This is a genomic window from Aeromonas sanarellii (assembly GCF_000820085.1).
Classification (GTDB): domain Bacteria; phylum Pseudomonadota; class Gammaproteobacteria; order Enterobacterales; family Aeromonadaceae; genus Aeromonas; species Aeromonas sanarellii.
This window is the reverse complement of the sequence record NZ_CDBN01000015.1, coordinates 1-57,671: the sequence shown is the minus strand read 5'-3', so window position 1 is coordinate 57,671 and position 57,671 is coordinate 1. Positions and strand designations below refer to the sequence as shown.

Sequence of the window (57,671 nt, the reverse complement as noted above, 5' to 3'; positions counted from 1 at the left end):
ATCGAAGGACTTGAAGCGTTCCAGTATCTCTTTGGAACTGTCGGTGTGGCTGCCGGAGTTGAGCACCGCCAGCGAGCAGTTGCGAAACAGTTGATAGATATCGCTGGAGGCGGTCTGCTTGAGGCGATCCACCTCGAGCTGGGACAGCAGGTCCATGCTGCCCACGGGATTGATGTGTGTAATCATAATTTCCCCTTTCACTCGCTTGTTATCGTTGTGCTTTCCCTGGGGAGAAAACGGGATGCCTTGGCATCCCTCGGTTCGATAGTAGAGGCAAGGGGGTGGGCAGGGGAATAGGGGGAAAGTGCGTTTGCCGGTTTTTTAGCCGCGGTCAAGTCCGGATTCAGGCGAGATTGACCTGATCCCGGCCCGAGTGCTTGGAGCTGTAGAGCGCCTTGTCGGCGCGCTCGAAGACGTCCGTGGTATGGTCGCCCGGGCGGAACAGGGTGGCCCCGATGGAGATGGTGATCTCGACCCTGGCATCGCGGAAGCGGAACGGGATGCTCTTGACCGTCTGGCGCAGGTTCTCCAAGGGCTTCTGGTACTTGTCCGGGTTGATGTTCGGCAGCAATACCACGAACTCCTCCCCGCCGAAGCGGGCGATGAAGTCGGTGTCGCGCAAGGCGTTCTGCAGGGCCTTGGCCACCACTTTCAGGGCCTTGTCGCCGGCCATGTGGCCGTAGTTGTCGTTGATGTGCTTGAAGTGATCGATGTCGATGATGGCCAGGCACAGTGGGGTGCCGTAACGCAGCCAGCGCTTGTATTCGAGTTCCAGCCGTTCGTCGAGGGCCGCCCGGTTGTGCACCTGGGTCAGGCTGTCGAGGAACAGCTTGTGCTTCTGGATGGTGAGCCGCTTCTTGTACTCGGCCGTTTCCTCCTTCATCAGCCGCAGCTTGGCTTCCATGTTGGAGAGGTGGGTGAGCAGATGGCGTTCGCGGCTGACCATCTCCTCCCGTTCCTGCTGCAGGCGGCGGATGGTGTCCAGGTGACCGCCGATGGCTCCCTTGAGCCGTGCGGGGGAGTCATGGGTGATCAGGGCCCGATCGATGGCGGCCAGTTCCCGTTCCAGCGCCTGGCCGCTGAGGTGGGCGGCATCCTGCAGGGCGCGCCCCTCGTCCAGGGTCTCGGTGAAGCTGAAATGGACCGCGGAGAGGCTCTCGTTCAGGGTGCTGAGGAAGGCCTGGGAGGCTTTGCGCTCCTCCCGGGTGCCTTCGATGATGAGCTCGATGATCTGCAGGCAGACTTCGGCCAGCAGGGCAGGGGTGATGCCCCCGAGCAACTGGCGGCGGATGTCGGCCAGGCTCTCGCCCACGGCGCCGGCAAAATCCAGCTCTGTGATGAGGCGCTGCAACTCATCGGAGATCTGGGCGTGCGCCTTGACATCGAATGAATCTGAAGGGGACGGACTGGAGAGCTCGGTGGGGATCTCCGCCGAAGGCGGGATCAGCGGCTGGCGTGGCAGCAGCTGGATCTTGATGGCCTGCTGGTAGAACTCCAGCAGGCGGATCACCTTCTTTTGGTGATCCCCGATGCCGTAGCTCTCCGGGCTGGCGAGAAACTCCTTGAGCGCTCGCCGGGTCTCTTCCGGGAAGCCCTTGATGGTCTTGAGCTGCTTGCTGCCCAGATCGATGGCGGCCCGGGTCAGGCTGATGGACTCCTCCATGGCGTGGCTGTGCTGCTGCAACAGCTTCTCGATGGTGGCGAGTTCGGCATCGATGGAGGTGAGCGGGGGGGAGCCGTCCAGCTTCTGCTTGAGCTTGGCCAGCCGGTTGTCCAGCTCGCGATCGTGGCCACGGCAGGCCTGCATCAGCTTGCCGATGAACTGGATGCTGCGGGCACGTTCGGTTTCGGAGAACGTGGCCATGCCATCGAGTTCCTGCTGTTTTTGCTGGAGGGATTCCCTGAGTCTTGCCAGTTGTCCGGTTACGGCAGCCATATCATTCATTGTTCAGGTCGCCCTGTTGTCATTATCGTTTTTGTATCGTCCAGCAACAGTCAGCCAATGAAAGACCCCGTTGAGTACCTTTTTGTCACGCATGGTCCGGCGCTTTCGTCCGTGAAAGAGCAAGCCAGTTAACCCATTGCTTTTCATGAGAAGAATTTACTTTTACCAGTCCCTTGTCAATTGCCATCAAGCAGCATTGCCACACATCCCCATTAAAAAATGCGGCCTGCTGGCAGTCGATGGCCGCGAGTTCGAGCCAGACGTTTTGCTGGTATTTGTCGCTGAGCTGCATGGCCCCCGACAGCGCCAGGTAGCAGAGGTCGAACAGGCCGTGGTGGTCGAGCGCCATGGCCGCCTTGGGCAGGAAGGGGTGGCTGACGATGCCGAGACTGATGTGCCTGTCCAGCGGGTGTTCGCAGGGGAAGGCGGCCAGGGTGTCCAGCAGCTCCTGCGCCAGCTGGTGCAGCTGGGCCACGTGGCGCTGGGGCACCACATAGAGCAGATGTCCCTCGCGCAGGTCGTAGATGCGGCCATCCTTCGGGGTCAGTTTGGCGACGTAGTGGCCGAAGGCCTGCTCAATCTCGCGGCTGACCTGATAGCCATGCTGCTCCAGGCTGTTGACCAGGAAGGGCACCCGGAACAGCAGGTAGTGCAGCTTGTCGTCAAACTCGCTGGTGGGGCGCTCGCTCAGGTACCAGCGCTCGGACTTCTGCTGGCGCTTGGCCATCTCCCTCGGCCAGCGGCTCATCAGCCGTTGCCAGTTGGCCAGGCCGCTGCGCGGCTCCACCAGCAGGGCTTCCCCCAGCTGCTTGGCATTCAGGCGGGCGACCCTCAGCTTGAGCCAGAGGGTGAAGAACAGGTAGATGAAGAGCGCCAGCAGCAGCCCGGTGCTGACGCTGGACCAGAGGTAGCGCTCCTGCTGGTGCTGGCTCTGGTCGAGCTGCTGCTCCAGCTCCTTGACCTGCTGGGCCCGCTCCACCTGGGCATAGTTGTCGCGCACCGCCTCCTGCTCCAGCGCGATCTGCTGCTGGCGCACCAGCTCGCTGCGCTGATGAAAATTCTTGTAGCTCTCGAGGGCCTGCTGCAGGTAGCCCTTCTGCTCGTAGGCGATGGAGAGCAGGCGGAAGATCTCCAGCTGGCGCCGGATGTCGCCAATCCGGTTCGCCAGGGTCAGGGCGTTCTCCAGCTGCAGGATGGCGATCCCCGCCTCCTGCTGCTTGAGGTGGAGATCCCCGAGCAGTAGCAGGGTATCGATCAGGGACTCCTTGTCGTCCCCCAGCTCGTGGGACTGGCGCGCGGCATTCAGGTAGTTGCGGGCCAGGTTCAGGTTGCCGGTCTGCAGATAGGTCTTGCCAATCTCGAACTTGAGGTGGGCGATGCGGATGCGGTTGCTGTTCTCGTCCAGCAGATCCAGGGCATTGAAGAAATAGACCAGCGCCATGTTCATCTCCCCCAGATCGCGATTGAGACGGGCGAGCACGATCAGGGCGTCGCTGAGCAGGGGGGGGTTGCCTAGGGCATGGAAGTAATTGGCCGCCTCGTTGGCGTATTGCAGCGCCTTCTGTGGCTCCTGTTCCGCCTGATAGAGGCTGACCATCTGGTTGGAGAGCAGGCCGAGGAACAGGGGATCCTGCAGATCCCTGGCCTGCTGCTGGGCATCGATATACTCCCCGAGGGCGAGCTGGGGCTGGCCCAGGGCCTGATAGAGATCGCCCCCCACGGCGCTGGTCCAGGCCCTGGCCAGGGGGTTCTTGGCCTGCTCGGCCCACTGGCGCGCCTCCGCCAGCTGGCGTTTGGCCAGATCGAACTGTCGCTCTTCCATGCTGGCGTTGACATGCAGCAGACGGGCGTAGACCTGCAACTGGCTCTCTTTGAGCGGGGGGCTGGCGAGCAGCTTGTCCAGCTTGTCGAGCTGGGCGGCGCCGGCACCGTGGGCGTGCAGCTGCAGGGTCTGGCTGCGGATCTGGAGGTAGAGGCCATGGGCGTGCAGCTCGAACTGCTGCTCCTTCTCGGCCATGGCGATGCCCTTCGCGAAGGACTCCTGGGCCGGTTTGAATTGCCCCAGCTGCTGCAGGCACTCTCCCTTGAGCAGGTAGGCCCCCGTGGTCTGGGTGGCGGAGCCGTAGTTCAGCATGGGCTCCCGATAACCGTACTCCTGGCGATTGCTGATGATCTGCTTGGGGTTGCTGGCCGTGCGTTCCAGAAAGGCGGTGGCGATCTGGACACATCTGGCGGGATCGGTCAGCACCAGGGTCTGGGCCTGCTGCAGATCGATGGACAACTGCTCCTTCGCCAGATCCAGATCCGGAGCCGACAGGGAGGACATCATCATTGCCAGAAAAAACAGTTGATTCATTGGATTAAGGACGGCACGGAGGTGCAGGCATGTTATCCAAGCCCACCCCCGCCCGTCCAGAGTTCATTGATGAGATGCGTGATGGGCCGGATGTGTCGGAACCCGAGTGTCCGGCTTACTGGCGGATGAGGCGCAGATTCGCGGGAACCGGCTCCCAGTCGCTGCGGAAGGGGTTGATGTCCAGTCCGCCGCGGCGGGTGTAGCGGGCGTGGACGGTCAGCTGTGTCGGGGCGCAGAAGTGCTTGAGATCGGTGAAGATGCGCTCGATGCACTGCTCGTGGAACTCGTTGTGCTGGCGGAACGAGATGAGGTAGCGCAAGAGCTTCTCCCGGTCGAGGCGCGGGCCACGATAGCGGATCACCACGGAACCCCAGTCCGGCTGGCTGGTGACCAGGCAGTTGGACTTGAGCAGGTGGCTGTGCAGGGTCTCCTCCACGATCTCGGTGCCGGCGGCCCCTTGCAACAGGGTCTCGTCAAACTCGTAGCCATCCACCTCGATATCCAGATCGTCGATGCATTCACCGGGCAGCTGCACTATCTGGTGGGGGGCCTCATCGAGGGTAAAGAGGGTGACGCTCACGGGGGCGCCGGCGCAGGCGCTCAGATCCTGAACCAGCAGCGCCTGTACCGCCTCCAGGGAGTCGCAGCGCGTCTGGTTGAAGGAGTTGAGGTAGAGCTTGAAGGATTTTGATTCGATGAGGTTCGGGCTGGCGGCGGGCACGGCAACCTCGCCGAGGGCGACCACGGGCTTGCCCTTGGCATTGAGCCAGGAGAGTTCGTACAGGGTCCAGATGTCGCAGCCCTCGAACGGCAGGGTCTCGCCAAGGCCCAGATCGTCGCGGTTCAGGCTGCGTGGCACAGGTTGCAGCAGACTCGGGGTGTACTGGCTGATGTAGGCGGACTGTTGCCCCAGGCTCAGGCCCTGCAGCGCACTGGCGCCGGCGTATCTCTCTTGTTTGCTCATGCTGGTTTGCTCACGCTTGTCTGACAAAGGGTTTGATGGTGCAATGGCCGGATTTTTCGGTCACTGTCTTGCGGCGATCAGAGGCCGCTATTGTGGGGAATATCGATGACGGATCAAGTCCTGTCTGCTCTGGAGCAGTTCTTTTTACGCTGGCAGCGCGATGGCGAGGCGAGACGGGGGTTGCCCCTGTGCGAGTGGGAGGCCGAGTGGCGCTCTCCCTGCGAGCTGGATGAGCCCAAAGAGGGGCGGGTGGCCTGGCGCCCCCACAGGCGCGACCAGCCTGCCGACTTCGCGGCCATGGCCGATGCCCTCGAACTGACCCTGCATCCGAGCGCCCTTGCCCTGTTTGGTCACTGGTTCAGCCGCCCCCTTCCCTGTTCCTACAAGGGGCTGCGCATCGAGCTGATCCTGCCGTGGAACGAGGACGATCTGGACCTGCTCAAGGAGAACCTCATCGGTCACCTGCTGATGCTGCGCAAGCTGAAGCGTTCCCCCTCGCTCTTCATCGCCACCACCCGCAACGAGATGACGCTGGTGTCGCTCGACAACGAGAGCGGCCAGGTGTGGCTGGAGTGGCTGGACTCAGGTCGCCGCCTGGTGCTGGCCCCCTCGCTGCCGGCATTTCTGGCGCGGCTGGAGACCCTGTCCCATTGAGACGGGCAGGATGAGCAGGATGAGAGAGGGCCTTGCCATCTGGCAAGGCCCTCTCTTTTTATGGGGGGCGCGCCGGCGGCCCTAGTCCTTGAAGTCCCAGGAGAGGTTGGACACCAGGCGGCAGGGATCGCACTTGAAGTCGAAGATCTCGTGCAGGGGGGCGGTCAGCGCCCAGTCGCCGCCACAGCCGGGGCAGGGGCGGGCCCGCTCTTCGGCGGCGCTCAGGCCGCCGACCCGGTAGAGATAGTAATAGGTAGGGATGCCGCTCAGGGCCTCCAGCCGCCTGACGAGATCGCTGCCCCGGCGTTGCAGCCGGCTGCCCACCTCGCCGATTTCGTGCAGGGCGGCGTGCTCGGCGATGGAGCCGTTCATCTGCAGCTGATCGCAGGCCTCCCAATCCTCCTGCCACTTGATGATCTGCTTGTGGTCGCCGTTGGCGACGGCAGGCAGCCGATAGAGCGGAATGGGGGCGAAATGGTCGCCGCAGCGCAGGGGAGAGCAGCTGTGCAGGAAGCTGGTATAGAGCAGCATCCAGCTCGGGCGCTCGCCCTCCTGGCCGCACGGATCCGTGCTGTCGGACAGCAGATCCATGCCCTGAAGCTGGAGTTTGGGAGCCAGCAGCCCGGCCTGGTGCAGGCCCTGTTCGGCCAGGGCCACCAGTTCGCTCTGATTGTCCGGGTGCAGGCTGTCCTGCTCCGGGCAGACCACCCGGCTGATGAAATGGCCTGGGTGCATGCTGGTGGGAAACTCCCGCCCCAGGATCTGCCCCTGGTAGCGCAGCATGTCGAGGTAGTGGACTATGGCCCGCTCGGCCTCCCCGAGGGAGGTATCGCGGTAGCACTCAAAGGTGAGTTCGAGGATGTACATGGTGACGCGTCAATCCCGCTGGTGGTCGAGCAGCAGGTCGGTGAGGCGATCGACCTTCTGCTCGAGCCGGGCGAGCTGTTCGCTCAGTTGCAGCAGGCTGACGGTTTCCGGGGCCGCAGGGGGCGTCGCGGGGACGCTGGCGGGCGCGGGCTCAGCCGACTGGGGCTGCTGCTTCCACTGGCTCAGCACCTTGAGCAGCTCGGCCATGGGCACGGGATGGCTGAGGCGGGCCTTGACCATGGCGGTGGAGGGGGTGATCCCCCTGGCACTGAGTTCGTTGGCTATCTGGATGATCTCTTGGGCTGACATCTTGGCTCCTGCGCGGCCGTCTTGCTGCTTGCGGATGGTGGCACAGAGCTTAATCAAAGCCTGCCCATCAGGAAAGCGGCGCGAGGGGGACTGGCTCAGCTGGTTGACGTGGGGGGAGGCCAGGGCGATTGAGATGTGACTGGGGGCACAGTGCTTACCCAAAGCCCGGCTGCCGGGAAAGCGGGAGCGTCAGTGGGTCTGGCGCAGCATCACGTCCAGCTGGTCGATGGCTTCCGCCCAGTCTGAGTCATTCCAGAGCGCATCGCGCAGGAAGCCCGCCTGGGAAGGGGTCCAGAACGGGGCCTCGGGCAGCAGGGTCTGGTTGTCCAGGGGGTGCTCGCGGATGAAGCGGTGCAGGCTGGTCTCGTCATTGGCCAGTCCCAGCTGGGCAAATAGGGCTGTCATGTCATGGGTCAGCAATTCCATCTCGGCGCTCCTTGCAGGGGGTTGTCGAGAATTATAGCCAGCCCCCGGGGCCTTGACCCGGCCTAGGAGGGCAGACGATGGGGTGGCAGCTCGACCCCGGCGACGTGCAGCCCCTGCATGCACAGCTGGCCCTGGTAATGGCTCTCGCCGTCGCTGGAGAACTCGAACTGGTAGTAGGTCAGCAGGCGCAGGGGCTTGTGCCCCAGTGCGCGATGGGTGCGTGCCAGCGACAGCAGTTGCAGGTCGTGGTGCTGGCAGTAGCGGCGCATGTATTGCCAGGCCAGCTCCGCCTGACGGCGCTGTTGCCAGAAGGCCCAGCCAACGAGGCCGAGCAGCAAGATCCCAAGCATTTCTCCCATCAACGGGTTCCTTCTGTGATGTCGGTGGGGCCCGGCTCCAGGAGGGGAGCCGGGCCAGCAAGCGTTCCTACGCCGAGGCGAACAGGCGGCCTATGGCCTGGCCGAGGGCCTCGCTCCGTGCGGGGTCGCGCAGTCTCGCCAGCATATCATTGCGCAGGGCCGGTAAAGTGACGAGCTCGGCAAATACCTGGTTGAAGAACTGGGTGGGTTGCAGGGCGAGCTGCTCGAGGAACAGGCCGAGCAACGCCGGGCTTTTCAGATCGGGCCAGAGGCGGCCCGCGATGGCGAGCAGCAGGGAGGGGCTGGGACGGGTCTGCAGCAGGGTCAGCAGCTTGTTGCTGCGCAGCTCGTTGCCCGGGCAGGAGGCCAGGGCCCGGCACAGATAGGCCAGGGTCTCGGCATCGGGCTCGACGCACTCCTGCTCCTTGCCGATGCGCTCCAGCAGCGCGCCTTGCAGGGCGAGGGGGAGGGGCGCGTTCTCCAGGCTCTGGCACAGGGCGTAGAGCGGTGCCTGCGGGAGCTTCGGCAACGCCTTGCACACCAGGGCCAGGTTGCGCTCATCCTGCAGCCGCTCCGCCAGATCGGCAAAGCCCTGCAGCCCCAGGTGCTGCCACCCCTCTTCCCCCGGCGCCGCCAGATAGTGGCAGAGCGCCTCGTAGTAGGAGGAAGGGGCCTGCTCCAGCTGGCGGGCCAGCTTGGCGTGCAGGCTGGCCATCTTGGCCTCGGCCGGACGGAAGGTGTAGGGGTTGTCGGCCAGACGCTGCGCCTTCTCCTCATCCAGCTCCCCGGTGAGCTTGTAACCCAGGGTCTCGACCACCTGGTCCATGAAGTGCTTGGGGCCGCTGGAGATGAGCAGACCGCGCTCATCGAGGGCAAACTTGAGGAACCAGAGGTAGTGTCTTGACTCGGCGGGCTGGAAGAAGTGCACGCCGAGCCAGGCATGTTGCTGCAACGGCCAGGGGTAGGGCTCCTGCTGCTGCTCGATGCGCACGAAGAGGTCGCTCGCCAGCGGGCGCACCTGGCGGCCCATGTCGAACAGCTGGAACTGGGTATCGGCCTGGGTCAGAAATTCGGTCAGCGTATTGATGGAAGACATGAGGAGATCCGGCTTGAAGGTGATGCCGGGGATTATAAGGAGGCTGCACCAGATAGCCAGTGGCGGTCGCAGCGGGCGAGAGGGCGACGGCAGCATGGCAGCCGTCCCGGGGGCGGTGTATAGTAACGCCCCTTTTTGATGGCTCTGTTGAGTGGGGCGCCGACATCCGTCGGCCGCACGCTGAGGAAGTGAGATGAATCAATATCTGCTGGTCGCCGGCCTGCTGGGAGAGTTGACCGCCGAGTTGCAACGCCTGGAACGCTGGCAAGCCGAGCATCCGGGCAGCGAGGCGCTGGCAAGCGAGCTGCCGTTCTGCGTCGATACCCTGAGTTTCGATCAGTGGCTGCAATTCGTGCTGATCCCCCGCATGGAGCAGCTGGTGCTGCTGCAGGCGCCGTTGCCGACCAGCGTCTCCCTCTACCCCATGGCGAGCGAAGTCTACAAGGAAGAGCTGGCCGAGGTGGAAGCCCTGCTGCGTCTGATCGCCCGCTTCGATCTGCTGCTCTCCGGCAAAGTGGTCGAGCAATGATGGGTGAGCCGGTCAGCGCAGAGAACGCCTTGGTACCGACCCTGCTCTATCAGGATGACTGGCTGGTGGCGGTCAACAAGCCGTCGGGTCTTCTGGTGCACCGCAGCTGGCTCGACAAGGGGGAGACCCGCTTCGCCATGCAGATGACCCGAGATCTCATCGGCGGTCGCCATGTCTATCCGGTACACAGGCTCGACAGGCCCACTTCTGGGGTGCTGCTGTTTGCGCTGGATCCGGCGGTGGCCCGCACCCTGACAGAGGCTTTCGCCGAGCGCCGCGTACACAAGGAATATCTGGCGCTGGTGCGGGGATGGGCCCCCGAGGAGGGGCTCATCGATTACCCGCTCAAGGAGCAGCTGGACAAGATAGCCGACGCCATGAGCGACCCGGATCGCCCCGCCCAGGAGGCGGTGACCGCGTTTCGCCGCCTGCACAGGGTCGAGCTGCCCCATGCGGTCTCCAAGAAGCATCCCACCAGCCGCTACAGCCTGGTACGGCTCTTCCCCAAGACGGGGCGCAAGCACCAGCTACGCCGCCACCTGGATCACCTGTTCCATCCCATCGTCGGCGACACCACCCATGGCGATGGCCGGCATAACCGCTTCTTTCGCGAGCACTACGGCTGCGACAGGCTGCTGCTGATCGCCCACAAGATCAGCTTCGAGCATCCCGTGCTCAAGGTGCCGATGCGGATCCAGGCGCCGTTGGGGCCCCAGGTGCTGCAGCTGTTCGCCGAACTGGGCTGGCCCGCCAGCGAGAGCGACTACGGCGTCTGAGTCAGTCTTCATCTGTTTCCTCTGACCGGGCTGTGGCATGCTGTAGGCCAGGTCCGTCAGAGGAATGACTTATGGCTCAACGAGATACTTCTCCCTTCACCGCGTGTCATCATGTCCAGCCTGGGGGAAATCCCCCGAGCATCCCGCCCGAAGCGGGCCAGCCTCTTCCCCTGAGGAGTCGCTGATGGCCGAGATCGACATCCTGGTCGGCACAGTCTATGGCGCCGCCATGCTGGTGGCCGAGACCCTGAGCGACCACCTGCAAGCCAGCGGCCATGTCTGCCGTATCTTCGACGAGGCCGAACTGGAGGACATCGATGCCTCCCGTTTTCTGCTGATCGTCAGCGCCACCACGGGGCAGGGCGATATTCCCCCCAACTTGCAACCCTTTGCCAGCGCCCTGGCCGATCGTGCCCCTTATATGAAGGGGTGGCGCTATGCCCTCATCGCCATGGGGGACAGCAGCTATGAGCATTTCTGCGGGGCGGGGCGAAGGCTGGATGAGTTGTTGCAGGAGCTGGCGGCCGTTCCCCTGATACCGCGTCTGGAGATAGACGCGACTGTGGTGGATGAGCCAGAGGTGGCGGCGCTGGCCTGGCTGAAAACCTGGGAAAATAGGCTGTAGCCGGATTGGCGCATATTTTAAATGTCTCCCCCGTGAGCCTGCTGACGGGGGAGCATTATTTTGGGACTCATTGCTTCTGCTCTCAAATATTATCCTGTCTGACTGCCGGTTATTTTTCTCTCGAACAGAGTGCACCGACAGACCCATATTCATCAAAAACGCGACAAACCAGAAAATTAAAAGTTCCCCATTGAAAGCGATTTCAATCATGTTTTTGCCACTGAATGACTGGTTTTTAACTTAACTCTCATCGCAAATTAATGTTTGAATGCATTTTTAATGGTCTGTTGTTGCTGTGATTGGCTCTTTCTGGGTGATTTGTTGTTCTTGTTCTGCTTTTCTTGACTGACTCTCTCTCCTGTGGATTGAGGGGGGCGATTTGTCACCATTTTGTGAATCAGCTCATGTTTGTGGCGAAACCGGGTACATATAATCGACCTCGGTTATCACCAAAACGTTTTTCCGGTGATAAGAACTTGAATATCAGGATCACACTCCTCTCAGCGGGAATAAGGAAAATGAAAATGAAAGCAAAGTGGCTCCCGATCGCTGCAGCAGTTACCGCAGCCCTGGCTTCCCAAGCCGCCTTCGCCGTTGATTTCCACGGCTACTTCCGTTCAGGTGTCGGTGTTTCCGGTGACGGGGACATGGTCAAATACAACGTCAACAAGGTCGGTCGTCTGGGTAACGAAAACGACACCTACGGCGAAGTACAACTCGGTCAGGAAGTCTTCAACAAAGACGGCAAGACTTTCTATGTAGACTCCATGTTTGCAATGACTTCCAACGGTTCCAACGACTGGGAAGGTACCGGTACCGTCTGCAACTTCGACGCCAAGCAGTGCAACGGCGACTCCGAATTCGCTCTGCGTCAGTTCAACGTGCAAGCCAAGGGCCTGCTGGGCTTCGCGCCGGAAGCCACCCTCTGGGCTGGCAAGCGCTTCTACCAGCGTCACGACATCCATATCTCTGACTTCTACTACTGGAACATCTCTGGTCCGGGTGCCGGTATCGAAGGTATCCAGGCTGGTCCGGGCAAGCTCTCCCTGGCTTGGGTCCGCAACGACCGCAGCGCTGCTGACGTATTCGGCCAGTACACCGAAACCAGCCCCGGCGTCTTCCAGAAGAACGAAGATCTGAACGTCAACACCCTGGACGTGCGTTATGCCGGCATCCCGCTGTGGCAAGACGGCTCCCTGGAAGTGGGCGCCATGTATGCTCTGGTCAATGAGACCGAAGCCCAGAAAGATCTGAAAAACGACAACATGAAAGACGGTCTCATGCTGACCGCCGAACTGACCCAGGGCATCTTCGGTGGCTTCAACAAGACCGTGCTGCAGTACGGTACCGAAGGCTACTCCAAGACCATGGCTTACTACGGTGATGGTTCCTGGTACGGTGCCGAGGCCAAAGACGGTGCCGACGGCTACCGCTTCATCAACTGGGGCGTCATCCCGATGGGTAACTCCTGGGAGATGGGCCACCAGCTGGTCTACGGTGTAGGCAACGAGATGTGGAGCGGCCACGACAAGACCGAAACCCTGTCTGCCGTTATCCGTCCGATGTACAAGTGGGATGACTTCAACAAGACCATCTTCGAGGGTGGTGTGTTCAAGGACAAGACCAGCTACAACAACGGCGGCAGCGACAAGGATGGTGGTTACAAGCTGACCCTGGCTCAGGCCTGGTCTGCCGGCTCCAGCTTCTGGGCCCGTCCGGAAATCCGTGTGTTCGCCTCCTACCTGGCTGACACCGAAGCCGATTCCAGCGGTAGCAAGAACAGCTTCGAAGGCGGCACTTCCGATGACACCTGGCAAGTGGGTGTACAAGCAGAAGCTTGGTGGTAAGCAGTATCTTCAGTTAAGTTAGTCACTGCCCCCTTATGGGGGCAGTTTTGTTTCGCTGGATTTGGCAACCGGGTTATGGAGATAAGAAGAATGAAACTGGTAAAGATGTCTATCGCGGCCGTGGTTACCGCGCTGTTGGCCGGCTGTTCCGGTAGCATGGTCGTGCCCGTGCAGGAGCACGCCTCCATCCTGAGCAATGCCGACCAGGCCAAGCAGGCGCTCTCCCAGACGACGAGCTGCTGCCAGGATTTCAACGAATTCAATTATGTTTCTCTGCCGGAAGGCGAGACGCTGCTGACCATAGATGGCAAGCAGCCCAGTTATCAGTTCGACGAGGGGATGAGCTACTTTGCCGCCTATCGCCTGCCCGTCAATACCGGCAACCTGGCCATCACGCTGGCGTCCCAGGTGAGCAAGACGGTGATGATTCCCAAGGTGATCATGCTGGATGCCCAGTTCAAGGTGACTCGCGTATTGGGTGAGTCCGTATTCAGTTATCAACCCGCCCACCTGCTCGACAATGACAGGATCGAAGGCAAGGTGTTCGTGGACCGCAGCATGCCGGGCAATCCCGCCAGCGAAACCTATATGGTCATATATGCCCCGGGGAATGAGCTGTCCGGCAGCACTACCATCTTGCACCCGGCCAAGGCCTTTGCCCGTGCCAATGGCACGGTCGAGCCGGATATCAAGGATCCCGTGATCCCGCATTCACCCTGGGGCCTGGTGCAGATCAAGGCTGTCGACATGGCCAAGGGGCAGGGTATCGAGGCCGTCTTCAAGCCCGAATATTCGGACAAGGTGGCGATGAGTCAGGCCAAGCCGGCCACAACAGCCGTGGCTGCCTCGGCCGTCACCACGGCGGCAGTGGCCGCAGCACCGAGTACGCCGGCTCCCGCCATGCTGAGCGAGACCGAGAGCTTCTACAACGCCCAGATCGAGAAGGCGGTGAAGGCCGGGGATATCGACAAGGCGATGCAACTGGTGAATGAAGCGGAACGTGCCGGGTCAACCAAGGCGAAATCCGTCTTTATTGATGCGGTGAAACGGTCACAAAAGAACTAAATATCCTGACTTATTTAAATTGCTATTTGTTGGAGGCCTCCCTTGTTGGAGGCCTTTTTAATCGGTAGACTTGATAATATAAAGCAGCGCTTGGTTACGTTTAGTTACATTGGGTTTCTCTGTGTATTATTTTGTTTCTCCTTGATTTATTTTGAAGTGGTTTTTTTCTTTTTGCGGTATTGCTATAACAACGCGAAATAATATTCAAGATTACACCCTTCCTGCTTATTTATTATCTTGTGATCTCTCCTCCAAATTTATTATTCCCTTGTCCTCGGTAGAGGCAATTCCATATCTGCTGGGTTATATTCTGGTGGTCAAAATAAGCAACCCGGGAAACGCTCCAGTACAATCGCGGATGAAGCAGGTGGTCATCCATAAACTGTACGGGGTCGTTGTCGGAAAAAAAATCCATTCAGGAGCGCACACATGTTAAAAAATGCATTCTCTAATCTGCAAAAGGTCGGTAAGGCGCTGATGCTGCCTGTATCGGTCTTGCCCGTAGCAGGTATTCTGCTGGGGGTGGGGGCTGCCCACTTCAGCTGGCTGCCGGAAATCGTCTCCCAACTGATGGAGCAGGCCGGTGGTTCCGTCTTCGGCCAGATGGCTCTGCTGTTTGCCGTGGGCGTCGCTCTCGGCTTCACCAATAACGACGGTGTATCCGGCCTGTCCGCCATCGTCGGCTACGGCATCATGGTCGCCACCCTGAAGGTGATGGCCCCTGTGATGGGCGTCGAGAGCATCGATACCGGTGTGCTGGGCGGTATCCTCGCCGGTGGTGTTGCCGCCTGGGCGTTCAACCGCTTCTACAAGATCCAGCTGCCCGAGTACCTCGGCTTCTTCGCAGGCAAGCGTGCCGTGCCCATCATCACCGGTTTCGTCTCCATCGGTCTGGGTGTGGTCCTCTCCTTCATCTGGCCGCCGATCGGTGGTGCCATCGGTGCCTTCTCCGACTGGGCTGCCAACCAGAACCCGGTTCTGGCCTTCGGTATCTACGGCGTGGTTGAGCGCTCCCTGATCCCGTTCGGTCTGCACCACATCTGGAACGTGCCTTTCTTCTACCAGGCGGGTACCTGTGTTAACGCCGCCGGTGAAACCGTGCACGGCATCATGACCTGCTTCCTGACCGCGGACGATGCGTCCCGCGCTGCCGGTAACGGCTTCGGTCAGCTGGCCGGTGGTTACCTGTTCAAGATGTTCGGTCTGCCTGCCGCTGCGTTTGCCATCGCACACGCTGCCAAGCCGGAAAACCGTGCCAAGATCGTCGGTATCATGGCCTCTGCCGCCCTGACCTCCTTCCTGACCGGTATTACCGAACCTATCGAGTTTTCCTTCCTGTTCGTGGCTCCGGTGCTGTACGCCATTCACGCGCTGCTGGCGGGTCTGGCCTATGTCCTGACCAACACGCTGGGTGTCGTGCACGGTCACACCTTCTCCAACGGCTTCATCGACTTCGTGGTGCAATCACCCCGTGCCGACAACATGCTGCTGCTGGTGGGTCTGGGTCTGGTTTACGCCGTCATCTACTACGTGGTCTTCACCGTGGTGATCCGTGCCATGAACCTGAAGACGCCGGGTCGCGAAGATGAGAGCGCACAAGAGTCCTCTGCCGGTCAGAGCAAGGATGAGATGTCTGCCGCTCTGGTCTCCGCCTTCGGTGGCAAAGAGAACATCGCCTCCCTGGACGCCTGCATCACCCGTCTGCGTGTCGGTGTGAAGGACGTGGCCAAGGTTGACCAGGCTGGTCTGAAGAAGCTGGGCGCTGCCGGTGTGGTGGTTGCCGGTTCCGGTGTACAGGCTATCTTCGGCACCAAGTCCGACAACCTGAAAACCGACATGGACATCTGGATGAAGAGCAACTAATCCCTGCTTTCATACCGAGTTCCGAAAGGGGAGGCACAAGCCTCCCTTTTTGCTGCCCGCCGTTCAGGAGTCGGCATCATCGCGCAGGGTCCCGGGCCTGGCTTGTGGCGTAGGGCTGGCCAGCGGCCATAAAAAAGGCGCCTGATGGCGCCTTTTTGAATGGAATGGGGTCAGAGTTTCTCCAGATCCCGCTCAATCTCGCTGATCTTGTTCTGTACCACCTTCTCCAGATGGCGCAGGTCCCGCAGTATCTTCTGCTTGATGTCCGGATCGGCCTGGGTCTGTCCGCCCTGGGTCAGGCTGTCGAGTTCATCCACCACGTACTTGAGGTTGGCGTTGATCTCGGTGACGTCCTTGTATTCATGGGTACCCGAGTTGACCAGCATGGTCTTGCGCTGGCGGGGATACTTGAACTTGACGCTCTTGGCGAAGAACTCGCCCTTCTGCTTCTTGAAATAGATCTTGAGAATGTCGTGGTTGGCCTCCTGGCGCAGGGTGTAGCTGTCCACTGAGGTGGGTTCCTGGATCCCCAGGCTCTTCAGATTCTCGTACATCGGGCTTCCTTGGTTTGAAACGATCCTGACCTGTTTATCTTACCCGAGTCGGGCCCGCTTGCCTGTGACAGGTGCGCCAAATTCAGGAGGGGCTCAAAGGAGTGCTGTGTTCAGGGGATGGATCATGGGAAGAGCCCCTTGCCGCTATCGCCGCCTGGCGAAGTGATGAAGAGACTCTCGTTGGTGTATTGGAAAAACGGGTGCGGGCGGGACAAGAGCAACAAAAAAGGCGCCATCAGGCGCCCTTTTAATCACGGCCAAGAGGATTACTCGTCGATGGAACGCAGCAGGGCGTTGATGCCGACCTTGGCGCGGGTCTTGGCATCCACCTTCTTGACGATGACGGCGGCGTACAGGCTGTACTTGCCGCACTTGGAGGGCAGGGAGCCGGAGACGACCACGGAGCCGGCCGGGACGCGGCCATAGTGGATCTCGCCGGTTTCACGGTCATAGATACGGGTGGACTGGCCGATGAAGACACCCATGGAGATGACGGAGCCCTCCTCGACGATCACCCCTTCCACCACCTCGGAACGGGCACCGATGAAGCAGTTGTCTTCGATGATGGTCGGGTTGGCCTGCAGCGGCTCCAGCACGCCACCGATGCCGACGCCGCCGGAGAGGTGCACGTTCTTGCCGATCTGGGCGCAGGAGCCCACGGTGGCCCAGGTGTCGACCATGGTGCCTTCATCCACGAAGGCGCCGATGTTGACGTAGGAGGGCATCAGCACGGTATTGGGGGCGATGAAGGAGCCCTTGCGCGCGGTGGCCGGCGGCACTACGCGTACACCGGCGGCCTTGAACTGTTCGGCGCTGTAGTCGGAGAACTTGAGGGGAACCTTGTCGTAGTACTGGGCGTCGTCGCCCTTGATGATGCCGTTGTCATTGATGCGGAAATAGAGCAGCACCGCCTTCTTCAGCCACTGGTGGACGACCCACTCGCCGGCGATCTTCTCGGCGACGCGGGCCTTGCCGGAGTCCAGCAGATCGATGGCCTCCAGGATGGCGGCCTTGGTGGCGGCATCGACGGAGCCGGGGGTGATGGAGTCACGGCGCTCGAAGGCCGCTTCTATGGTCTGTTGCAACTGGGTCATGACAAGTTTCCTCTAAAAAATTCTGTTTGTTGTATCACACTTTTCCAATTGTTTTTAAGGGCTCTCGCCGATTTCTTGAGAAGAAAGGCGATTTATTGTGCTTGAGTGGCCCAACCACTTGTTATGATTGAAAAATTAATACGAGATAAAGGCTCTTATGGGGCCTTCCTCCGGCCTGTTCAGCCCTCCGCCTCGCCGGATTCCTGCGGGTTGAGCTGATTGACCAACCGCTCTTCCAGCGCCTGCTGCTCGGCCTGGCTCAGGGGCTCCCCGGCCAGGGTGGTGAGGCTGAAGAAGTCTTCCACCCGCTCGCCTATGGTGGTGATCTTGGCGGCGTGCAGCGACAGGCCGCATTGCTGGAACACGGCACCGATGCGGGCCAGCAGGCCAGGGGTATCCAGTGCCGTCAGCTCCAGCAGGGTGTGACGGTTTTCGCCCCTGTGGGGCAGAAACACCACCCGGGTCGGCACGCTGAACTGGCGGTGGCGCCGTGACAGGGGCTTGCTGCGCAGCACCAGCTTGCCCGGCTCCTGCAGCGCCTTCTCCAGCGCCTTCTTGATGGTGGCGGTGCGGTTGGGGCTGATGGGTTCGCCGCTCGGTTCCAGCACGATGAAGGTGTCCAGCACATAGTCGTTGCGCGAGTTCATGATCTGGGCGTCGTGGATGCTCAGGTTCTTCTGATCCAGTGCCGAGGCCACGGTGGCGAACAGGTTGGGCATGTCGCGGCAATAGATGAACACCTCGCTGCCGCCCCGGATGGGGTGCTTGCCGATGAGCACCAGGGGCGCCGGGTTGTCGCCGTGGGCGATGATCTTGCGGCAGTGCCAGGCGATCTGCTCCGGACTGTGGCGCAGGAAGTAGTCGGCCTTGAAGTCGTTCCAGAGGGCGTTGACCGCATCCAGGGATACCTCGCGCTGGGCCAGGATCTGCCGTGCCTGACGCTGGTTCTCGCGGATCTTGAGCCGCATGTCCGGCGGGTTCTCCAGACCCTGGCGCAGGGCCTTCTGGGTGGCGAAGTAGAGCTCCCGCAGCAGGGTCCCCTTCCAGTCGTTCCACAGGGTGTCGTTGGTGGCGCAGATGTCCGCCACGGTCAGGCAATAGAGCAGATCGAGGTGTAATTCGTCGCGCACCTTCTGGGCAAAGTCGGTGACCACGTCCGGATCGTAGATGTCGCGGCGCTGGGCGGTGACCGACATCAGCAGGTGGTGGCGCACCAGCCAGGCGACCAGCCGGCTCTCGTAGCGATCCAGCCCGTGCAACTGGCAGAACTCCAGCGCATCCACGGCGCCGAGTTCGGAGTGATCCCCCCGCCGCCCCTTGGCGATGTCGTGGAACAGGGCCGCGATGCTGAGCAGCTCGGGCTTGCGCAGCTGGGTGAATACCTCGTGGCAGAGCGGGTGGGTCTGGCGGCTGGCCGGGTTGGGGAAGCGATGGATGTTCTGGAGCAGCCTGTGGGTGTGTTCGTCCACCGTGTAGGCGTGGAACATGTCGAACTGCATCTGGCCGACGATGAGGTTCCACTGGGGCAGGTAGGCCGCGAGGATCCCGTACTTGTGCATGAGCGTGAGCGGCTGGCCGATGCCGTTGGGGTGGCGCAGCAGCGCCATGAAGAGGCGGCGGCACTCGGGCAGATCCTGCAGCCAGCAGCTCAGGGTGCGCCTGGCCTCGCGCAACTGGCGCAGGGTGGCGGAGTGGATGCCGGCGATCTCCGGGTGCTGGGCTATCTGGTAGAAGAGCCGCAGGATGGCGGCCGGATCCCGGCCGAACAGTTCGGAATCCACCGCATCGATGAGGCGACCGCGCAGCTGGAACTCGTCGCTGATGCGGCGCACGTCCATGGCGGTGTTGCCGAGGATCGCCTCGTCAAACAGTTGCAGCAGCATCTCGTTGAGCTCGGCCACCCGCCGCACCGTCTGGTAGAAGCGCTTCATCATCTGCTCGACCGGGCCGTTGCCTTCCCCCTCGAAGCCCAGCATCTGGGCCACGGTGCGCTGGCGGTCGAACAGCAGGCGGTTGTCCCCCTTGTTGATGGCCATGTGCAGGGCGAAGCGCACCTTCCAGAGGAAGTTCTGGCAGTCGAGCAGTTCGCGGTACTCGGCCCGGTTGAGGAAACCGTGACTGGTCATCTCGAACAGGGTGGTGGCGCCGAAGTGGCGGCGGGCGACCCAGGCCAGGGTCTGGATGTCGCGCAGGCCCCCCGGATTGTTCTTGAGATCCGGCTCCAGCTTGTAGGCGGTGCCGAGAAACTGCTGGTGGCGCAGGGCCTGCTCTTCGCGCTTGGCGCGAAAGAAAGCCTCGCTCGGCCAGAAATGCTGGGGCAGGGTGGCGGCCTGCAACTGTTCGAACCCCGCCAGGCGACCCGTGATGTAGCGCGCCTCGATGAGGTTGGTGGCGACCGTGATGTCGGCGCGCCCCTGCTCGATGCACTCGGCCACGTTGCGCACCGATTGTCCCACTTCCAGCTTGAGATCCCACAAGAGGGTGATGAACTCGCCGATGCGCAGCCCCAGCACCTCGTCCAGTTCATCCCCTTCGTAGAGCAGCAGCAGGTCGATGTCGGAGTGGGGGTGCAGCTCGCCCCGGCCATAGCCACCCACCGCAATGAGGGTGAGTTCCGTCTTGTCGAAGCCGAACTTGTGCCACAGCCTCGTCAGCAGCGCATCCATGTATTCGGAGCGGGTGGCCACCAGTTCGATGATGTTGTCACCGGCATCGAAGCGTTCGTGCAACCAGGCGAGGAAGCGGCTCAGGTACTCCTTGCAGTTGTCGCGGGTGAGCTGATCGTCGGGCAACAGGTGGGGGGAAAGCAGGCTGGCATCCATGGCATCTCGCACTCTCGGTCTGGCCGGATAAAGAGCAACCCCGGCGTGCGGCCGGGGTTGAATGTCAAACGTGGCGGATAACGCGCTCGATGGTGTCGTCGGGGCGCAGGGTGAGCACCTCGCAGCCGTCCTCGGTCACCAGCAGAGTGTGTTCCCACTGGGCGGAGTCGCCGCCATCCTTGGTGGTGACGGTCCAGCCATCCTTCGGGTTGACCTTGCAGTGGTACTTCTTGCTGTTGACCATGGGCTCTATGGTGAAGCACATGCCAGGTTTCAGCTCCAGCTTGCCGCCGTTGCGGTAGTGCAGGATCTGCGGCTCCTCGTGGAATTCGGCGCCGATGCCGTGGCCGCAGTAGTCGCGCACCACGGAGAAGCCGGCCTGCTCGACGATGGGCTGGATCACGGCGCCGATCTCGGTGATGCACATGCCGGGGCGTACCCGCTTGATGGCGGCGTAGAGGCTATCCTGGGCCACCTTGCACAGCTGGCGGCGCAGGGGAGTGGTCTGGCCCACGATGAACATGGCGGAGGTGTCGCCGTGATAGCCGTCCTTGATGACGGTGATGTCCAGATTGATGATGTCGCCATCGCGCAGCTTCTTGTGGTTCGGGATGCCGTGGCAGATGACATCGTTCACCGAAGTGCAGATGGACTTGGGGAAGCCGTGATAATTCAGCGGCGCGGGGATGGCCTGCTGTACGTCGACGATGTGGTTGTGGCACAGGGTGTTCAGTTCGTCGGTGGTGACGCCCGCCTTGACGTGGGGGGCGATCATGACCAGCACGTCGGCGGCCAGCTGGCCGGCAACGCGCATTTTTTCAATCTCTTCCGGTGTCTTGATTTTAATGGACATGGGATCTCTCTTGGGGCCCGATCGCGCATCCGTTGATGTCCGGCAATCGGGTAATGAAAAATAGATGCGTTTGCAATCAGGGCGAAATTTTATCCCCAACCCCCGTTTACTTCCAGTGTGATCGTCATCGCAACGTCATCAGGCGATCGCACCCTGGTTCGGGATCCATTTTTAGCGCCCTGGCTGGTGGTGTCCTGACCAAAGTTATGGTATAAAGCGCGCCGGAATGGGGAACTTGTCTTCCCATACCATCACCCTTACTCAAACAACACACACACATCGACACCTGTACCGGGGTGCCCCTCTGGGGTCGGTTACATGGGATGTGTGGAGGCCTAACCCCAATACAGAGGTATAAAATGGCTAAAGTTTCTATGCGCGACATGCTGCAAGCCGGCGTTCACTTCGGTCACCAGACCCGTTACTGGAACCCGAAAATGAAGTCCTACATCTTCGGCGCCCGCAGCAAGGTTCACATCATCAACCTGGAAAAAACCGTTCCGATGTTTGACGATGCCATGAACTTCATCAGCTCCGTAGCTGCCAAGAAAGGCAAGGTACTGTTCGTTGGTACCAAGCGTGCCGCGTCTGAAGCCGTTAAAGAAGCCGCTGAGCGTTGCGACCAGTTCTATGTTAACCACCGCTGGCTGGGCGGCATGCTGACCAACTGGAAAACCGTTCGTCAGTCCATCAAGCGCCTGAAAGATCTGGAAACCCAGAGCCAGGACGGTACCTTCGACAAGCTGACCAAGAAAGAGGCGCTGATGCGTACTCGCGAAATGGACAAGCTGGAGAAGAGCCTGGGTGGTATCAAGAACATGGGCGGCCTGCCTGACGTTCTGTTCGTTGTCGACGCCGACCACGAGCACATCGCTATCAAAGAAGCCAACAACCTGGGTATCCCGGTAGTTTCCATCGTTGATACCAACTCCAACCCGGACGGCGTTGACTATGTCATCCCGGGTAACGACGACGCTATCCGTGCCGTACAGCTGTACCTGAACGCTGCTGCTGACACCGTTCTGGAAGCCCGTGAGCAGGACATCGTTGTTCAAGCCGAACAAGATGGCTTCGTTGAAGCTGAGTAATTGATAAGGACTGCAAAGCCCTTATTAACCAAGCTGATGTAATTGGTTAGCAGGGGCCCTTGTGGCCCCTGTTTCTTGTCAATTCAAGACCGAGGATACTGGACATGGCAAACATTTCTGCCGCCCTGGTAAAAGAACTGCGCGAGCGCACCGCCGCTGGCATGATGGATTGCAAAAAAGCGCTGGAAGAAGCCAACGGTGACATCGAACTGGCTATCGAGAACATGCGTAAATCCGGTCAGGCCAAGGCCGCCAAGAAAGCGGGCCGTATCGCCGCCGAAGGCGTGATCTTCGCCCGTACCGAAGGCAACGTTGCCGTCATGATCGAGCTGAACTGCGAGACTGACTTCGTTTCCAAGGATGCCGGTTTCCTGGCCATGGGTCAGAAGATCGTCGAGATCGCCGCTACCCAGAAAATCGCTGATGTTGACGCGCTGAAAGCCGCCGACTTCGGCAACGGTGAGTCCGTCGAGCTGACCATCACCAACCTGATCGCCAAGATCGGTGAGAACATGAACCTGCGTCGCGTGATGCTGGTTGAAGGTGACAACCTGGGCACCTACGTTCACGGCTCCCGCATCGGTGTTATCACCAAGCTGGCCGGTGGCTCCGAAGAACTGGCCAAAGATCTGGCCATGCACGTCGCTGCCAACAGCCCGCAATTCGTCAAGCCCGAAGACGTGTCTGCCGAAGTCGTTGCCAAGGAGCGCGAAATCCAGATCGACATCGCCATCAACTCCGGCAAGCCGAAAGAGATCGCCGAGAAGATGGTTGAAGGCCGCATGAAGAAGTTCACCGGTGAGGTTTCCCTGACTGGTCAGCCGTTCGTGAAGGATCCTTCCATGACCGTTGCCGAGCTGCTGAAGAAAGAAGGCGCTGACGTCGTTTCCTTCACCCGTTTCGAAGTGGGCGAAGGCATCGAGAAGCAAGAGACCGACTTCGCTGCTGAAGTAGCAGCCCAGATCGCGGCCGCTCAGAAGGCCTAATCGAACCGGTTTTTCCGTTTCCCCAGACCGCGACTTATGTCGCGGTCTTTATATGACCAGGAATCAGTGACATGAGTACCAATCCCAAGCCTGCATACAGACGTGTTCTTCTGAAGTTGAGTGGTGAAGCCCTGCAAGGATCCGAGGGTTTCGGCATTGATCCGGCGGTGCTGGAACGGATGGCCCAAGAGATCAAAGAGCTGGTTGAGCTGGGTGTACAGGTCGGTCTGGTCATCGGTGGCGGCAACCTGTTCCGTGGTGCCGGCCTTGCCAAGGCGGGCATGAACCGCGTGGTGGGTGACCACATGGGCATGCTGGCGACCGTCATGAACGGCCTGGCCATGCGTGATGCCCTGCATCGTGCTTATGTGAATGCCCGCCTGATGTCGGCCATCTCCCTGCAGGGGGTCTGCGACTCCTACAGCTGGGCAGAGGCCATCAGCCAGCTGCGCGCCGGCAAGGTGGTGATCTTCTCCGCCGGTACCGGCAACCCCTTCTTTACCACCGACTCGGCAGCCTGCCTGCGCGGCATCGAGATCGAAGCCGACGTGGTGCTCAAGGCCACCAAGGTCGATGGCGTGTTCACCGACGATCCGGTCAAGAACCCGGATGCCGTGCTCTATCAAGAACTGAGTTATGATGAAGTTCTTGAAAAAGAACTCAAAGTGATGGATCTTGCTGCTTTTACCCTGGCCCGCGACCACGATCTGCCGATCCGGGTGTTCAACATGAACAAACCGGGCGCACTGCGCCGGGTGATCATGGGCGAGCCGGAAGGTACCCTGATCCACCAGGCCAGCAAGTAAGGCAAGTGTGAGCCCCAGGCTCGCTTGTCCATTACGCCAGTCAACAAGATAGATACGGGCCGCCCGCCGGCTCGTTCGCCAAAAGGAAAACCACTGTGATCAACGAGATTAAAAACGACGCCAAGGACCGCATGGGCAAAAGCGTAGAGTCGCTCAAGACCCAGATGTCCAAGATCCGTACCGGTCGTGCTCACCCGAGCCTGCTCGACGGCATCCAGGTGGAGTATTACGGTGCTGCCACTCCTCTGAAGCAGTTGGCCAACGTGGTGGCAGAAGATGCCCGTACCCTCTCCATCTCCATCTTCGATCGCTCCATGATCCAGGCGGTGGAAAAAGCCATCCTGACCTCCGATCTGGGCCTGAATCCGTCCAGCAACGGCCAGACCCTGCGCGTGCCGCTGCCGCCGCTGACCGAGGAGCGTCGTCGCGATCTGACCAAGATCGTCCGTGCCGAGGCCGAAGGCGCCCGGGTTGCCATTCGCAACATCCGCCGCGATGCCAACGCCGACCTGAAAGCCCTGCTCAAAGACAAAGAGATCTCCGAGGATGACGACCGTCGCGCCCAGGAAGAGATCCAGAAGCTGACCGATACCTTCATCAAGCTGGTGGATGACGCCCTGGTTGTGAAGGAAAAGGAGCTAATGGAAATCTAAGCCTCCGACAGGTATATTACGAGCGCCGTGTAGTGCCCCTGCACGGCGCTTTTGTCTTTGTGGGAGAAATGAATGTCGCTTTTGGCAGCGCTGGGCGATAGCGCCAGCTCGTCCTTGCCCCGTCACGTCGCCATCATCATGGATGGCAACGGTCGCTGGGCTCAGAACCGTGGCAAGATGCGGGTCTCTGGCCACAAGGCGGGCGTGAAATCCGTGCGTGAGGCCGTCTCCTTTGCCGCCCGTGCCAAGATGGAGGCGCTGACCCTGTTTGCGTTCTCCAGTGAAAACTGGCGCCGCCCCGAGGGGGAGGTCAATGCGCTCATGGAGCTCTTCATGACGGTGTTGGGGCGTGAGGTGAGCAAGCTGCACAGCAACGGCATCCGTCTCAAGGTCATTGGCGATACCGCCCGCTTCAGCGAGCGGCTGCAGGCCAGGATCGCCAAGGCCGAGGCCCTGACCGCCAACAACCGGGGGATGACCCTCAACATCGCCGCCAACTATGGCGGCCAGTGGGACATCGCCCAGGCGGCCCGCAAGCTGGCCCGTGCCGTGGCCGCCGGCGAGCTGGATGCCGAGGCGGTCGATGAGGCCGCGCTGGCGCGCGAGGTCTGCATGGCCGACCTGCCGCCGGTGGATCTGCTGATCCGCACCGGCGGGGACCATCGCATCAGCAACTTCGTGCTGTGGCAGCTTGCCTATGCTGAACTCTATTTTACCCCGGTCCTGTGGCCCGATTTCGACGAGGCCGAGTTCAGTGGGGCGGTTGCCTCCTTCGTTGCTCGCGAGCGTCGCTTCGGCTGTACGGGCGAACAGATCCGGGAACTGATCGCCGCGCAACAGACCGGCTAAACCCCGCTCCCAAGAGAGAGGTTTCTTTTGCTAAAACAACGAATTATTACCGCATTACTGTTAGTGCCCCTGGTGTTGGGGGCGCTGTTTTTCCTGCCATTGAAATTCTTTGCCCTGCTCGCCGCCCTGGTCTTTCTGCTGGCCAGCCGCGAGTGGAGCGCCTTCGTGACCGCCCAGCCGCAGCAATGGCTGCCGGTGGTGTTCTGTCTGCTGCTGGGGGCCAGCCTGTTCTGGGTGCCGGTAGAGCAGCTCTGGATCCCTCAACTGCACCCACTGGTGATGGGCGTGCTCTGGACCGCGGTCAGCTGGTGGCTGCTGGGGCTGCTGCTGGTGCTGCGCTACCCGCAGAGCGCCAAGCTGTGGCGAGAGTCCGTCTGGCTCAAGTCCCTGTTCGGCCTGGTGACCCTGGTGCCCTTCTTCTGGTCCCTGGTGGCCATCCGGGGCTACAACTTCTACCACGACCCCATGATGGGGGCCTGGATACTGCTGTTCGTGATGGGACTGGTCTGGGCGGCAGATTCTGGCGCATATTTTTTCGGCAAGGCGTTCGGCAAACACAAGCTGGCGCCGGCCGTCAGCCCGGGCAAGACCATAGAGGGCATGCTGGGCGGCCTGTTCACCGCGAGCCTTCTGGCCATCGGCGTCACCTGGTTCATGGGCTTCGTGCCGGCCAAGATGGCGGCCGTGCTGATCTGCTCCCTGCTGGCGGTGCTCGCCTCCGTACTCGGCGATCTCACCGAGAGCATGTTCAAGCGTGAAGCGGGCATCAAGGATTCCGGCACCCTGCTGCCGGGCCACGGCGGCATCCTCGATCGCATCGACAGCCTGACGGCGGCCCTGCCCGTGTTCCTGCTCAGCTACCTGTTGCTCGGTCAGGAGTTTTGATGCCCCGCGCGCTGATGATCCCGGGAGCGTCCCGCTCCATCAGTCTGTTACCCATTCAGGAGTCTTGATGCATAACCTGGTGATCCTGGGAGCGTCCGGCTCCATCGGTCAGAGCACCCTCAAGGTACTGCGGCACAATCCTGGGCGCTGGCAGGTGCTGGCGCTGACGGCGGCTCGCAGCGTGGAGGCCATGCTGCGCGACTGCCTCGAATTCTCTCCCCGCTTCGCCGTCATGGTGGACGAAGGCGCAGCCAGCGATCTGGCGGGCAGGCTCAAGGCCCATGGCTCTGCGACCCGGGTGCTCAGTGGCCAGGCGGCCCTGTGCGAGGTGGCGTCCCACCCCGAGGCCCACAGCGTGATGGCGGCCATCGTCGGCGCGGCGGGTCTGGCGCCCACCATGGCCGCGGTGCGGGCCGGCAAGCGCATCCTGCTGGCCAACAAGGAGGCGCTGGTCATGTCGGGCGCCTTCTTCATGGAGGCGGTGCGCCAGCACGGCGCCGAGCTGCTGCCCATCGACAGCGAACACAACGCCATCTTCCAGTGCCTGCCCGAGGCCATCCAGCGCCAGCCGGGCTTCTGCGATCTGGCCGCGGCTGGCATCAGCAAGATACTGTTGACCGGCTCGGGCGGTCCGTTCCGCTACACGGAGATCGGCGAGCTGGCCAAGGTCACCCCTGCCCAGGCGGTGGCCCATCCTAACTGGTCCATGGGGGCCAAGATCTCGGTGGACTCCGCCACCATGATCAACAAGGGGCTGGAGTACATAGAGGCGCGCTGGCTGTTCAACGCGGCGCCCGAGCAGATCCAGGTGGTGATCCACCCCCAGTCGGTCATCCACTCCATGGTGCAGTACAAAGACGGCTCCGTGCTGGCCCAGCTCGGCAACCCCGACATGTGCACCCCCATCGCCCACGCCTTGGCTTATCCGGCTCGCATCGAGTCCAGTGTGGAACCTTTGGATTTCTTCAGTGTCGGAGAGTTCAGCTTCATTCGCCCCGACTACGAGCGCTATCCTTGCTTGCGGCTGGCCATCGCTGCCTGCCAGCAGGGGCAGGGGGCTACTACCTCCCTCAATGCCGCCAACGAGGAGGCCGTCGCGGCTTTTCTTGCAGAGCGGATTGGATTTATGGATATTGCCAGAGTCAACGAATCCGTCATGAGCGCGCTGGGCACGAGTGCCGCAGGCTCCCTGGAGGATCTCATTGCCCTGGATGGTGCGGCCCGTGTCCGTGCCCAGCAACTGATAAAGGAGCTTGCCGTATGAACGGACTGTGGTGGCCAGGTGCCTCTCTCCATGCTCTGCGCAGGACTGGTCATGACCTCGAGGTGCGTGGCTGATGGGAACCCTGCTGTGGAACATAGGCGCCTTCATCGTCGCCCTCGGGCTCCTGGTAGCGGTCCATGAATTCGGCCACTTCTGGGTCGCCCGTCGCTGTGGCGTCAAGGTGGAGCGTTTCTCCATCGGCTTTGGCAAGGCGATCTGGCGCCGGCTCGGCAAGGATGGCACCGAATACGTGCTGGCGCTCATTCCCCTGGGTGGCTACGTCAAGATGCTGGACGGCCGGGTCGACGATCTCAAGCCGGGTGAGGAGCAGTACGCCTTCAACCACAAGAGCGTCTGGGCACGGATGGCCATCGTCGCGGCCGGCCCCATGGCCAACTTCGTGTTTGCCCTGTTCGCCTTCTGGCTGATGTTCATGATCGGCGTCCCGAGCGTCAAACCTGTGGTGGGCGAGGTGCGCCCCGCCTCCATCGTCGCCCAGGCCGGCATCGAACCGGGCATGGAGATAGTCGGCGTCGGTGGCGAGGAGACAGGTGACTGGGAAAGCGTGACCTATGCCCTCATCAGCCACCTGGGGGACGATTCGGTCCAGCTCAAGCTCAAGGCGGCCCACACCAGCTATGCGGTGGACAAGACGCTGCAGCTCGCCGGCTGGCAGTTCGATCCGGACAAGGAGTCCCCCATCGGCAGCCTGGGGATAGTGCCGCTGGGCGGCAAGGTGCTGCCCGTGGTCGAGGCCGTGGTGCCATCGAGCGCCAGCGAGAAGGCCGGCCTGCTGGTTGGGGATCGCATCAAGGGCGTCGATGGCCAAGCCATCACCGAATGGGCCCAGTTTGTCGAGCGGGTGCAGCAATCCCCGGAGCAGCCACTGCAGGTGACGGTGGAGCGGGCGGGCAGCGATCTGACCCTGACCCTGACCCCGGATGTGAAGAAGGTGAGAGGCCAGCTGGTCGGTTTCGTCGGCCTGTCGCCGCAACTGGTTCCATTACCGGATGAGTATCGAACTCTGTTACAGTATGGGCCTTTGCAAGCCCTGTGGCATGGGGTCCAGAAGACCTGGAGCCTGATCACCCTGACCTTCGACATGATTGGCAAGCTGATCGGTGGCATCGTCTCCCTGGACAATCTGAGCGGCCCCATCTCCATCGCCAAGGGGGCCGGCAGCAGCGCCGATTACGGGTTGGTCTATTTCCTGGGGTTCCTGGCGCTCATCAGCGTCAACCTGGGGATCATCAATCTGTTCCCCCTGCCGGTTCTCGATGGTGGCCACCTGGTCTATTTCCTCATCGAGGCGATCACCGGCAAGCCGGTACCGGAAAAAATTCAGGAAGTTGGGTTCAGGATAGGCGCCGCCATTCTGATGTTACTGATGGGCATTGCGCTGTTTAATGATTTCGCTCGCCTCTGAGGCCAGAGCATCAACAAGGACACATAAGAACAAAATGGCTGTTAAAAAAGCATTGGTGTTGAGTTGCCTGCTGGGGGCCAGCTTCCTGGCTCAGGCTGCCCCGGCCTCTTTTGTGGTGCAAGACATTCAGGTCGAGGGTCTGCAGCGGGTGACCCTGGGTGCCGCCCTGTTGAATCTGCCGGTGCGGGTCGGTGACTCCGTCGACTCCGTGGCCCTGGCGAACGCCATCAAGAAGCTCTATGCCTCCGGCAACTTCGAGGACGTCAAGGTCTATCGTGACGGCCAGGTGCTGCAGGTTGTGGTGAAGGAACGCCCGACCATCTCCAGCATCGAGTTCTCCGGTAACAAGGACATCAAGGAGGAGCAGCTGACCCAGAGCCTGGAGTCCTCCGGCATCCGGGTCGGTGATCCCCTGGATCGCACCGTGCTGAGCTCCCTCGAGAAGGGACTGGAAGATTTCTACTACGGCGTGGGCAAGTACTCCGCCAAGGTCAAGGCCATCGTCACTCCGCTGCCGCGCAACCGGGTCGACCTCAAGTTCACCTTCGTGGAAGGGGAAGCGGCGAAGATCCAGCAGATCAACATCGTCGGCAACCAGGTGTTCCCGGAAGAGAAGCTGCTGGCCCAGCTCTCCCTCAAGGACGACGTGCCCTGGTGGAACTTCACCGGCGATCAGCGCTATCAGAAGCAGAAGCTGGCCGGCGACATCGAAGTGCTGCGCTCCTACTACATGGACCGCGGCTACATCCGCTTCGCCCAGGAGTCCACCCAGGTCTCCATGACCCCGGACAAGAAGGGGGTCTACGTCACCCTCAACATCAAGGAAGGGGACCAGTACAAGGTCTCAGGCGTCCAGCTCAAGGGCGACCTCATCGATCGCGGCGGCGAGATGAAGGGGCTGATCCCCATCGAGGCCGGCAGCGTCTATTCCGCGAGCCAGGTGACCCACACCGAAGAGGTGCTCTCCAAGTTCCTCGGCCGTTACGGCTACGCCTATCCCAAAGTCGTCACCTTCCCCCAGATCAATGACGAGACCAAGGAAGTCGAGCTCATCGTCAACGTGGAGCCGGGCCCCCGGGTCTACGTGCGCAACATCAACTTCAGCGGCAATGTCACCACCAAGGACGAAGTGCTGCGTCGCGAGATGCGCCAGATGGAGGGCACCTGGCTCTCCTCCGACAACGTCGAGCAGTCCAAGACCCGTCTCAACCGCCTCGGCTTCTTCGAAACCGCAGAAGTGGATACCAAGCGGGTGCCCGGCAGCGACGACCAGGTCGATCTCGACTTCAAGGTGAAGGAGCAGCCCGCGGGGTCCATCAACGCCGGTATCGGCTATGGCACCGAATCGGGTCTGAGCCTGCAGGCGGGTCTGCAGCAGGACAACTTCATGGGGACCGGCAAGAAGATCGGCATCAACGCCAGCACCAACGACTACTCGAAGAACATCGATCTGAGCTACAACGATCCCTACTTCACCGTCGATGGGGTCAGCCTGGGCGGCCGTCTCTACTACAACAAGTTCAGCGCGGCCGATGCCAACATCGTCGACTACGAGAACACCACCATCGGCTTCCGTCTCTCCAGCGGCTTCCCGGTCAACGAGAACAACCGTCTCGACTTCAGCCTGGGCTACGAGAACAACAAGCTCTCCCAGCCCAACCCCTATGTGCAGGTGGATGAGTTCTGGAAGGTCTATCAGGCCAACCTGGACGGCGACAACCGCATGGTGTTCAACACCGTCGACGTCACCGCCGGCTGGACCCGTTCCACCCTCAACAAGGGCCAGTTCCCGACCGCCGGTGACCGTCAGCGGGTGAACGCCAAGGTGACGGTACCTGGCATGGATCTGCAGTACTTCAAGCTCAACGCCGAAGACTCCCACTACTTCCCGTTCGATGCGGATCACCAGTGGGTGATGCTGGCCAAGGCCCGCGCCTCCTATGGCAACGGCTACGGCAGCAACGGCGACTACGACCATGTGCTGCCGTTCTTCGAGAACTACTATGCCGGTGGCTTCGACACCCTGCGCGGCTTCAAGAGCAACACCGTGGGTCCGAAGGCGCTCTATTACTACAACCTGGGCGGCAACGACGTCATCCAGGGCACTGACAGCTCGGTGGGCGGCAATGCCCTGGCGGTGGCGTCCCTCGAGATGATAGTGCCGACGCCGTTCGCCTCGGAAAGCTACCAGCCCCAGCTGCGGACCAGCTTCTTCGTCGATGCGGGTACCGTGTGGGACACCACCTTCGAATATGGCCAGTACCAGAACCGTTGCTTCAGCGGCTGCAACTATCTGATGGACTACTCCGACCCCACCAACATCCGGGTGTCGACCGGTCTGTCGCTGCAGTGGCTCTCTCCCATGGGGCCCCTGGTGTTCGTGCTGGCGAAACCGATCAAGAAATACGAAGGGGACGACACCGAAGTCTTCTCCTTCAACATCGGCCGTACCTTCTAATCGGGTCGGACGACCCCCGCTGCGGCGGGGGAGAAGCATGATGGGTCGCGCGGTGTGCGTGCCTCACCAGGTAACAAGACGGTCTTGTGGATCGCTTGCACAATCAGGTAAATCAGGTAGCCCTCGACCGAGGGACCAAGGAGTAAGTGTGAATAAAGCGTTGAAAGTAGCTGGTTTGAGTTTTGCACTGATGGCTGCCGGCATGGGCTCCGCCTGGGCTGAGACCAAGATTGCCGTGGTCGACATGGGCGAAGTCTTCCAGAAGCTGCCCCAGCGTGAAGCCGTTGCCAAGAAGCTGAAAGGTGAATTCGAGCCGCGCATGCGCGAGCTGCAGAAGCTGGAATCCGATGGTCAGGCGCTGGTCGAGAAGTTCAAGAAGGACGAAGCCTTCATGAGCGCCGAGCAGAAGAAGCAGAGCCAGGAGAAGCTGGCCAAGCTGCAGATGGAGTTCAACCAGAAGCGTCAGGCGTTCGAGCAGGACAACGGCCGTCGTCAGGCGGAAGAGCGCAACAAGATCCTGACCAAGGTACAGGCTGCCATCGATGCCATCGCCAAGAGCAATGGCTACGATCTGGTGCTGGAGCGCAACGCCGCGCCCTATGCCGCCAGCAAGCTGGACATCTCCGGCCAGGTTATCTCTCAGGTTAGCAAGAGCAACTAATTGATGGCATTCACTCTCGCACAGCTGGCCCAGCAACTGGGGGCCGAGGTCCATGGGGATGGGACCCGGGAAATTCGCAAGGTCGCGACACTGGAAAAAGCCGGGGAGGGGGAGATCGCCTTCCTGTCCAACAAGAAGTACCGGCATTTCCTGGAGCAGAGCAAGGCGACCGCCGTGCTCATCACCGAAGCGGACCTGCCGTTTTGTCCCACCAATGCCCTGGTGCTCAAGGACCCCTACGTGGGCTTTGCCCGGGTAGCCCAACTGCTGGACACCACGCCGCAGCCGGCCATGGATATCCATCCGAGCGCCGTCATCGCGGCGGACGTGCAACTGGGCGAGAGAGTGGCCATCGGCGCCAATGCGGTCATCGAATCCGGCGTGGTGCTGGGGGATGATGTCCGCATCGGTCCTGGCTGTTTCGTTGGCCAGAACACCCGACTGGGAGCACGCTCCCGGTTGTGGGCCAACGTCACCCTCTATCACAACGTGACCCTGGGCACGGACTGTCTGGTGCAAGCCGGGACCGTGATCGGGGCCGACGGTTTCGGTTATGCCAACGAGCGTGGCGAGTGGATCAAGATCCCCCAGCTCGGTGGCGTGACCATAGGCAACCGGGTCGAGATCGGTGCCTGCACCACCATCGACCGCGGTGCGCTGGAAGATACCCGCATCGCCGACAACGTCATCATCGACAACCAGTGCCAGATCGCCCACAACGTCGAGATCGGCTACGGCACCGCCGTGGCGGGCTCCACCGTGATGGCCGGTAGTCTCAAGGTCGGCAAATACTGTATCATTGGCGGCGCCTCCGTCTTCAACGGGCACATGGAGATCTGCGACCAGGCCACCGTCACCGGCATGGCCATGGTGATGCGACCCATCACGGAGCCCGGTATCTACTCTTCCGGCATCCCCCTGCAAACCAATAAAGAGTGGCGCAAGACCGCCGCCCGGGTGATGCGTATCGAAGAGATGCACAAGCGGTTGAGCCGACTTGAGAAAAAGCTGGATCAAGAATAATCACGATTGGTATAGGGTACTGTTTTGACTACTGAAAAGAAGAGCCTGGGCATCCAGGAAATCATGGATCTGCTGCCCCACCGTTATCCCTTCCTGATGGTGGACAAGGTGGAAAACTACGAGATCAGCGATGAGCGCAAGACCCTGCGCGCCATCAAGAACGTCTCGTTCAACGAGCCGATCTTCCAGGGCCACTTCCCGGCCAAGCCGGTGTTCCCCGGCGTGCTGATCCTGGAGGCCATGGCCCAGGCGACCGGTATCCTGGCCTTTACCATGGTGGGCAAGCCGTCCCCCAACGAGCTCTACTATTTCGCCTCCATCGACAACGCCCGCTTCAAGCGCCCGGTCGGCCCTGGCGATCAGCTGGTGCTGGACGTAGAGTTTCTGAAGGAGCGCCGCGGCATTGCCAAGTTCACCGGTGTCGCCACCGTCGACGGTGAAGTGGTCTGTACCGCCGAACTGATGTGCGCCAAACGCGAGGTGTAACCGTGATCGACCAGACTGCCATCATCCACGACACCGCCATCGTCCATGAGTCTGCCGTCATCGGCAAAGGGGTCGAGATCGGTCCCTTCACCGTCATCGGTGCCGACGTGGAAATCGGCGACAACACCTGGGTGAGCTCCCATGTGGTGATCAAGGGGCCGACCAGGATAGGTCGCGGCAACAAGATCTTCCAGCACACCTCCATCGGTGAGGATTGCCAGGACAAGAAGTACGCCGGCGAGCGCACCTTCCTCGAGATTGGCGACAACAACGTGTTTCGCGAGAACTGCACCGTGCACCGCGGCACCACCCAGGATCAGAGCCTGACCAAGGTGGGCAGCGGCAACCTGTTCATGGTCAACGTCCACGTGGCCCACGACTGCATCATCGGTGACAACTGCATCTTCGCCAACAACGCCACCCTGGCGGGCCACGTGCACATCGGTGACTTCGTGATCTTCGGCGGTCTGTCTGCCATTCACCAGTTCGGTCGCGTCGGCTCCCACGCCTTCGTCGGTGGCTGCGCCGCCCTGAACAAGGACGTGCCGCCCTACGTGATGGCGGCCGGCAACTATGCCAAGCCGTTCGGGGTCAACTCCGAGGGGCTGCGTCGTCGCGGCTTCAGCGCCGAGGCGATCTCCGCCGTCAAGCGTGCCTACAAGGAGATCTTCCGCTCCGGCAAGACCATCGAAGAGGTGCTGCCGGTGCTGAGCGAGATGGCCCAGGCCGAGCCTGCCATCCAGCTTTATGTGGATTTCCTCAAGGACAACGAGCGCGGGATCATCCGTGCCTAAGCCCATCCGCATCGGCATCGTCGCCGGAGAGACCTCCGGCGACATCCTGGCCGCAGGGCTGGTGCGCGAGCTGCAGCGTCGCTACCCCGACGCGCAGTTTGAAGGGATCGCCGGGCCGCGCATGCAGGCCCTGGGCGTCAAGGCGCTGTTCGAGATGGAGGAGCTCTCCGTCATGGGCATCGCCGAGGTGCTGGGACGTCTGCCCCGCATCCTGCAGGTGCGCCGCGAGCTGCTGCGCCACTTCATTGCCAATCCTCCCGACATCTTCGTCGGTGTGGATGCGCCGGATTTCAATATCGGGGTGGAGCTGAAACTGCGCCGCGCCGGTATCAAGACGGTCCACTACGTCAGCCCCTCGGTCTGGGCCTGGCGTCAGGGCCGCATTCACAAGATCAAGGCCGCCACCGACATGGTGCTCGCCTTCCTGCCGTTCGAGAAAGCCTTCTACGACCGTTTCGATGCCCCCTGCCGGTTCGTCGGCCACACCATGGCGGACGACATCCCGCTGGTACCGGATCAGGCCGCCGTGCGCAAGGAGCTCGGCATCGATCCCGCCCGCCGCTGGCTGGCGGTGCTGCCTGGCAGCCGGCATGCGGAAGTGGCCTTCATGGCGCCGGTCTTCCTCGAGGCGTGCAAGCACCTGACGGTGCACTGCCCGGATCTCGGCTTCATCGTGCCCCTGGTCAACCAGAAGCGGCGCGAGCAGTTCCTCGCCATCAAGGCCGAGGTGGCGCCGGATCTCGACATGGTGCTGCTGGACGGCCAGGGCCGCGAGGCCATGATCGCCGCCGACGTGGTGATGCTCGCCTCCGGCACAGCCGCGCTGGAAGCCATGCTGGTGAAGAAACCCATGGTGGTGGGCTACAAGCTCAAACCCTTCAGCTACTGGCTGGCCCAGTGGCTGGTGAAGACGGAATACGTCTCCCTGCCCAATCTGCTGGCGGACAGGATGCTGGTGCCCGAACTCATCCAGCACGAGTGCACCCCCTGCAATCTGGTGGAAGAGGTCAGCAAACTGCTGGAGCACGACAACAGCGAGCTCATCGCGACCTTCACCAAGCTGCACGAGAAGATCCGCTGCAATGCCGACGTGAAGGCCGCCGAGGCGGTGGTGGCGCTGCTTGACCGCTAGTTGGGCTGGAATGTGCGCTTTTGGCGTGATGTTGTGCTGATACTGGCCCTGCGGGGCCGGTTTTGATTCAAGGCTGTGAGATGACGATCGATATTCCTCAAGACAAGCTGATTGCCGGGGTGGACGAGGTGGGTCGCGGCCCCCTGGTGGGTGACGTGGTCACCGCCGCGGTGATCCTGGATCCCGCCAACCCGATCGAAGGCCTGGCCGACTCCAAGAAGCTCTCCGAGAAGAAGCGCCTGGCCCTCCATGACGAGATCAAGGCGAAGGCCCTGGCCTGGGCCATCGGTCGCGCCAGCCCGGCGGAGATCGACGAACTCAACATACTGCACGCCACCATGCTGGCGATGCAGCGCGCCGTGGCGGGGCTCTCCGTCCAGCCGGAGCTGGTGTTTATCGACGGCAACCGCTGCCCGTCCCTGCCGATGGAGGCCCGCGCCGTGGTCAAGGGGGACAGCCTGGTGGCCGCCATCAGCGCCGCCTCCATCCTCGCCAAGGTGACCCGCGACGCCGAGATGACCGAGCTGGATGCCCGCCATCCCGAGTACGGCTTCGCCCGCCACAAGGGCTATCCCACCGCCGAGCACCTCGCCATTTTGGCCTCGCGCGGGCCCCTGCCCGAGTACCGGCAGAGCTTCAAGCCGGTGCGCCGCGCCCTGGGGATCGAATAACCCATGCCGATCTGTCTGAACGATTTCTGCTTGCGCAATGAGAGGGCGTGACCATGGCTGATCCCCGCTTCATCCACCTGAGGGTGCACTCCGACTTCTCCATGGTCGACGGCCTGCAGAAGATCGGTCCCATCGTCTCCGCCGCCGCCGCCAACAACATGCCGGCCCTGGCCCTGACGGACCAGATGAACATGTGCGGCCTGGTGCGCTTCTACGGCTCTGCCCACGGCAAGGGGATCAAGCCCCTGGTCGGTGCGGATTTCTGGGTGCAGAGCGATGAGCTCGGGGACGAGCAGTTCCGCCTCACCCTGCTCGCCATGGACAACGACGGCTACCAGAACATCACCCTGCTCATCTCCCGGGGCTATCAGCGTGGCCACGTGCAGGGCCGCCCCGTCATCGACAAGGCCTGGCTGGGCGAGCACGCCAAAGGGGTGATCGTCCTCTCCGGCGGCCGGGAGGGAGACGTGGGCAAGTTCCTGCTCAAGGGCAACCGCCAGATGGTGGAGCAGTGCCTCGCCTTCTACCAGCACCACTTCCCCGACGCCTACTACCTGGAGCTGCTGCGTACCGGTCGCCCAGACGAGGAGGTCTACCTCCATATGGCGGTCGCCCTGGCGACCGAGTTCGAGGTGCCCGTGGTGGCCACGAACGAGGTGGTGTTCCTCGGTGCCGACGACTTCGACGCCCACGAGATCCGGGTTGCCATCCACGACGGCTACACCCTGATGGACAAGCGCCGTCCGCGCCGCTACAGCCCGCAGCAGTACCTGCGCAGCCAGGAGGAGATGTGCGAGCTGTTCGCCGACATCCCGGAGGCCCTGGAGAACACGGTGGAGATCGCCAAGCGCTGCAACGTGACGGTGCGCCTGGGCGAATACTTTCTGCCGAACTTCCCCACCGGTGACATGACCACCGAAGACTTCCTGGTGATGAAGTCAAAAGAGGGCTTGGAGGACAGGCTCGCCTTCCTGTTCCCGGATCCCGCGGTGCGGGCCGAGCGCCGCCCCGAGTATGACGAGCGTCTCGACATCGAGCTCAAGGTGATCAACCAGATGGGCTTCCCGGGTTACTTCCTCATCGTGATGGAGTTTATCCAGTGGTCCAAGGACAACGGCATCCCGGTCGGTCCCGGCCGGGGCTCTGGGGCGGGGTCGCTCGTAGCCTACGCCCTCAAGATCACCGATCTGGACCCGCTGGAATTTGATCTGCTGTTCGAACGCTTCCTGAACCCCGAGCGGGTCTCCATGCCCGACTTCGACGTCGACTTCTGCATGGACCGGCGGGACGAGGTGATCGAGCACGTCTCCGAGATGTACGGTCGGGAGGCGGTCTCCCAGATCATCACCTTCGGCAGCATGGCGGCCAAGGCGGTGGTGCGGGACGTAGGAAGGGTGCTGGGCCACGCCTACGGTTTCGTGGATCGCATCTCCAAGCTCATTCCGCCCGACCCCGGCATGACGCTCGCCAAGGCGTTCGAGGTCGAGCCCAAGCTGCCCGAGCTCTACGAGCAGGACGAGGAGGTCAAGGACCTCATCGACATGGCGAAGAGGCTGGAAGGGGTGGTGCGCAACGCCGGCAAGCACGCCGGTGGCGTGGTCATTGCCCCCACCAGGATCACCGACTTCGCGCCGCTGTATTGCGATGACGAGGGTCACCACCCGGTCACCCAGTTCGACAAGAACGACGTGGAATACGCGGGTCTGGTGAAGTTCGACTTCCTGGGGCTGCGCACCCTCACCATCATCGACTGGGCGCTCGGCATGATTAACCCGCGTCTCGCCAAAGAGGGCAAGCCGCCGGTCGACATCGCCGCCATCCCCATCGACGACAAGAAGTCGTTCGCGCTCTTGCAGCGCTACGAGACGACGGCGGTATTCCAGCTCGAATCCCGCGGCATGAAGGACCTCATCAAGCGGCTGCAACCCGACTGCTTCGAAGACATGATCGCCCTGGTGGCCCTGTTCCGTCCGGGCCCGCTCCAGTCCGGCATGGTGGACAACTTCATCGACCGCAAGCACGGCAACGAGGCCATCTCCTACCCGGACGAGAAGTGGCAGCACGAGAGCCTCAAACCCATACTCGAGCCCACCTACGGCATCATCCTCTACCAGGAGCAGGTGATGCAGATCGCCCAGACCCTGGCGGGCTACACGCTCGGCGGCGCGGACATGCTGCGCCGGGCCATGGGCAAGAAGAAACCCGAGGAGATGGCCAAGCAGCGGGCCGGCTTCGAGGAGGGGGCCGTCAAGAACGGGGTCGACGGCGAGCTGGCGATGAAGATCTTCGATCTGGTGGAGAAGTTCGCGGGCTATGGCTTCAACAAGTCCCACTCCGCCGCCTATGCGCTGGTCTCCTACCAGACGCTCTGGCTCAAGACCCACTTCCCGGCGGAGTTCATGGCGGCGGTCATGACCGCCGACATGGACAACACCGACAAGATAGTGACCCTGGTGGACGAGTGTCAGCGCATGGGGCTGACCGTGATACCGCCTGACGTCAACACCGGCCGCTACCGTTTCAGCGTCAACGAGGACGGCCACATCGTCTACGGCATCGGCGCGGTGAAGGGGGTGGGCGAGGGCCCCATCGAGGCGATCCTGGAGGCGCGGGATCGGGACGGCCCCTTCCGGGATCTGTTCGACTTCTGCAACCGGGTCGACATCAAGAAGCTCAACAAGCGGGTGATGGAGAAGCTGATCCTCTCCGGCGCCATGGACCGCCTCGGCCCCCACCGCGCCGCCCTGATGGCGACCCTGGAGGAGGCGATGCGCGCCGCCGAGCAACACGCCAAAGCACAGGCGGTGGGCCAGGTCGACATGTTCGGCGTGCTCACCGAGGAGATCGACGACGTCAAGAAGGCGTTCGCCAACGTGCCCCACTGGCCCGACAAGGTGTGGCTGGAAGGGGAGCGCGAGACCCTCGGGCTCTACCTGACCGGTCACCCCATCAACCAGTACAGCAGCGAGCTGCGGCGCTACACCTCGGGCCGGCTGTGCGATCTGCATCCCACCTCCCGGGATACGGTGACCACGGCGGCGGGGCTGGTGATCGCGGCCCGCAGCATGGTGACCAAGCGCGGCAACAAGATGGGGATCTTCACCCTGGACGACAGATCCGGCCGTCTGGATGTGACTCTCTTCAGTGAAGCGCTGGAAAAATACGAAGAATTGATGCAAAAAGACCGTATTTTAGTGGTTTCTGGACAGGTCAGCTTTGATGACTTCTCCGGTGGCCTTAAAATGTCGGCCCGCGAATTGCTGGATATCAACGATGCGAGGGAGCGTTTCGCCAGGGCGATCCGCATCTCCCTCGATGAACAACGCATTGACGAGCGCTTTTTCCCGCGTTTGTGCGAGATTTTGGAGCCCGCCCGTGCCGGAGTCTGTCCGGTTCAGGTAAACTATCGTCGCCCCGGCTCCCGGGTGCGATTGACGCTCGGTACCGAGTGGCGGGTGACGCCCACCGATCAACTGATAGATGACTTGCGAGTCCTGCTTGGACGAGAGCGGGTTGAATTGGTTTTTGATTAGAGGATCTATTGTCCCTATGAGTCTTTTTCTGGATTTTGAACAGCCGATCGCCGAATTGCAGGCACAGATCGATGAACTTCGCCATGTGAGCGAGCACAACAGTGCCGTGGATCTGAGCGAGGATATCCGTCGGCTGGAGAAGAAAAACGAAGAGCTGACCAAGAAGATCTTCGGCGATCTGGGGGCCTGGCAGGTGTCCCAGATGGCGCGTCATCCTCAGCGCCCCTACACCCTCGACTACATCGAGCACATCTTCACCGACTTCGACGAGCTGGCCGGCGATCGCGCCTATGCGGATGACAAGGCCATCGTCGGCGGCATCGCCCGCCTCGACGGCGAGCCCGTGATGATCATCGGCCACCAGAAGGGTCGCGAGACCAAGGAGAAGATCAAGCGCAACTTCGGCATGCCGCGCCCGGAAGGGTACCGCAAGGCCCTGCGCCTGATGGAGATGGCCGAGCGCTTCAAGATGCCGATCATCACCTTCATCGACACCCCGGGCGCCTATCCGGGTGTGGGGGCCGAGGAGCGTGGCCAGTCCGAGGCCATCGCCCGCAACCTGAAAGTCATGGCCGGCCTGACCGTGCCCGTGGTCTGCACCGTGATCGGTGAAGGCGGCTCCGGCGGCGCCCTGGCCATCGGTGTGGGCGACCGCGTCAACATGCTGCAGTACTCCACCTACTCCGTCATCTCGCCGGAAGGCTGCGCCTCCATCCTGTGGAAGAGCGCCGACAAGGCGCCGGTGGCCGCGGACGCCATGGGCATCACCGCCCAGCGCCTGAAGGAGCTGAAGCTCATCGATTCCATCGTGGAAGAGCCCCTCGGCGGCGCCCACCGGGATCTGGAGAAGATGGCGAAGAACCTCAAGACCCGCATCAAGCAGGACCTCGACGCCCTGCGCCCGCTGGACAGCGAACAGCTGCTGGAGCAGCGCTACCAGCGTCTGCTGGGTTACGGCTACTGCTAAGCCGTTTCTTCCCGAACGAGACCAAGAGGCCCCCGCTCCGTCGGGGGCCTTTTTGTTGCCGGCAATCCAGTCTCATAGGACTACCGCTTCGGCGGTGAGCTCACCAAAAACCCCTGCGGGATCAAGGCCGCGGCGATTAATCGGCGAAAAAAGTGGGATCCGGCTCCCGTTTTGCTTACAGTGCCTTCCCTTCGCTCCCCGGAGCGAAATGCCCGCAAGGATGCGCCCCAGACGTCGGCAGGCTGGCCCCGCCAGGCTGACTCGCAGAACGCATCATCGCCCCGGCTGTATCGCTTCCCCGTGTCTCTGCGTCCTCGGCTCCTGCCCGTCACTCTCATCGTCACCGTCTTCATCTGCAGTGAGTGAAACATGAGCGAATCGGTTTTTGAGATCCATGACTGGACCCTGAGGGTCGACGACAACATGCTGTGTCGCCCCGAGCGCGAGGTCTACCTCGAGCCCAGGCTGGTCAACCTGCTGCACTTTCTGGCGAGCCACGCCGGCACAGTATTCTGTCGCGACACCCTGATCGACGAGGTGTGGGACGGCGCCGAGGTGACCGATCAGGTGGTCACCCAGTCCATCTTCGAGCTGCGCAAGATCCTGAAAGATGGCCGTCCCGATGCGGCCGACTACATCGCCACCGTCCCCAAGCGCGGCTACAAGCTGGTGGCGCCGGTGCGCCCGCTGCAGGCGGAGTCGGTGCAGTCCGCGCCCGAGGCGAAGGCCCCCGAGGCCGAACCACCGGTGGAGGCAGACGCTCTGGCCCCCGGTTCAGCCCCCTTCCCGGCGGGCCCCCTGACCCGCGCCATCTCGACCCGGGCCAGGGACGGGCACAGCCGCCGGCGGATGATAGGGTTCGACATCTTCGTGGCCCTGCTGCTGGTGACCCTGGTCAGCCTGCTCGGCTACCAGCACACCAGCCCCAGCGTGCACGGCATGCTGGATCCCGAGCTGCTGGTGTTTCGCTTCCACACCGGCATGGACGGCAGCAACGAGAACGTGCGCCTCGCCGACGGCATCACCCGCGCCCTAATGGGGGAGGTGGCCGCCGCCACGACGCTGCGGGTGCAGTACGGCGCCAATACCCTGGTGGGGGGGATACGGCCAGGCAAGGAGCTGAGCGTGCGGGTCTCCCGCCAGCCGGGGGGCACCTACCTGGATCTGGAATACCGCAACATCAACACCAGCCGGGTGCTGTTCAGCCACCAGTACCGGCTCAGCCGCCACAACGTGCACGAGGTGCTAGAGGCCAGCAGCCTGGATCTGCTGCGGGTGCTGGAGCGGCCGGACGTCACGCCCGGGGTGGGCTGGCCCACGGATGACGGGGCGCTGATGGCGCTGATGGAGGCCCACTACTACACCAACAAGCAGGATCAGGTGGCCCTCGGGCGCGGCGTCGAGCTGCTCGACGGGTCGCTGGCGGCCCAGCCGGATCAGCCGCTGCTGCTGGCGGAGCGCTACCTGGCGGGGGAGGCGCTGGCCACCCTGGCCGGGAAGCCCCAGAGCGAGCGGGTGCAGGCGATCGGCACCCATCTGGCCCGGATCGCGGGGGAGCAGGCCGGCTTGCCGGCCCGGGTATGGGAGGCCCTGGCCCTGCAGGCCATACTGAACGGCCAGCCGCAGGAGGCACAGCGTCAGCTGGCCCGGGCCGCCGAGCGGGGGCGCACCGTGCTCTATCACATCTTGCGCGGCAAGCTGGCGGAGCTGGACGGCCGCCCCGAGGCGGCGGGAGACGCCTACAGCCAGGCCTTCCTGATGGAGGCGACCGAGCAGACCTATCTGCTGTGCCAGCGCCTCGGCTTCTACAGCAATATGGAGGCCCTGGCGCCGGCGCTGTTCAACAACCTGGGTCAGAGCAAGGTGAAGCTGTTCTAGCTGGGGGCCAACGCCAGCGCCTCGGTTTCTACGACAGGATGGAGGCCCTGGTGCCGGCGCTGTTCAACAGCCTGGGTCAGAGCAAGGTGAAGCTGTTCTAGCTGGGGGCCAACGCCAGCGCCTCGGCTTCTACAGCAATATGGAGGCCCTGGCGCCGGCGCTGTTCAACAGCCTGGGCCAGAGCAAGGTGAAGCTGTTCTAGCTGGTGCCACCGCCAGCGTCTTGCCGAACACTGGGCTGCCTGCGGGCAGCCCCGGCGACATCCGGCTTCTCCCTGCCGATTCGCTCCCGCCAAAGGCATCTTCCCTCCTTATCTTCCTGATCCGCCCATTCTCTCAATCCCTCAGTTTCTCACCCTCTCACCCTCTCACCCTCAATCCCTCCAACCTTCCCGACCGCCATGTCACCCCGCTTTTGCCAGCCCCGCCGACTCACCGGTTTTGCCTCGGTGCGCGGGTCAAGGCCGGAGACTGGGGCCCAAGCGAGGGAGGTTGGGGACAAGGGGAGGTGGATCTGGGCAGAGAGGGGCCGAAAAGATATCAAGGGATGTTCAGGGGCACTGGCAAGGCGTATCAGGGCGCCATAGGGGCGGGGTGGGGATATCAGGGTTTTATCAAGGTGGCCGGACCGCATGTCGTCAACGTGCTGTTTTTAAAAAGATTTTAAGTCTATCTCCTGGAGGGGAAAGAAATTTCCCTCATGATTTTATCCCTGAGCGGGTCCTTATGTTTTCCGGGGCGCGGGGGCCTAGTCTGTGGCCATTCGCTGGCGGCCTGTCCGCCATTGTCACGAATCGCCCCTTTATCGACCCGGAGAGCTTATGCCCCTAGATTCGAGCAAGAAGATCGGCCTCATCGCCTGTACAGGTGTGGTGGCCGGCAACATGATGGGGAGCGGCATCGCGCTGCTGCCCTCGGCCCTGGCCACTATCGGCTCCATCTCCCTGTTCAGCTGGGCCATCTGCCTGGTGGGCGCCATGGGGCTGGCCTTCGTGTTCGCCCGCCTCGCCACCAAGAACCCGCAGGAGGGCGGCCCCATCGCCTACGCCGGCGAGATCTCCCCCGTGTTCGGCTTCCAGACCGGCGTGCTCTACTACCACGCAAACTGGATAGGCAACCTGGCCATCGCCATTACCGGCGTCTCCTACCTCTCGGTCTTCTTCCCCATCCTCAACGACCCCATTCCGGCGGCCCTGGCCACCATAGCGGCGGTCTGGATCTTCACCTTCGTCAACCTGCTGGGCGGCAGTTGGGTGAGCCGGCTCTGTACTCTGGGGCTGGTGCTGATCCTGCTGCCGGTCGTGGGTACTGCCGTGATGGGGTGGGGCCATTTTGATGCCGCCGTCTACAGCCAGAACTGGAACACCACCAGCGGCAGCGATCTGCATGCGGTCATCAGCGCCGTGCTGATCTGCCTCTGGTCCTTCGTCGGTGTTGAATCTGCCGCCGTCTCCTCCGGCATGGTGAAGAACCCCAAGCGCACCGTACCGCTCGCCACCATGCTGGGTACCGCCATCGCCGGCGTCATCTACATCCTCTCCACCCAGGTGATCGGCGGCATGTTCCCGGCAGGTGAAGTGGCTGCCTCCGGCGCGCCCTTCGCCATGGCGTCCTCCGCCATCTTCGGCGACTGGTCCGCCCCCTTCGTCTCCGCCTTCACCGCCCTGGCCTGCTTCACCTCGCTGGGCTCCTGGATGATGCTGGTGGGGGAGGCGGGCAAGCGCGCCGCCCATGACGGCAACTTCCCGAAAATCTACGGCGAAGTGGACGAGAACGGCGTCGCCAAGAAGGGGCTGATCCTGGGCTCCCTCAAGATGACCGCGCTGATGATCGGCCTGACCGCCTTCACCTCCCAGTCCGCCCACGCGGCCGATCTCTTCAACGTGCTGACCACAGATGCGGTGCTGCTGACCATGCTGCCCTACTTCTACTCCAGCATTAACCTCATTCGCTTCGAGGGCATGACCTCCCGCAGCATGGGCGCCATGATCTTCTCCGGCGTGGCCTGCGTGTTCTGCCTGGTGGCGCTGATGGGGGCCAAGGGCTCCAACCTCACGGCCACCTTCGTGGTGTCGCTCATCATCCTGATGTTCTACGCCAAGAAACAGGGTCTGCGTCAGCACGACTCCCTGCTGAGTGAACAGACCAGCCACTAATCCTCCCTTTTCCATTCCTGCGCTCTCCACTCCCCATCCCCGATGGAGAGCGCCCCCCTTATGTGTGGAGCATCAAGATGAACATCATTGCCATCCTCAACCACCTGGGTGTCTTCTTCAAAGAAGAACCGATTCGCCAGCTGCAAGCCTCCCTCGAGCGCAAGGGCTTCGAGGTTGTCTACCCGGTCGACGTGGCCGATCTGCTGAAGCTCATCGAGAAGAACCCCCGCGTCTGCGGCGCCATCTTCGACTGGGACAAATACTCCCTGGGCCTGTGCAAGGAGATCCACGATCGCAACGAGAAGCTGCCGATCTTCGCCTTCGCCAACGACCAGTCCACCCTGGACATTCACCTGACCGACCTGCGTCTGAACGTGCACTTCTTCGAGTACCGTCTCGGCATGGCCGACGACATCACCCTCAAGATGGGTCAGGCCACCCAGGAGTACCAGGACGCCATCCTGCCGCCGTTCACCAAGGCGCTGTTCAAGTACGTGGAGGAGGGCAAATACACCTTCTGCACCCCGGGTCACATGGGCGGTACCGCCTTCCAGATGAGCCCGGCCGGCAGCATCTTCTATGACTTCTACGGCCCGAACGCCTTCAAGGCCGACGTCTCCATCTCCATGCCGGAGCTCGGCTCCCTGCTGGACCACTCGGGTCCCCACAAGGAAGCCGAGGAGTACATCGCCCGTACCTTCAACGCCGATCGCTCCTACATCGTCACCAACGGCACCTCCACTGCCAACAAGATCGTCGGCATGTACTCGGCGCCGGCCGGCAGCACTGTGCTGGTGGATCGCAACTGCCACAAGTCGCTCACTCACCTGATGATGATGAACGACGTGACCCCGCTCTACTTCCGTCCGACCCGCAACGCCTACGGCATTCTGGGGGGCATCCCCCGGAGCGAATTCAGCCGCGAGACCATCGCCGCCAAGGTCGCCGCCACCCCGGGTGCCCAGGCGCCGCGCTACGCCGTGATCACCAACTCCACCTATGACGGCCTGCTCTACAACACCGGCTTCATCAAGGAGGCGCTGGACACCCCCTACATCCACTTCGACAGTGCCTGGGTGCCCTACACCAACTTCAGCCCGATCTACGAAGGCAAGTGCGGCATGAGCGGCGACGCCATTCCGGGCAAGGTGTTCTACGAAACCCAGTCCACCCACAAGCTGCTGGCGGCCTTCTCCCAGGCCTCGATGATCCACATCAAGGGTGACGTGGAGGAAGAGACCTTCAACGAAGCCTTCATGATGCACACCTCTACCTCGCCGCAGTACGGCATCGTGGCATCGACCGAGATCTCCGCTGCCATGATGCGTGGCAACACCGGCAAGCGGCTGATCAAGGACTCCATCGATCGCGCCATCTCCTTCCGCAAAGAGATCAAGCGTCTGCGTGATCAGAGCGAAGGCTGGTTCTTCGACGTATGGCAGCCGGACAACATCGACACCGTCGAGTGCTGGAAGCTGGATCCGAAAGATGACTGGCACGGCTTCAAGGACATCGACGACAACCACATGTACCTGGATCCCATCAAGGTCACTCTGCTGACCCCGGGTATGGGTCGTGACGGCCAGCTGCTGGAGAAGGGCATTCCTGCTTCACTGGTCTCCAAGTTCCTGGACGAGCGCGGCATCGTGGTGGAGAAGACCGGCCCTTACAACCTGCTGTTCCTCTTCTCCATCGGTATCGATCAGTCCAAGGCGATGCAGCTGCTGCGCGCCCTGACCGAGTTCAAGCGTGGCTATGACCTGAACCTGACCATCAAGAACATACTGCCGAGCCTCTATCGGGAAGACCCGAGCTTCTACGAAGGGATGCGCATTCAGGAGCTGGCCCAGCGCATTCACGAGCTGACCAGCAAGTACCGTCTGCCGGAGCTGATGTTCAAGGCGTTCGACGTGCTGCCGGAGATGAAGATGACCCCGCACGCCGCCTGGCAGCAGGAGCTGGCCGGCAAGGTGGTGGAAGTGCCGCTGCGCGACATGGTGGACCGCATCAGCGCCAACATGATATTGCCCTACCCGCCGGGAGTACCCCTGGTGCTGCCGGGCGAGATGGTGACCCAGGACTCCCTGCCGGTGCTCGAGTTCCTCGAGATGCTGTGCGAGATCGGGGCCCACTACCCGGGCTTCGAGACCGACATTCACGGCCTCTATCGTCAGGCCGACGGCAGCTACACCGTCAAGGTGCTGCGCTGATCGAGAGAGATGAAAACGGGCCGCGAGGCCCGTTTTTCTATTGGATTCCAGCCATCTGCCATCAGGGACGGATCACCCGGCGAGGGGGCTCGCGACGCTAGCTCGTGTGGCGCGCCAGGGTCCCCTCCCGGCGGGCGGGCTGCGACCGGCGACGCCGGCTCAGGGGGGCGCACGCCAGCCTGAGGCGATGCCACTCCCGCCACAGCAGCCAGCACAGGGGCAGGGTCAGCAGCAGCACTGTGGTGGGCTGGGCCAGCAGCACCCCGTCCCGGCCCCATTGCAGCGGCAGCAGGAAGATGAGCGGCAGCAGCAGCACCGTCTTGGCGACCGAGATCAGCAGCGCCTGGCGGGTGCGGGCCATGGCTTGCAGCAGCACTATGCCGAACATGACGATCCCCTCCAGCGGGATGGCGGCGAGGTTGAGGGTCAGGCTGCGCATGGCCGCGGCCAGCAGCTCGACATCCTGGCTGCCGGTGTAGAGCATGGCGACAGGTTGCGGCAGCAGCTGGATCAGCAGCCAGACCGCCAGACCGTAGAGGAGCGTGATCCTGAGCCCCATCTCCATCAGGAATTTCAGATCGCGGTGGCGACGGGCGCCCGCCGCCTGGCTGACCAGGGGCTGGATGCCAAACGCCAACCCCTGCAGCACCACGATGAACACCGCCTCTGTGTAGCCGGCCACGGTGAAACCCGCCAGATCCTTGACCGAGCCGTGCACCATCAGCTGGCTGTTGTGCAGCATCAGCAAGAGCCCCAGATTGAACTGGGCGATGAGGCTCGGCAGCCCGGTGAACAGCAGGTTCGGCATGGCCGGGAAGCTGGGGCGCAGCTGGCGCCAGGAGAGGCGCAGGCGAGCATAAGGGGTGAAGAAGTAGCCCAGGCCCAGCAGGCTGACCATCCCCTCGGCCATCAGGGTCGCCTGGGCCGTGCCCGTCAGGCCGAGCCCGAGCCGGCCGACCATGATGTAGTTGAGCAGGATGTTGAGCAGGGCGCCGCCGCTCACCAGCACCATGGCGAGGCGGGGGCGGCCGTCGTTGCGCAGCAGATAGGGCACGGCGAGGTTGCCCGCCAGCAGCAGGGTGCCGCCGCCGATCCAGCCGAGGTAGTCGCTGGCCTGCTGCCAGGTGTCGCTGCCCCGCTCAAGGCCGAGGGCCAGCAGGATGTCGATGTGCCAGCGGTGCAGCAGCAGCGGGGCCAGGGCCCCCAGCAGTGCCAGCAGCCAGAGCCCGTTGACCAGCCCCTGACGGGCGAGCGCCGTGTTTCTGGCGCCCTGCTGGAAGGAGATGAGGGTGGCCGCCCCCATGGCGATCATGGCGGCCAGGCCTATCAGCACCATGATGACCGGGTAGACCAGGTTGATGCCGGCGAGGCCCGCGGCCCCCACGTAGTGGCCGACGAAGATGCCGTCCACCAGGTAATAGGCGCCGGAGACCAGCATGGCGAGGACGGAGGGGAGGGCATAGCCCCAGAAGCGGCGGGTCATGGCCCGCTGGCGCAGATGGAAGTAGGCGGACATGTCTGTTCTCTCGGGGAGTTCGATGCTCGGACAGACAGTCTAAATTATTCTATTTTTACCGATAATCAGGCTTTTCCTTGATGGATTGCTGAGTATTTTTCAGTAATCAATCCGTCCGATGGTGGGCCTTCAGCATGTCGATCAGGGCGCGCAGGCCGCTGCCCAGCTGGTGGCGGCCGGGATAGAAGAGGTTGAAGCCGGCGAAGCTGGGGCTCCAGTCGTCCAGCACGCTCACCAGCCGCCCCGCGGCCAGCGCCTCCCTCACCTCCTCCTCCTGGCAGTAGGCCAGCCCCAGCCCCGCCTCGGCCGCCCCCAGGTAGAGCGCCGGGGTGCTGGTGGTGAGCGGGCCGCTCACCTCTATCTCCAGCAGCTTGTCGTCGGCGGCGAAGGCCCAGCGATAGTGGTGATGGGGAGTGAGGCGATAGCCGATGCAGTCGTGCTGGCTCAGCTCGCTCGGGTGCCGGGGGATGCCCCTGGCCGCCAGATAGGCGGGGGCGCCCACCACCAGGTAGCGCTGCTGGGCGCCGAGGGGCACGGCGATCATCTCCTTGGGCAGCAGATCCCCGTAGAAGAGGGCGGCGTCGAATCCATCCTCGATGAGGCGCGGCATCAGCTCCAGCTCCACCACCTCCACCTGCATGCGCGGGTAGCGCACCAGATAGTCGATCAGTACCGGGGTCAGCAGCTCCTGGATGGCGGCCCTGGGTCCGCAGATCTTGAGGCGGCCGACCGGTTCGTCGCCGTGGCGGGTCAGCTCCTCCAGCGCCCCCTCCAGCTGGGTCAGGGTGGGCAGCACCTGGGCCAGCAGCCGCTGGCCCGCATCGGTGGCCACCACGGCCCGGGTGCTGCGGTTGAGCAGCCGGATCCCGAGCCGGTTCTCCAGCCCCTTCAGGCTGTGGCTGAGCGCCGAGGCCGAGACCCCGAGCTCGAGGGCGGCCTTGCTGAAACTCTGGTGGCGGGCGACGGCGGCAAACACCGCCAGTTCGGCGAGATCGGTGCGGGTGATGGTCATCATGGCTCGGCAGGAAGAGGGCGAGTCACAAGGGTACGCCAAGGCGCCGACCCAGACAATCGACCCCGGAGCCGGGCCTTGTAGCGAACTTGTGATCGCGGTAAGTATTGGAATCTATTGAAACAAATTTGAATTGTTAAAAAATACTAACAATCTGGCGCTAAAAATGTGAGCTGACACGATCGAAAGGCGACCAGAGTCAAACTTTGGTTGATTAATTCAAAAAAACACTGTGATTAATTGGGTCATTTAATTAGAGTCAGCGCATCGGATGAGGCGGTCGTTGTCAGTTTGTTAACGGCAGAGGGCGCCGCCATCAGGTTCAGGATTTCATGCTGCAGTATGTTGCAATTCGGTTGTCGCGGGACGTGATGGCCCGGTTGCCCTGGCGTGAGAACACAAGAGCAGGGATGAACAGCAGCAGTTCCAGGGATGCGGAACCGGCCAGGTGGCCAAATAAGCAACGAGATTCCACTTTCCTTGATGACAGGATTACCCCTATGTCTGACATGAACATTGCAGTTGAAGGCAGCTTAAGCAACGCCTCCTCCCGTGGCATCAACAAGGCCGACGTGGTCTGGATGCTGGGTCTGTACGGTACCGCCATCGGTGCCGGTGTCCTCTTCCTGCCGATCAACGCAGGCGTCGGTGGTCTGTGGCCGCTGGTGGCCATGCTGATCCTGGCCCTGCCGCTGACCTTCTTCGCCCACCGTGGCCTGACCCGCTTCGTGCTGTCCGGTGCCACCCGTGACGGCGACATCACCGAGGTAGTGGAGGAGCACTTCGGCAAGACCGCGGGCAAGTTCATCACCCTGCTCTACTTCTTCGCCATCTACCCCATCCTGCTGATGTACTCCGTGGCCATCACCAACACGGTCGAGAGCCTGATGGTGCACCAGCTGGGCATGACTGCGCCCCCCCGCGCCATCCTCTCCCTGGTGCTGATCCTGGGTCTGATGGCGATCGTTCGCCTCGGCGGCCAGGTCATCGTCAAGGCGATGAGCGTGCTGGTCTTCCCCTTCGTGATCACCCTGATGGGCCTGGCGGTCTACCTGATCCCGCACTGGAACGGCGCCATCATCACCGAAGCCCCGGCGCTGTCCGACGCCTTCAACGGTGACTTCATCAAGACCCTGTGGCTGGCCATTCCGGTGATGGTGTTCTCCTTCAACCACTCCCCGATCATCTCCTCCTTCGCGGTGGACAACAAAGGCCGCTACGGCGCCAACGCCGAGAAGAAGTGCAGCAACATCCTGCTGGGCGCCCACGTCATGATGGTGATGACAGTGATGTTTTTCGTGTTCAGCTGCGTGCTGAGCCTCTCCCCGGCTGACCTGGCGGCGGCCAAGGAGCAGAACATCTCCATCCTCTCCTACCTGGCCAACCACTTCGACAACCCGGTGATCGCCACTGTGGCACCGCTCATCGCCATGGTCGCCATCAGCAAGTCCTTCCTGGGTCACTACCTGGGGGCGCAAGAGGGCATGAACGGCCTGATGGCCAAGTCCCTGCGCGAGAAGGGCAAGAACGTCGACGTCAAGCAGCTGAACAAGGTGACCGCGATCTTCATGATCCTGACCACCTGGGCCATCGCCACCATCAACCCGAGCATCCTCGGCATGATCGAAGACCTGGGCGGCCCCATCATCGCGATGCTGCTGTTCCTGATGCCGATGTACGCCATCGCCAAGGTGCCCGCCATGCGCAAATACGCCGGCAACCTGAGCAACGGCTTCGTGACTCTCATCGGCCTCATCGCCATGTCCGGCATCATCTACAAGCTGATTGCCTGACGACTCCGGTCAGTCTCGGTGAAAAGGCCGCCTCGATTGAGGCGGCCTTTTTATATGCGCGAAAGCTTAACAAAGCCGCGGCAGCGGCCTAACATGGCGGGATGTTTTTCTAGACAGGACAAAAGGATATGTCTGGGTTGAAAAAGGAGCTCGGGCTCTGGCAGGGGATGGGGCTGCTCGCCACCTCGTTGCTCGGTACCGGGATCTTCGTGGTACCGGCGACTGCGGCATCGCTGGCGGGCGGGGCGTCGCTCTGGGCCTGGCTGCTGCTCATCGCGCTGGTGCTGCCCATCGCCTTCACCTTCGCGCGGCTCGGGCGCCGCTATCCCCACGCCGGCGGGGCGCCCCACCTCATCGGGCTCGCCTTTGGCAACGGCGCCGAGCGCTTCTCCGCCTTCCTGTTTCTGGCGGTGCTGCCGGTGGGGCTGCCCGCCGCCCTCACCATAGCCGCCGGTTTCTGGCACGCCCTGTTCGACATGGGGGAGTGGACCCTCTGGGCCATCCAGCTGCTCACCCTGCTCGGGGTCTTCCTGCTGGGGCTGCGGGGGGCGCGCTCCTCCGGCAACCTGCAACTGCTGATTGCCCTGGCGATCCTGGGGCTGACCCTGCTCATCTGGTTCAAGGGGGAGCTCGGCTGGCGCGACGCGGCCCAGCCGTTGCCGGCGGCGAGCGAATGGCCCGCCATGGGCTCGGCGCTGGCGGTGATGTTCTGGTGTTTCGTCGGGCTCGAGGCCTTCGCCCACATGGGGGAGGAGTTCAAGCGCCCGCAGCGGGACTACCCGCTCGCCCTGCTCGGCGGCGTGCTGCTGGCCGGGCTCATCTACTGGATCCACTCCCTGGTGGTGCTGAAGTACGGCCTCTACGGGGACGAGGCGACCAACGCCACCGCCATCCCGGCCCTGCTCTCACTCTTGTTCGGCCCCACCGCCAAGTGGCTGGTGGCGGTGCTCGGCTACCTCTCCTGCTTCGCCAGCATCAACATCTATCTGCAGGGCTTCGCGCGGCTTATCTGGAGCATGGCGCGGGAGGGCAAGCTGCCGGGCGCGATGGCCCGGCTCTCGGCCCGTGGCGCCCCCCTCAATGCCCTGTGCTGGGTGCTCGCCATCTGCCTCGTCTCCATCACCCTGATCCTCTGGCTCAGGCTGCCGCTCGACGCCCTCATCCGCTACGCCAACGGCAACTTCGTGCTGGTCTACCTGCTCTGCATGGCGGCAGGCTGGCGCCTGCTCGGCGGCCTGGGCAAGGGGCTGGCGGGGGTGAGCGCCCTGCTCTGCCTCGCCGTGCTGGTGGCGCTCTCCTCCCAGGTGCTCTATGCGGTGCTGCTGAGCGCAGGCTACGGCGTCTTCTCCCTGTGGCGGCGCCGGCGCCGCCGTACCCCGGGGAGCGATTCGCCCTGCGCCATCAAGTGATGGCCCCAAAGAGAACAAACCCCGCATGGCGGGGTTTGTTCTCTTTGCTGTGGTGCGCGTTCAGTCGCGGGGGGCCTTGAGCGCCTGGATCACATCTTCATCGGGGGCCAGCCCCTCCACGTGGTTGAAGCTCTCCAGCCCCTCCTGGGGATGGATGGTGAAGGCGTCGGCGCTCAGGTAGCTGCCGCTGCCGGCACTCTCGACGATGACGATGAGCTCGGGCTGCTTGTCACCGTTGAGATCCAGCAGTTTCAGCGCCTTGACGCTGCCGTCCCGCGGCAGCACCTTGCCGTCGATGAACTGATCCAGCGGGAACTGGGGGTTGGCACCCGAGTAGAGGCGCACATCGTAGCTGCCGGTGGAGGCGGGCTCGCCGCGCCCCTCGCTGACGGTGATGACCTGGCCTGCCGGCAGGGTCTGCTGCTGGAAGAACCCGTCTGCCGCCTGGCTGGCCAGGGGCAGGGTGAGCAGACCGAGAGTAAGGTATAAGGCTTTCATGGAGATGACCCTTGTTGCTGCTTGTCTTGCTGTGTCGACGGGCAGGGGCTGGCCCCCGCCACATCGGAATGCGGTCCGGGGCCGCCTGTCGGCAACCCCTGAGCGCCCTGTGATCACCATATCTTGACCCGTTTGGCCGGGTCCAGATAGAGCTTGTCACCCGGCTGGATCTTGAACGCCTCGTAGAAGGCGGGGATGTTCGGCACCACGCCGTTGACCCTGTATTCGGGCGGGGAGTGGGGATCCGAGGCGAGCAGCATCTGCATCAGCTCGGGGCGATACATACCCTTCCACACCTGGGCCCAGCCGAGGAAGAAGCGCTGCTCCCCGGTGAAGCCGTCCAGCACCGGCGCCTCCTTGCCATCCAGGGACAGCAGATAGGCCTTGTGGGCTATGGTGAGGCCGCCCAGATCGCCGATGTTCTCCCCCAGGGTGAACTGGCCGTTGACATACTGGCCCTTGATGGGCTCGAAGCGGTTGTACTGGGCCACCAGCCGGCTGGTGCGGAAGCGGAACTCCTTGAGATCCTGGGGCGTCCACCAGTCGCGCATCACGCCGTCACCGTCGGATTTGGCCCCCTGATCATCAAAACCGTGGCCCATCTCGTGGCCGATGACCCCGCCGATGGCGCCGTAGTTGACCGCGTCATCCGCCGTCATGTCGAAGAAGGGGGGCTGCAAGATGGCAGCCGGGAAGACGATCTCGTTGTTGCTCGGGTTGTAGTAGGCGTTCACCGTCTGGGGCGACATGTGCCACTCGTCCCTGTCCACCGGCTTGCCGAGGCGCGCCAGGTTGTCGGCGTATTCGAAGGCGCGGGCCCGTTGCAGGTTGCCCACCAGATCATCGGCACGGATGGCGATGGCGCCGTAGTCCTTCCACTTGTCCGGGTAGCCTATCTTGGGCCTGAACTTGGCGAGCTTCTCGAGGGCCTGGGTCTTGGTGGCCGGCGACATCCAGTCCAGCTCCTGGATGCTCTGGCCGTAGGCGGTGCGCAGGTTCTCCACCAGCTGCTCCATGCGGGCCTTGGCCTCTGGCGGGAAGTAGCGCTCGACATAGAGCTTGCCCACCGCCTCCCCCAGGTTGTTGTCCAGCACCCCGAGCGCCCGCTCCCAGGGGGCGCGCTGCTTGGGCGTGCCGCTCAGGGCGGTGCCGAAGAAGGCGAAGTTCAGGGCATCGGTCTGGCTGTCGAGGTAGGGGGCGTAGTCCGTGATGAGCTGCCACTTGAGGTAGGCCTGCCAGTCGCCGACCGGGGTCGTCGTCATCAGCTCGTTCAGGGCCGAGAGGTAGGTGGGCTGGCCGATGACGAGGCTGCTCTGGCCCGCGAGGCCGGCCTGGCCGAGATAGGCGTCCCAGTCGATGGCGGGGGCGAGGCGCCCCAGCTCGCTCACCGGCCCCTTGTTGTAGTTCTTCTCTCTGTCCCGCAGGGCCACGTTGTCCCACTGGATCCGGGCGATCCGGGTCTCGAGGGCCAGGATGCGCTTGGCCTTGGCCCCCGCGTCTGTCTCGCCGAAACGGGCCAGCATGGCGGCGATGTGCTGCTCGTACTTGTGCAGCAACGCCTGGCTGGCGGCATCCGTCTTGAGGTAATAGTCCCTGTCTGGCAGGCTGAGTCCGGCCTGGTAGAGGTAGACCGCATAGCTGTCCGGCGCCTTGGCGTCCGCGTCTATCCAGAAGCCGAAGGGGGCGCCGCCACCGGTGCGGCCGCTCTGGGCGAAGGCGCGGGCGAGATCACTCGGGGTCCGGATCTGCTCGATCTCGCTCAGCATCGGTAGCAGGGGCGTGGTGCCCTTGGCGTTGCGGGTCGTCTGATCCAGATAGCTCTGGTAAAGGTCGTGGATCTGCTGGGCCGGGGTGCCGGCGGCGGCCTTGCCGTCCAGTCCTTCCACCAGCACCCGCACGTCCGCCAGGGATTTGTCCCGCAGCAGGTAGAAGGCGCCGTCGGCGGGCCTGTCGTCCGGGATCTTGGCGGTGGCGAGCCAGTGGCCGTTCACGTAGCGGAAGAAGTCGTCGCCGGGTTTGACGCTGGTGTCCATGTTGGCCAGCGCGAGGCCGGAGTGCTTGTCTGAGCCGTCCGGTGCCTGACTGCAACCGGCCAGCAGGGCCAGCCCGACGAGGGCGGCCAGCAGGTTTTTCTTGTTGTTCATTATGTTGTATTCCAATTCGGGTTAGGTGGCTTCCTTGCCCACGCAGGGAGCGTCTCACTCTAGCAGCCGGGTTAGCGCTTGATAAGCCCGACTCTGCTAAGATCGCCCTGGTCGTATTGGGGAAGCCTATGATTTCTCGTATTTATTCTCGTTTTTGTCAGACTCTGCCCGCGCCGGAAGGTTCCCGCGGCCTGCTGGTGGCCTTCAGCGGCGGGCTCGACTCCACCGTGCTGCTGGTGCTGGCGGCCCGCTTTGCCCGTGAACAGGGCCTGGCCTTGCGCGCCCTGCACGTCCACCATGGCCTGAGCCCCCACGCCGACGACTGGGTGGCCCATTGCGAGGGGGTGTGCCGGCAACTGGCGGTGCCCCTCGTGGTGGAGCGGGTGCGCCTCGCCCGGGGCAACGGCGATAGCCTGGAGGCCCAGGCGCGGGAGGCCCGCTATCAGCGCCTCGCCGCCCACCTGGGGGAGGGGGAGTGGCTGCTCACCGCCCATCATCAGGACGATCAGCTGGAGACCCTGCTGCTGGCGCTCAAACGTGGCACCGGGCTGCGCGGGCTGGCGGGCATGGTGCCAGACCAGCCCTTTGCCGGCGGCCGCTTGCTGCGCCCCTTGCTGGAGATCAGCCGGGCCGAGCTGGCCGACGCGGCCGCCACCCTGCCCTATGGCTGGGTGGAGGACGAGAGCAACGAGGACCCGAGCTATGACCGCAACTTCCTGCGCCAGCAGCTCATCCCCCAGCTCAAGGCGCGCTGGCCCGCCATGGCCCAGACGGCGGCGCGCAGCATGGCCCTGTGCGCCGAACAGGAGGTGCTCATCGGCGAGCTGGCCGAAGCGGACTGGCTACGGGCCGGGGAGGGAGAGGCGCTGCGCATCGCGCCTCTGCACGGGTTGTCCGAGGTGCGGCGCAACAACCTGCTGCGCCACTGGATCCGCCGCCAGGGGGGGGAGATGCCGTCCCGGGCGCTGCTGGGCCTGCTGTGGCAGGAGGTGGCGTTGGCGCGCGAGGACGCCAACCCCAGGCTGAGCCTGCAGGGACTGGAGTGTCGCCGCTTTCAGGGACGGCTGTATCTGGTGGCGCCGGGTCTGGCGCCCCGCGAGGAGGTGCTGCCCATCGGGGTGGGGGAGGCGCTCACCCTGCCGGACGGCTTGGGGCAGTTCAGGCTGTGGTCATCGGGTGGCGAGGGGCTGAGGGCGCCGCGGGAGGACGAACCGCTCTCGGTACGCTTCCAGGTGGCGCCCGGTGTCATGCTCAAGCCGGTGGGACGGGCTGGCAGCCGGCGCCTGAAGAAGCTGCTGCAGGAGCATGGGGTGCCCTCCTGGCAGCGGGGACGCATTCCCATCCTCCATTACGGCGAGCAGGCGGCCCTGGTGGCCGGGCTCTTCGTCTGCGACGGATTTCTGGCGCCCGAAGGGGGCATGGCCTGGGAGTGGCGGCGTGTCGTCACTCCGGGCCGATTGACGGCGCGGGGTTGACGGCGCCCTATTCGGGGATGCCCGCTTCGCCGGCCTTCTTGCGGGCGTAGAGGTGGGCATCCGCCGTCGCGTAGAGCCGCTCCACGTCCATGCCCGAGTGCCAGCTCGCGGCCCCCAGGCTGCACCCCACCGAGAAGGCGCTGAGCTCCTTGTGGCTGTGCAGCACATGTTGCAGCCGCAGCCAGACCGGGCGCCAGGCCTCGGGGTCGGCGGGTTGCAGCAGCAGGGCAAACTCGTCCCCGCCGAGGCGAAACGCCTGATCCGTGCCGCGAATGCAACCCTGCAGCAGCTGGGCGAAGCGGCTCAGCACCAGATCCCCCACCGGGTGGCCCCAGGTGTCGTTGACCTGCTTGAAGCGATCGAGATCCAGCAGCACCAGCACCAGGCCGTGGGGCTCCCGGCTGTGCTGCTCAACCGCCCGGCCGATGGCCTCGTCGAAGTAGGCGCGATTGCCGAGCCCGGTCAGGTGGTCGAGCCGCACCTGCTGCTCCAGCCGATCCAGCCGCAGATAGAGGGGCAGGGGGAGACTGAACAGCTGATGGTACTGCTCCAGCAGCCGGCGCTGGCCGTCGCCCAGGGGCTGCTCCAGCTCGTAATGCAGCTGGCCGAGCAACTGGTCGTGCTGGCCCCGCAGCTCGAAGCGATAGCCGTGCAGCACCTGCCTGGCCTGGGGCGGGTGGGAGATGAGGGGATGGGGCTGGCCACAGTCGAAGTGGAGGGCGTGGATCCGGACAATCTTTGCCACCCGCTCGGCAAAGATTGCCAGCAGGGCGTCAAGATCCCGCTGTCCCAGCAACTGCTCCAGCTGCTGATAACGGTCCTGCCCGCTCAGGGGCGCAAGGCGCTCCATCTGCTGCACCCACTGCTCTATGCCATGTCCGAAGCCGTTCAATGA

48 protein-coding genes (1 of these 48 running past the window's edge) are annotated in these 57,671 nt (G+C 62.7%); 30 read left to right on the top strand and 18 right to left on the bottom strand.

The window, feature by feature from the left end:
* The 4 genes from ppnN to queF all read right to left on the bottom strand — a co-directional run.
* Positions 1–186, bottom strand: the 5' portion of a protein-coding gene (ppnN, locus tag BN1132_RS02610) for a nucleotide 5'-monophosphate nucleosidase PpnN (RefSeq protein WP_042074757.1). Its footprint begins 1,170 nt before the window's first position; the window shows 186 of its 1,356 coding nt (coding positions 1–186); it begins with the start codon at positions 184–186; its stop codon lies off the left edge, out of view.
* A 157-nt stretch (positions 187–343) separates the two neighbouring features.
* Positions 344–1,945 carry a GGDEF domain-containing protein gene (locus tag BN1132_RS02605; RefSeq protein WP_042074755.1) on the bottom strand — a complete coding sequence of 534 codons (1,602 nt, stop codon included), beginning with the start codon at positions 1,943–1,945 and terminating at the stop codon, positions 344–346.
* 85 nt (positions 1,946–2,030) lie between these two features.
* Positions 2,031–4,301: a hypothetical protein gene (locus BN1132_RS02600; RefSeq protein ID WP_042074753.1), complete on the bottom strand. Its 2,271-nt coding sequence runs from the start codon at positions 4,299–4,301 to the stop codon at positions 2,031–2,033.
* A 115-nt stretch (positions 4,302–4,416) separates the two neighbouring features.
* Positions 4,417–5,265 (bottom strand): NADPH-dependent 7-cyano-7-deazaguanine reductase QueF, encoded by an 849-nt coding sequence (gene queF / locus BN1132_RS02595; RefSeq protein WP_042074751.1) that lies wholly within the window; start codon positions 5,263–5,265, stop codon positions 4,417–4,419.
* Positions 5,266–5,370: 105 nt separating this feature from the next.
* Here queF and syd point away from each other — a divergent pair, with 105 nt between their 5' ends.
* Complete coding sequence (gene syd / locus BN1132_RS02590) at positions 5,371–5,919, top strand: SecY-interacting protein (protein WP_042074750.1); 549 nt, start codon at positions 5,371–5,373, stop codon at positions 5,917–5,919.
* Between the two features lie 81 nt (positions 5,920–6,000).
* Here syd and BN1132_RS02585 read toward each other — a convergent pair whose 3' ends face one another.
* The 5 genes from BN1132_RS02585 to BN1132_RS02565 all read right to left on the bottom strand — a co-directional run bounded on the left by BN1132_RS02585 (position 6,001) and on the right by BN1132_RS02565 (position 8,976).
* Positions 6,001–6,786: a Zn-ribbon-containing protein gene (locus BN1132_RS02585; RefSeq protein ID WP_042074747.1), complete on the bottom strand. Its 786-nt coding sequence runs from the start codon at positions 6,784–6,786 to the stop codon at positions 6,001–6,003.
* Between the two features lie 9 nt (positions 6,787–6,795).
* Complete coding sequence (locus tag BN1132_RS02580) at positions 6,796–7,095, bottom strand: DNA-binding protein (RefSeq protein WP_042074746.1); 300 nt, start codon at positions 7,093–7,095, stop codon at positions 6,796–6,798.
* Between the two features lie 189 nt (positions 7,096–7,284).
* The gene (locus BN1132_RS02575; RefSeq protein WP_042074744.1) at positions 7,285–7,521 is read right to left on the bottom strand and encodes a DUF2789 domain-containing protein; all 237 of its coding nucleotides are present in this window, start codon (positions 7,519–7,521) and stop codon (positions 7,285–7,287) included.
* A gap of 62 nt (positions 7,522–7,583) precedes the next feature.
* A complete protein-coding gene (locus BN1132_RS02570; protein ID WP_039039421.1) occupies positions 7,584–7,880 on the bottom strand; it encodes a DUF3301 domain-containing protein in 297 nt (98 codons plus the stop codon).
* 67 nt (positions 7,881–7,947) lie between these two features.
* Positions 7,948–8,976, bottom strand: a complete 1,029-nt coding sequence (locus BN1132_RS02565) for a DUF3549 family protein (RefSeq protein ID WP_042074743.1) — start codon at positions 8,974–8,976, stop codon at positions 7,948–7,950.
* Between the two features lie 193 nt (positions 8,977–9,169).
* Here BN1132_RS02565 and BN1132_RS02560 point away from each other — a divergent pair, with 193 nt between their 5' ends.
* The 6 genes from BN1132_RS02560 (at position 9,170) to ptsG (ending at position 15,681) form a co-directional block, all read left to right on the top strand.
* Positions 9,170–9,505 (top strand): YqcC family protein, encoded by a 336-nt coding sequence (locus BN1132_RS02560; RefSeq protein WP_042074742.1) that lies wholly within the window; start codon positions 9,170–9,172, stop codon positions 9,503–9,505.
* Positions 9,505–10,281 (top strand): tRNA pseudouridine(65) synthase TruC, encoded by a 777-nt coding sequence (truC, locus tag BN1132_RS02555; RefSeq protein WP_209428940.1) that lies wholly within the window; start codon positions 9,505–9,507, stop codon positions 10,279–10,281. Before BN1132_RS02560 ends, truC begins: the two co-directional genes overlap by 1 nt.
* Before the next feature lie 184 nt (positions 10,282–10,465).
* On the top strand, positions 10,466–10,906 hold the full coding sequence (locus BN1132_RS02550; RefSeq protein WP_042074738.1) for a flavodoxin: 441 nt from the start codon (positions 10,466–10,468) through the stop codon (positions 10,904–10,906).
* A 524-nt stretch (positions 10,907–11,430) separates the two neighbouring features.
* Positions 11,431–12,753: a maltoporin gene (locus BN1132_RS02545; RefSeq protein WP_042074737.1), complete on the top strand. Its 1,323-nt coding sequence runs from the start codon at positions 11,431–11,433 to the stop codon at positions 12,751–12,753.
* 90 nt (positions 12,754–12,843) lie between these two features.
* Positions 12,844–13,818 carry a MalM family protein gene (locus BN1132_RS02540; protein ID WP_042074735.1) on the top strand — a complete coding sequence of 325 codons (975 nt, stop codon included), beginning with the start codon at positions 12,844–12,846 and terminating at the stop codon, positions 13,816–13,818.
* A 429-nt stretch (positions 13,819–14,247) separates the two neighbouring features.
* The gene (gene ptsG, locus BN1132_RS02535) at positions 14,248–15,681 is read left to right on the top strand and encodes a PTS glucose transporter subunit IIBC (RefSeq protein WP_042074733.1); all 1,434 of its coding nucleotides are present in this window, start codon (positions 14,248–14,250) and stop codon (positions 15,679–15,681) included.
* Positions 15,682–15,851: 170 nt separating this feature from the next.
* Here ptsG and BN1132_RS02530 read toward each other — a convergent pair whose 3' ends face one another.
* From BN1132_RS02530 to map, 4 genes are all read right to left on the bottom strand, one after another.
* Positions 15,852–16,235 (bottom strand): DUF3461 family protein, encoded by a 384-nt coding sequence (locus BN1132_RS02530; protein ID WP_042074730.1) that lies wholly within the window; start codon positions 16,233–16,235, stop codon positions 15,852–15,854.
* 266 nt (positions 16,236–16,501) lie between these two features.
* Positions 16,502–17,329: a 2,3,4,5-tetrahydropyridine-2,6-dicarboxylate N-succinyltransferase gene (gene dapD, locus BN1132_RS02525; RefSeq protein WP_025327920.1), complete on the bottom strand. Its 828-nt coding sequence runs from the start codon at positions 17,327–17,329 to the stop codon at positions 16,502–16,504.
* 179 nt (positions 17,330–17,508) lie between these two features.
* Complete coding sequence (gene glnD / locus BN1132_RS02520) at positions 17,509–20,151, bottom strand: bifunctional uridylyltransferase/uridylyl-removing protein GlnD (protein WP_042074727.1); 2,643 nt, start codon at positions 20,149–20,151, stop codon at positions 17,509–17,511.
* Between the two features lie 64 nt (positions 20,152–20,215).
* Entirely contained in the window at positions 20,216–21,004 is a 789-nt protein-coding gene (gene map, locus BN1132_RS02515) for a type I methionyl aminopeptidase (protein WP_042074726.1), read from the bottom strand.
* 359 nt (positions 21,005–21,363) lie between these two features.
* Here map and rpsB point away from each other — a divergent pair, with 359 nt between their 5' ends.
* The 20 genes from rpsB (at position 21,364) to BN1132_RS02415 (ending at position 46,929) form a co-directional block, all read left to right on the top strand.
* Positions 21,364–22,092, top strand: coding sequence for a 30S ribosomal protein S2 (rpsB, locus tag BN1132_RS02510; protein WP_042074723.1), 729 nt, complete (start codon positions 21,364–21,366; stop codon positions 22,090–22,092).
* Between the two features lie 104 nt (positions 22,093–22,196).
* Positions 22,197–23,078: a translation elongation factor Ts gene (gene tsf, locus BN1132_RS02505; RefSeq protein WP_042074720.1), complete on the top strand. Its 882-nt coding sequence runs from the start codon at positions 22,197–22,199 to the stop codon at positions 23,076–23,078.
* A gap of 71 nt (positions 23,079–23,149) precedes the next feature.
* Positions 23,150–23,884 carry a UMP kinase gene (gene pyrH / locus BN1132_RS02500; protein WP_010673405.1) on the top strand — a complete coding sequence of 245 codons (735 nt, stop codon included), beginning with the start codon at positions 23,150–23,152 and terminating at the stop codon, positions 23,882–23,884.
* A 95-nt stretch (positions 23,885–23,979) separates the two neighbouring features.
* On the top strand, positions 23,980–24,537 hold the full coding sequence (frr, locus tag BN1132_RS02495; RefSeq protein ID WP_042074717.1) for a ribosome recycling factor: 558 nt from the start codon (positions 23,980–23,982) through the stop codon (positions 24,535–24,537).
* A gap of 72 nt (positions 24,538–24,609) precedes the next feature.
* Positions 24,610–25,386, top strand: a complete 777-nt coding sequence (gene uppS, locus BN1132_RS02490) for a polyprenyl diphosphate synthase (protein WP_042074715.1) — start codon at positions 24,610–24,612, stop codon at positions 25,384–25,386.
* A gap of 27 nt (positions 25,387–25,413) precedes the next feature.
* Positions 25,414–26,271, top strand: a complete 858-nt coding sequence (locus BN1132_RS02485; RefSeq protein ID WP_042074712.1) for a phosphatidate cytidylyltransferase — start codon at positions 25,414–25,416, stop codon at positions 26,269–26,271.
* Between the two features lie 67 nt (positions 26,272–26,338).
* On the top strand, positions 26,339–27,535 hold the full coding sequence (gene ispC / locus BN1132_RS02480; protein ID WP_042074710.1) for a 1-deoxy-D-xylulose-5-phosphate reductoisomerase: 1,197 nt from the start codon (positions 26,339–26,341) through the stop codon (positions 27,533–27,535).
* Between the two features lie 73 nt (positions 27,536–27,608).
* A complete protein-coding gene (gene rseP, locus BN1132_RS02475; protein ID WP_042074707.1) occupies positions 27,609–28,961 on the top strand; it encodes a sigma E protease regulator RseP in 1,353 nt (450 codons plus the stop codon).
* A gap of 34 nt (positions 28,962–28,995) precedes the next feature.
* Positions 28,996–31,419, top strand: coding sequence for an outer membrane protein assembly factor BamA (bamA, locus tag BN1132_RS02470; RefSeq protein ID WP_042074704.1), 2,424 nt, complete (start codon positions 28,996–28,998; stop codon positions 31,417–31,419).
* Between the two features lie 148 nt (positions 31,420–31,567).
* The gene (locus tag BN1132_RS02465; RefSeq protein WP_042074703.1) at positions 31,568–32,080 is read left to right on the top strand and encodes an OmpH/Skp family outer membrane protein; all 513 of its coding nucleotides are present in this window, start codon (positions 31,568–31,570) and stop codon (positions 32,078–32,080) included.
* Positions 32,081–32,083: 3 nt separating this feature from the next.
* Complete coding sequence (gene lpxD, locus BN1132_RS02460; protein ID WP_042075018.1) at positions 32,084–33,103, top strand: UDP-3-O-(3-hydroxymyristoyl)glucosamine N-acyltransferase; 1,020 nt, start codon at positions 32,084–32,086, stop codon at positions 33,101–33,103.
* 24 nt (positions 33,104–33,127) lie between these two features.
* Positions 33,128–33,589 carry a 3-hydroxyacyl-ACP dehydratase FabZ gene (gene fabZ, locus BN1132_RS02455; protein WP_010673414.1) on the top strand — a complete coding sequence of 154 codons (462 nt, stop codon included), beginning with the start codon at positions 33,128–33,130 and terminating at the stop codon, positions 33,587–33,589.
* Positions 33,590–33,591: 2 nt separating this feature from the next.
* Positions 33,592–34,383 (top strand): acyl-ACP--UDP-N-acetylglucosamine O-acyltransferase, encoded by a 792-nt coding sequence (lpxA, locus tag BN1132_RS02450; RefSeq protein ID WP_084202557.1) that lies wholly within the window; start codon positions 33,592–33,594, stop codon positions 34,381–34,383.
* Positions 34,376–35,515, top strand: a complete 1,140-nt coding sequence (gene lpxB, locus BN1132_RS02445; protein WP_042074702.1) for a lipid-A-disaccharide synthase — start codon at positions 34,376–34,378, stop codon at positions 35,513–35,515. The genes lpxA and lpxB overlap by 8 nt, the downstream gene beginning before the upstream one ends.
* Positions 35,516–35,595: 80 nt before the next feature.
* On the top strand, positions 35,596–36,186 hold the full coding sequence (gene rnhB, locus BN1132_RS02440; protein WP_042074699.1) for a ribonuclease HII: 591 nt from the start codon (positions 35,596–35,598) through the stop codon (positions 36,184–36,186).
* A 53-nt stretch (positions 36,187–36,239) separates the two neighbouring features.
* Positions 36,240–39,719: a DNA polymerase III subunit alpha gene (gene dnaE / locus BN1132_RS02435; RefSeq protein ID WP_042075016.1), complete on the top strand. Its 3,480-nt coding sequence runs from the start codon at positions 36,240–36,242 to the stop codon at positions 39,717–39,719.
* A gap of 16 nt (positions 39,720–39,735) precedes the next feature.
* Entirely contained in the window at positions 39,736–40,686 is a 951-nt protein-coding gene (accA, locus tag BN1132_RS02430; RefSeq protein WP_042074697.1) for an acetyl-CoA carboxylase carboxyl transferase subunit alpha, read from the top strand.
* Positions 40,687–41,055: 369 nt separating this feature from the next.
* Entirely contained in the window at positions 41,056–42,564 is a 1,509-nt protein-coding gene (gene cadC, locus BN1132_RS02425) for a lysine decarboxylation/transport transcriptional activator CadC (protein WP_042074696.1), read from the top strand.
* Between the two features lie 820 nt (positions 42,565–43,384).
* Positions 43,385–44,719, top strand: a complete 1,335-nt coding sequence (cadB, locus tag BN1132_RS02420; RefSeq protein WP_042074694.1) for a cadaverine/lysine antiporter — start codon at positions 43,385–43,387, stop codon at positions 44,717–44,719.
* 77 nt (positions 44,720–44,796) lie between these two features.
* Positions 44,797–46,929: a lysine decarboxylase CadA gene (locus BN1132_RS02415; RefSeq protein ID WP_042075013.1), complete on the top strand. Its 2,133-nt coding sequence runs from the start codon at positions 44,797–44,799 to the stop codon at positions 46,927–46,929.
* Positions 46,930–47,026: 97 nt separating this feature from the next.
* On the opposite strand, the gene BN1132_RS02410 is transcribed toward BN1132_RS02415, so the two are convergent.
* Entirely contained in the window at positions 47,027–48,445 is a 1,419-nt protein-coding gene (locus BN1132_RS02410) for an MATE family efflux transporter (RefSeq protein ID WP_042074691.1), read from the bottom strand.
* Between the two features lie 106 nt (positions 48,446–48,551).
* The gene (locus BN1132_RS02405; RefSeq protein ID WP_042075011.1) at positions 48,552–49,457 is read right to left on the bottom strand and encodes a LysR family transcriptional regulator; all 906 of its coding nucleotides are present in this window, start codon (positions 49,455–49,457) and stop codon (positions 48,552–48,554) included.
* A 500-nt stretch (positions 49,458–49,957) separates the two neighbouring features.
* Here BN1132_RS02405 and BN1132_RS02400 point away from each other — a divergent pair, with 500 nt between their 5' ends.
* Both BN1132_RS02400 and yjeH read left to right on the top strand, forming a co-directional pair.
* Complete coding sequence (locus tag BN1132_RS02400) at positions 49,958–51,250, top strand: HAAAP family serine/threonine permease (protein WP_042074690.1); 1,293 nt, start codon at positions 49,958–49,960, stop codon at positions 51,248–51,250.
* A 128-nt stretch (positions 51,251–51,378) separates the two neighbouring features.
* Positions 51,379–52,659 (top strand): L-methionine/branched-chain amino acid transporter, encoded by a 1,281-nt coding sequence (gene yjeH, locus BN1132_RS02395; protein WP_042074689.1) that lies wholly within the window; start codon positions 51,379–51,381, stop codon positions 52,657–52,659.
* A 60-nt stretch (positions 52,660–52,719) separates the two neighbouring features.
* Here yjeH and BN1132_RS02390 read toward each other — a convergent pair whose 3' ends face one another.
* Positions 52,720–53,157, bottom strand: coding sequence for a PliI family lysozyme inhibitor of I-type lysozyme (locus tag BN1132_RS02390; RefSeq protein WP_042074687.1), 438 nt, complete (start codon positions 53,155–53,157; stop codon positions 52,720–52,722).
* Between the two features lie 113 nt (positions 53,158–53,270).
* A complete protein-coding gene (locus BN1132_RS02385) occupies positions 53,271–55,301 on the bottom strand; it encodes a M13 family metallopeptidase (RefSeq protein ID WP_042074686.1) in 2,031 nt (676 codons plus the stop codon).
* 128 nt (positions 55,302–55,429) lie between these two features.
* Here BN1132_RS02385 and tilS point away from each other — a divergent pair, with 128 nt between their 5' ends.
* Positions 55,430–56,776, top strand: coding sequence for a tRNA lysidine(34) synthetase TilS (gene tilS / locus BN1132_RS02380; RefSeq protein ID WP_042074683.1), 1,347 nt, complete (start codon positions 55,430–55,432; stop codon positions 56,774–56,776).
* 7 nt (positions 56,777–56,783) lie between these two features.
* Here tilS and BN1132_RS02375 read toward each other — a convergent pair.
* The coding region (locus BN1132_RS02375) for a GGDEF domain-containing protein (protein ID WP_244462897.1) at positions 56,784–57,671 on the bottom strand (888 nt) is incomplete at its 5' end.

What these genes read in the sequence shown, in the direction of transcription:
- BN1132_RS02605 (WP_042074755.1), bottom strand. Translation starts at nt 1,945, where the DNA reads ATGAATGATATGGCTGCCGTAACCGGACAACTGGCAAGACTCAGGGAA.
- BN1132_RS02600 (WP_042074753.1), bottom strand. Translation starts at nt 4,301, where the DNA reads ATGAATCAACTGTTTTTTCTGGCAATGATGATGTCCTCCCTGTCGGCT.
- queF (WP_042074751.1), bottom strand. Translation starts at nt 5,265, where the DNA reads ATGAGCAAACAAGAGAGATACGCCGGCGCCAGTGCGCTGCAGGGCCTG.
- syd (WP_042074750.1), top strand. Translation starts at nt 5,371, where the DNA reads ATGACGGATCAAGTCCTGTCTGCTCTGGAGCAGTTCTTTTTACGCTGG.
- BN1132_RS02585 (WP_042074747.1), bottom strand. Translation starts at nt 6,786, where the DNA reads ATGTACATCCTCGAACTCACCTTTGAGTGCTACCGCGATACCTCCCTC.
- BN1132_RS02580 (WP_042074746.1), bottom strand. Translation starts at nt 7,095, where the DNA reads ATGTCAGCCCAAGAGATCATCCAGATAGCCAACGAACTCAGTGCCAGG.
- BN1132_RS02575 (WP_042074744.1), bottom strand. Translation starts at nt 7,521, where the DNA reads ATGGAATTGCTGACCCATGACATGACAGCCCTATTTGCCCAGCTGGGA.
- BN1132_RS02570 (WP_039039421.1), bottom strand. Translation starts at nt 7,880, where the DNA reads ATGGGAGAAATGCTTGGGATCTTGCTGCTCGGCCTCGTTGGCTGGGCC.
- BN1132_RS02565 (WP_042074743.1), bottom strand. Translation starts at nt 8,976, where the DNA reads ATGTCTTCCATCAATACGCTGACCGAATTTCTGACCCAGGCCGATACC.
- BN1132_RS02560 (WP_042074742.1), top strand. Translation starts at nt 9,170, where the DNA reads ATGAATCAATATCTGCTGGTCGCCGGCCTGCTGGGAGAGTTGACCGCC.
- truC (WP_209428940.1), top strand. Translation starts at nt 9,505, where the DNA reads ATGGGTGAGCCGGTCAGCGCAGAGAACGCCTTGGTACCGACCCTGCTC.
- BN1132_RS02550 (WP_042074738.1), top strand. Translation starts at nt 10,466, where the DNA reads ATGGCCGAGATCGACATCCTGGTCGGCACAGTCTATGGCGCCGCCATG.
- BN1132_RS02545 (WP_042074737.1), top strand. Translation starts at nt 11,431, where the DNA reads ATGAAAGCAAAGTGGCTCCCGATCGCTGCAGCAGTTACCGCAGCCCTG.
- BN1132_RS02540 (WP_042074735.1), top strand. Translation starts at nt 12,844, where the DNA reads ATGAAACTGGTAAAGATGTCTATCGCGGCCGTGGTTACCGCGCTGTTG.
- ptsG (WP_042074733.1), top strand. Translation starts at nt 14,248, where the DNA reads ATGTTAAAAAATGCATTCTCTAATCTGCAAAAGGTCGGTAAGGCGCTG.
- BN1132_RS02530 (WP_042074730.1), bottom strand. Translation starts at nt 16,235, where the DNA reads ATGTACGAGAATCTGAAGAGCCTGGGGATCCAGGAACCCACCTCAGTG.
- dapD (WP_025327920.1), bottom strand. Translation starts at nt 17,329, where the DNA reads ATGACCCAGTTGCAACAGACCATAGAAGCGGCCTTCGAGCGCCGTGAC.
- glnD (WP_042074727.1), bottom strand. Translation starts at nt 20,151, where the DNA reads ATGGATGCCAGCCTGCTTTCCCCCCACCTGTTGCCCGACGATCAGCTC.
- map (WP_042074726.1), bottom strand. Translation starts at nt 21,004, where the DNA reads ATGTCCATTAAAATCAAGACACCGGAAGAGATTGAAAAAATGCGCGTT.
- rpsB (WP_042074723.1), top strand. Translation starts at nt 21,364, where the DNA reads ATGGCTAAAGTTTCTATGCGCGACATGCTGCAAGCCGGCGTTCACTTC.
- tsf (WP_042074720.1), top strand. Translation starts at nt 22,197, where the DNA reads ATGGCAAACATTTCTGCCGCCCTGGTAAAAGAACTGCGCGAGCGCACC.
- pyrH (WP_010673405.1), top strand. Translation starts at nt 23,150, where the DNA reads ATGAGTACCAATCCCAAGCCTGCATACAGACGTGTTCTTCTGAAGTTG.
- uppS (WP_042074715.1), top strand. Translation starts at nt 24,610, where the DNA reads ATGTCGCTTTTGGCAGCGCTGGGCGATAGCGCCAGCTCGTCCTTGCCC.
- ispC (WP_042074710.1), top strand. Translation starts at nt 26,339, where the DNA reads ATGCATAACCTGGTGATCCTGGGAGCGTCCGGCTCCATCGGTCAGAGC.
- rseP (WP_042074707.1), top strand. Translation starts at nt 27,609, where the DNA reads ATGGGAACCCTGCTGTGGAACATAGGCGCCTTCATCGTCGCCCTCGGG.
- bamA (WP_042074704.1), top strand. Translation starts at nt 28,996, where the DNA reads ATGGCTGTTAAAAAAGCATTGGTGTTGAGTTGCCTGCTGGGGGCCAGC.
- lpxD (WP_042075018.1), top strand. Translation starts at nt 32,084, where the DNA reads ATGGCATTCACTCTCGCACAGCTGGCCCAGCAACTGGGGGCCGAGGTC.
- rnhB (WP_042074699.1), top strand. Translation starts at nt 35,596, where the DNA reads ATGACGATCGATATTCCTCAAGACAAGCTGATTGCCGGGGTGGACGAG.
- dnaE (WP_042075016.1), top strand. Translation starts at nt 36,240, where the DNA reads ATGGCTGATCCCCGCTTCATCCACCTGAGGGTGCACTCCGACTTCTCC.
- accA (WP_042074697.1), top strand. Translation starts at nt 39,736, where the DNA reads ATGAGTCTTTTTCTGGATTTTGAACAGCCGATCGCCGAATTGCAGGCA.
- cadC (WP_042074696.1), top strand. Translation starts at nt 41,056, where the DNA reads ATGAGCGAATCGGTTTTTGAGATCCATGACTGGACCCTGAGGGTCGAC.
- cadB (WP_042074694.1), top strand. Translation starts at nt 43,385, where the DNA reads ATGCCCCTAGATTCGAGCAAGAAGATCGGCCTCATCGCCTGTACAGGT.
- BN1132_RS02415 (WP_042075013.1), top strand. Translation starts at nt 44,797, where the DNA reads ATGAACATCATTGCCATCCTCAACCACCTGGGTGTCTTCTTCAAAGAA.
- BN1132_RS02410 (WP_042074691.1), bottom strand. Translation starts at nt 48,445, where the DNA reads ATGTCCGCCTACTTCCATCTGCGCCAGCGGGCCATGACCCGCCGCTTC.
- BN1132_RS02405 (WP_042075011.1), bottom strand. Translation starts at nt 49,457, where the DNA reads ATGACCATCACCCGCACCGATCTCGCCGAACTGGCGGTGTTTGCCGCC.
- BN1132_RS02400 (WP_042074690.1), top strand. Translation starts at nt 49,958, where the DNA reads ATGTCTGACATGAACATTGCAGTTGAAGGCAGCTTAAGCAACGCCTCC.
- yjeH (WP_042074689.1), top strand. Translation starts at nt 51,379, where the DNA reads ATGTCTGGGTTGAAAAAGGAGCTCGGGCTCTGGCAGGGGATGGGGCTG.
- BN1132_RS02390 (WP_042074687.1), bottom strand. Translation starts at nt 53,157, where the DNA reads ATGAAAGCCTTATACCTTACTCTCGGTCTGCTCACCCTGCCCCTGGCC.
- BN1132_RS02385 (WP_042074686.1), bottom strand. Translation starts at nt 55,301, where the DNA reads ATGAACAACAAGAAAAACCTGCTGGCCGCCCTCGTCGGGCTGGCCCTG.
- tilS (WP_042074683.1), top strand. Translation starts at nt 55,430, where the DNA reads ATGATTTCTCGTATTTATTCTCGTTTTTGTCAGACTCTGCCCGCGCCG.